At 46.5% G+C, this 57,671-nt stretch carries 40 protein-coding genes (1 of these 40 only partly in view); 21 read left to right on the forward strand and 19 right to left on the reverse strand.

What is annotated here, in order from left to right; translation table 11 throughout:
* Positions 1-532 precede the first annotated feature (532 nt).
* The 3 genes from VRK_RS06090 to VRK_RS06100 all read left to right on the forward strand — a co-directional run bounded on the left by VRK_RS06090 (position 533) and on the right by VRK_RS06100 (position 5,255).
* A complete protein-coding gene (locus VRK_RS06090) occupies positions 533-1,762 on the forward strand; it encodes an MFS transporter (RefSeq protein ID WP_059120549.1) in 1,230 nt (409 codons plus the stop codon).
* 230 nt (positions 1,763-1,992) lie between these two features.
* Positions 1,993-3,660, forward strand: coding sequence for a sensor histidine kinase (locus VRK_RS06095; protein WP_157371861.1), 1,668 nt, complete (start codon positions 1,993-1,995; stop codon positions 3,658-3,660).
* Between the two features lie 152 nt (positions 3,661-3,812).
* A complete protein-coding gene (locus VRK_RS06100; protein ID WP_059120551.1) occupies positions 3,813-5,255 on the forward strand; it encodes a DASS family sodium-coupled anion symporter in 1,443 nt (480 codons plus the stop codon).
* Positions 5,256-5,380: 125 nt separating this feature from the next.
* On the opposite strand, the gene VRK_RS06105 is transcribed toward VRK_RS06100, so the two are convergent.
* Both VRK_RS06105 and VRK_RS06110 read right to left on the reverse strand, forming a co-directional pair.
* Positions 5,381-6,067, reverse strand: a complete 687-nt coding sequence (locus VRK_RS06105) for a response regulator (RefSeq protein WP_059120552.1) — start codon at positions 6,065-6,067, stop codon at positions 5,381-5,383.
* A 347-nt stretch (positions 6,068-6,414) separates the two neighbouring features.
* Positions 6,415-7,473, reverse strand: coding sequence for a 4-oxalomesaconate tautomerase (locus VRK_RS06110; protein ID WP_059120553.1), 1,059 nt, complete (start codon positions 7,471-7,473; stop codon positions 6,415-6,417).
* A gap of 998 nt (positions 7,474-8,471) precedes the next feature.
* Between VRK_RS06110 and VRK_RS06120 the strand changes: the two genes are divergently transcribed.
* The 5 genes from VRK_RS06120 (at position 8,472) to VRK_RS06140 (ending at position 18,374) form a co-directional block, all read left to right on the forward strand.
* On the forward strand, positions 8,472-10,010 hold the full coding sequence (locus VRK_RS06120; protein WP_059120555.1) for an alpha-N-arabinofuranosidase: 1,539 nt from the start codon (positions 8,472-8,474) through the stop codon (positions 10,008-10,010).
* 603 nt (positions 10,011-10,613) lie between these two features.
* Positions 10,614-12,722: an anti-phage ZorAB system protein ZorA gene (gene zorA, locus VRK_RS06125; RefSeq protein ID WP_059120556.1), complete on the forward strand. Its 2,109-nt coding sequence runs from the start codon at positions 10,614-10,616 to the stop codon at positions 12,720-12,722.
* 5 nt (positions 12,723-12,727) lie between these two features.
* A complete protein-coding gene (locus tag VRK_RS06130; protein ID WP_059120557.1) occupies positions 12,728-13,462 on the forward strand; it encodes an OmpA/MotB family protein in 735 nt (244 codons plus the stop codon).
* Positions 13,459-14,913: an EH signature domain-containing protein gene (locus VRK_RS06135; RefSeq protein ID WP_059120558.1), complete on the forward strand. Its 1,455-nt coding sequence runs from the start codon at positions 13,459-13,461 to the stop codon at positions 14,911-14,913. Before VRK_RS06130 ends, VRK_RS06135 begins: the two co-directional genes overlap by 4 nt.
* Complete coding sequence (locus VRK_RS06140) at positions 14,904-18,374, forward strand: SNF2-related protein (RefSeq protein WP_059120559.1); 3,471 nt, start codon at positions 14,904-14,906, stop codon at positions 18,372-18,374. The genes VRK_RS06135 and VRK_RS06140 overlap by 10 nt, the downstream gene beginning before the upstream one ends.
* Before the next feature lie 109 nt (positions 18,375-18,483).
* Here the strand turns inward: VRK_RS06140 and VRK_RS06145 are convergent, their stop codons facing one another.
* A complete protein-coding gene (locus VRK_RS06145) occupies positions 18,484-20,559 on the reverse strand; it encodes a TonB-dependent receptor (RefSeq protein WP_059120560.1) in 2,076 nt (691 codons plus the stop codon).
* Positions 20,560-20,741: 182 nt separating this feature from the next.
* Here VRK_RS06145 and fes point away from each other — a divergent pair, with 182 nt between their 5' ends.
* From fes to VRK_RS06160, 3 genes are all read left to right on the forward strand, one after another.
* Entirely contained in the window at positions 20,742-22,121 is a 1,380-nt protein-coding gene (gene fes, locus VRK_RS06150) for an enterochelin esterase (RefSeq protein WP_059120561.1), read from the forward strand.
* A 29-nt stretch (positions 22,122-22,150) separates the two neighbouring features.
* Positions 22,151-22,345: an MbtH family protein gene (locus VRK_RS06155; protein WP_059120562.1), complete on the forward strand. Its 195-nt coding sequence runs from the start codon at positions 22,151-22,153 to the stop codon at positions 22,343-22,345.
* A 64-nt stretch (positions 22,346-22,409) separates the two neighbouring features.
* The gene (locus VRK_RS06160) at positions 22,410-30,872 is read left to right on the forward strand and encodes a non-ribosomal peptide synthetase (protein WP_059120563.1); all 8,463 of its coding nucleotides are present in this window, start codon (positions 22,410-22,412) and stop codon (positions 30,870-30,872) included.
* Between the two features lie 64 nt (positions 30,873-30,936).
* Here the strand turns inward: VRK_RS06160 and VRK_RS06165 are convergent, their stop codons facing one another.
* The 3 genes from VRK_RS06165 to VRK_RS06175 all read right to left on the reverse strand — a co-directional run bounded on the left by VRK_RS06165 (position 30,937) and on the right by VRK_RS06175 (position 33,870).
* Complete coding sequence (locus tag VRK_RS06165; RefSeq protein WP_231735806.1) at positions 30,937-31,671, reverse strand: ABC transporter ATP-binding protein; 735 nt, start codon at positions 31,669-31,671, stop codon at positions 30,937-30,939.
* 88 nt (positions 31,672-31,759) lie between these two features.
* On the reverse strand, positions 31,760-32,797 hold the full coding sequence (fepG, locus tag VRK_RS06170) for an iron-enterobactin ABC transporter permease (protein ID WP_059120565.1): 1,038 nt from the start codon (positions 32,795-32,797) through the stop codon (positions 31,760-31,762).
* The gene (locus VRK_RS06175; protein WP_059120566.1) at positions 32,797-33,870 is read right to left on the reverse strand and encodes an iron chelate uptake ABC transporter family permease subunit; all 1,074 of its coding nucleotides are present in this window, start codon (positions 33,868-33,870) and stop codon (positions 32,797-32,799) included. Before VRK_RS06175 ends, fepG begins: the two co-directional genes overlap by 1 nt.
* 123 nt (positions 33,871-33,993) lie before the next feature.
* Here VRK_RS06175 and entS point away from each other — a divergent pair, with 123 nt between their 5' ends.
* Positions 33,994-35,274: an enterobactin transporter EntS gene (gene entS / locus VRK_RS06180; protein WP_059122675.1), complete on the forward strand. Its 1,281-nt coding sequence runs from the start codon at positions 33,994-33,996 to the stop codon at positions 35,272-35,274.
* A gap of 29 nt (positions 35,275-35,303) precedes the next feature.
* Here entS and fepB read toward each other — a convergent pair whose 3' ends face one another.
* Positions 35,304-36,317, reverse strand: a complete 1,014-nt coding sequence (gene fepB, locus VRK_RS06185) for a Fe2+-enterobactin ABC transporter substrate-binding protein (protein ID WP_059120567.1) — start codon at positions 36,315-36,317, stop codon at positions 35,304-35,306.
* 321 nt (positions 36,318-36,638) lie between these two features.
* On the opposite strand from fepB, the gene VRK_RS06190 reads away from it, so the two are divergent.
* Positions 36,639-37,523, forward strand: a complete 885-nt coding sequence (locus VRK_RS06190) for an isochorismatase (RefSeq protein WP_059120568.1) — start codon at positions 36,639-36,641, stop codon at positions 37,521-37,523.
* A gap of 116 nt (positions 37,524-37,639) precedes the next feature.
* Here VRK_RS06190 and VRK_RS06195 read toward each other — a convergent pair whose 3' ends face one another.
* Both VRK_RS06195 and VRK_RS06200 read right to left on the reverse strand, forming a co-directional pair.
* Positions 37,640-39,259, reverse strand: a complete 1,620-nt coding sequence (locus tag VRK_RS06195; RefSeq protein ID WP_059120569.1) for a (2,3-dihydroxybenzoyl)adenylate synthase — start codon at positions 39,257-39,259, stop codon at positions 37,640-37,642.
* A gap of 10 nt (positions 39,260-39,269) precedes the next feature.
* Positions 39,270-40,451: an isochorismate synthase gene (locus VRK_RS06200; protein ID WP_059120570.1), complete on the reverse strand. Its 1,182-nt coding sequence runs from the start codon at positions 40,449-40,451 to the stop codon at positions 39,270-39,272.
* Between the two features lie 164 nt (positions 40,452-40,615).
* Here VRK_RS06200 and VRK_RS06205 point away from each other — a divergent pair, with 164 nt between their 5' ends.
* On the forward strand, positions 40,616-41,389 hold the full coding sequence (locus VRK_RS06205; protein ID WP_059122676.1) for a 2,3-dihydro-2,3-dihydroxybenzoate dehydrogenase: 774 nt from the start codon (positions 40,616-40,618) through the stop codon (positions 41,387-41,389).
* Between the two features lie 168 nt (positions 41,390-41,557).
* On the opposite strand, the gene VRK_RS06210 is transcribed toward VRK_RS06205, so the two are convergent.
* From VRK_RS06210 to VRK_RS06250, 8 genes are all read right to left on the reverse strand, one after another.
* Positions 41,558-42,772 (reverse strand): amino acid deaminase, encoded by a 1,215-nt coding sequence (locus tag VRK_RS06210; RefSeq protein ID WP_231735745.1) that lies wholly within the window; start codon positions 42,770-42,772, stop codon positions 41,558-41,560.
* Between the two features lie 42 nt (positions 42,773-42,814).
* Positions 42,815-43,564 carry an IclR family transcriptional regulator gene (locus VRK_RS06215; RefSeq protein WP_197413064.1) on the reverse strand — a complete coding sequence of 250 codons (750 nt, stop codon included), beginning with the start codon at positions 43,562-43,564 and terminating at the stop codon, positions 42,815-42,817.
* A 54-nt stretch (positions 43,565-43,618) separates the two neighbouring features.
* Complete coding sequence (locus tag VRK_RS06220; RefSeq protein WP_059122677.1) at positions 43,619-44,002, reverse strand: RidA family protein; 384 nt, start codon at positions 44,000-44,002, stop codon at positions 43,619-43,621.
* Positions 44,003-44,024: 22 nt separating this feature from the next.
* Positions 44,025-44,798 (reverse strand): amino acid ABC transporter ATP-binding protein, encoded by a 774-nt coding sequence (locus tag VRK_RS06225; RefSeq protein ID WP_059120573.1) that lies wholly within the window; start codon positions 44,796-44,798, stop codon positions 44,025-44,027.
* A 24-nt stretch (positions 44,799-44,822) separates the two neighbouring features.
* On the reverse strand, positions 44,823-45,485 hold the full coding sequence (locus VRK_RS06230) for an amino acid ABC transporter permease (protein ID WP_197413065.1): 663 nt from the start codon (positions 45,483-45,485) through the stop codon (positions 44,823-44,825).
* Entirely contained in the window at positions 45,482-46,210 is a 729-nt protein-coding gene (locus VRK_RS06235) for an amino acid ABC transporter permease (protein ID WP_082671328.1), read from the reverse strand. The genes VRK_RS06230 and VRK_RS06235 overlap by 4 nt, the downstream gene beginning before the upstream one ends.
* 15 nt (positions 46,211-46,225) lie before the next feature.
* Entirely contained in the window at positions 46,226-47,080 is an 855-nt protein-coding gene (locus VRK_RS06240; RefSeq protein WP_059120574.1) for a transporter substrate-binding domain-containing protein, read from the reverse strand.
* 481 nt (positions 47,081-47,561) lie between these two features.
* Positions 47,562-48,587: a LacI family DNA-binding transcriptional regulator gene (locus VRK_RS06250; protein WP_059120576.1), complete on the reverse strand. Its 1,026-nt coding sequence runs from the start codon at positions 48,585-48,587 to the stop codon at positions 47,562-47,564.
* 248 nt (positions 48,588-48,835) lie between these two features.
* On the opposite strand from VRK_RS06250, the gene VRK_RS06255 reads away from it, so the two are divergent.
* Genes VRK_RS06255 through VRK_RS06265 form a run of 3 tightly spaced genes read left to right on the forward strand, consistent with a single transcriptional unit; the run spans position 48,836 to position 50,877 of the window.
* A complete protein-coding gene (locus VRK_RS06255; RefSeq protein ID WP_059120577.1) occupies positions 48,836-49,279 on the forward strand; it encodes a PTS sugar transporter subunit IIA in 444 nt (147 codons plus the stop codon).
* A 41-nt stretch (positions 49,280-49,320) separates the two neighbouring features.
* Positions 49,321-49,608, forward strand: coding sequence for a PTS sugar transporter subunit IIB (locus VRK_RS06260; protein WP_059120578.1), 288 nt, complete (start codon positions 49,321-49,323; stop codon positions 49,606-49,608).
* 12 nt (positions 49,609-49,620) lie between these two features.
* A complete protein-coding gene (locus tag VRK_RS06265; RefSeq protein WP_059120579.1) occupies positions 49,621-50,877 on the forward strand; it encodes a PTS ascorbate transporter subunit IIC in 1,257 nt (418 codons plus the stop codon).
* A gap of 150 nt (positions 50,878-51,027) precedes the next feature.
* On the opposite strand, the gene VRK_RS06270 is transcribed toward VRK_RS06265, so the two are convergent.
* Positions 51,028-51,876, reverse strand: coding sequence for a helix-turn-helix domain-containing protein (locus tag VRK_RS06270; protein WP_059120580.1), 849 nt, complete (start codon positions 51,874-51,876; stop codon positions 51,028-51,030).
* A 250-nt stretch (positions 51,877-52,126) separates the two neighbouring features.
* On the opposite strand from VRK_RS06270, the gene VRK_RS06275 reads away from it, so the two are divergent.
* From VRK_RS06275 to VRK_RS06285, 3 genes are read left to right on the forward strand one after another with little or no spacing between them, the layout of a single operon-like run.
* Positions 52,127-53,266: a tyramine oxidase subunit B gene (locus VRK_RS06275; RefSeq protein WP_059120581.1), complete on the forward strand. Its 1,140-nt coding sequence runs from the start codon at positions 52,127-52,129 to the stop codon at positions 53,264-53,266.
* 51 nt (positions 53,267-53,317) lie between these two features.
* Complete coding sequence (locus VRK_RS06280) at positions 53,318-54,610, forward strand: NAD(P)/FAD-dependent oxidoreductase (RefSeq protein ID WP_059120582.1); 1,293 nt, start codon at positions 53,318-53,320, stop codon at positions 54,608-54,610.
* A gap of 37 nt (positions 54,611-54,647) precedes the next feature.
* On the forward strand, positions 54,648-56,048 hold the full coding sequence (locus tag VRK_RS06285) for an APC family permease (RefSeq protein WP_059120583.1): 1,401 nt from the start codon (positions 54,648-54,650) through the stop codon (positions 56,046-56,048).
* 36 nt (positions 56,049-56,084) lie between these two features.
* Here the strand turns inward: VRK_RS06285 and VRK_RS06290 are convergent, their stop codons facing one another.
* Positions 56,085-56,930 carry an AraC family transcriptional regulator gene (locus VRK_RS06290; RefSeq protein ID WP_059120584.1) on the reverse strand — a complete coding sequence of 282 codons (846 nt, stop codon included), beginning with the start codon at positions 56,928-56,930 and terminating at the stop codon, positions 56,085-56,087.
* Positions 56,931-57,001: 71 nt separating this feature from the next.
* On the opposite strand from VRK_RS06290, the gene VRK_RS06295 reads away from it, so the two are divergent.
* On the forward strand, positions 57,002-57,671 hold the start of the coding sequence (locus VRK_RS06295) for an SLC13 family permease (RefSeq protein ID WP_059120585.1). 728 nt of this gene lie beyond the right edge of the window; the window shows 670 of its 1,398 coding nt (coding positions 1-670); it begins with the start codon at positions 57,002-57,004; the stop codon falls past the right edge of the window.

A 57,671-nucleotide genomic window follows, 5' to 3' on the forward strand; every position in this document is an offset into this window, starting at 1 on the left:
AAAATCATGGCACTCGGTAATGTTTTGTGAGTTTTGTGTGTTTGGCGACAGATCAGATCGCACAAACGCTACCGAGTTCCCTTCAATTTTTATCTGCCAGTGATCTACATTTAGGAACAGCTATTTAGCTCTATTTTAATAAACACCAAGTCAAATTGTAGCCATTAAAACCATATTGTTTATTTACATTTTGTTACATATTGCAACATGTCACAGATGAAATCTACCTTGGAATTTAACATTTAGGGAATGCTTTTATGGAATGAAGAGTTACGTGATGAGTTTTTTATTATTGAGTTACAAGTCTGAAGTCAGATTATTCACGGTAAGGAAAGAGTCTCTTGGCTTTATGGTAGAAGAAATTTCGGTTTCGTTACCTTTCGTTACGGGGCTCATTACAGGAAATATTAACGCCTATCATTCAATGGAAGGGGTGTTTTAGAAAAGCACGGCGAGTCGGATATATAACTAAACATGACTGTATAAGAATGTCTTAAAGACATCCAACTGAAATAATCACCATGAGAATATTATGAAAACTTCCAATACATTAGGCGAAAAACAGATAAATAAATCTTATGTTGCTATTACTTTTGCTTTGGTCCTTTCAGGTCTCTCTGAATTAGCATCAATTTATTTTATTCAGCCTCTACTTCCTTTCCTTGCGGATGAATATCATATTTCTGTCGACCATGTGAGTATTATCTTGTCGGTTGAAATGGTTTTATTAGCAATAGGTCTTCTGTTTACAGGAAGTCTCTCTGACCGATTCGGCCGGAAAAGATTAATTGTGACTTCTCTGTTTTCCGGGGCGATACTGACTTGTTTTTGCTCGTTTATTACTTCCTGGAATATCCTGGTCGCGGTAATGGGACTTTTGGGGCTGACTCTCAGCGGCATCGCAGCAGCGGCAACTGCATACATCAGTGAAGAAGTGGCTCCGACAGTCGCTGGTATAGTCACCGGGTATTTTGTGTTTGGTAACTCAATGGGCGGCATGTCAGGTCGTGTCTTTGCCAGTCAGATGATTGAACATACAACGTTACATAATATTTTTTACGGATTTTCGGTATTACTATTGTGTGTTTCTGTTTTGGTGTTGGTTATTTTACCTGAATCCAAAAACTTTAAACCGACACTTAAATTGAATATGAGTTGGATGATTAACGGTATGAGTGAACACTTCAAAAATAAAATTATTGCACCTGTTTACGGTCTGGGATTTATTATTTTTGGTTCATTTGCATCACTGTATAACTACCTGACTTTCTATGTTTCTCATAAACCGTTTAACCTGACACATGCACAGGCCGGTTTAATTTCAATATGTTTTATCTTAAGTCTGATCACTGCTCCTCAGGCTGCGCGTCTTGCAAATAAATTTGGTGCAACTAAAGTATTAACCGGATTATTCTCAGTGATGATCGTAGGTATGCTGTTGTCACTGACACACACACTGCCAACGTTACTTATCGGTGTTGTGATCTTTACTGGTTGTTTCTTTGGCTGCCATTCTGTATGTCTGCGTTGGGTGAACAAAAATGCGACTCATAACAGAGGTCAGGCAACGTCTCTGTATCTGTTCTGTTACTACCTGGGAGGCTCTATTCTTGGTTACTGTAACGGATATGTTTATACATATTTGGGATGGGCAGGTATGGCAACGTTTGTTATCGCTCTTTTATGTATCGGTATTTGTATTGCAACTTATTTAAGAGCTCAGATCCTGCGTAATGATAGGCTGGTAGCAGTCAGAAGCTAGTTTGGTCTAAGCGTATCCTCTTCTGGATAGTCAGACAGAATTGAATGTCGGTCACTCAAAACGGATGAGTGACCGACATTATTCGTTTTGGGTGTCTGATTCCCATCGCCCTTCCTTTTATATTTTTATCACCAGATTTTTACGATGAATGACACTAACAATTTAGTTCATTAAAACTATTTTTAATTTTTCACATTAAACAGATAAGTATAATAGGGTATCATCACGATTTGGAAAAGCGTTCAGCCGAGGGGGGAATGGTGGTAAAAAATATTACCTACCTTAGAAAAAGGTCTTATTACTTTAAACTGGTAGTGACCATTAATATTGTTTGCTTTGTCGGTTTAGTTCTGGTTGCCCTTAATCTCTATAACCGAAATTTCTCTGAAAATCTTCACGAATTGAAAAACTACGGGTTATCTCAGGCAAGAGTAATTGCTCATGATCCGTTATTGTCTGAACAGGTATTCAAAAAAAACATCAGACAGCTGACCGCGATTGCTCAAAAGTATCAATGGGGGGCTGAAATTGAGTACATATCTATCTCAAACACTCATGGTATCCGGTTATTTCATAGTAAAGGCTATGGAATTGGTCAGAAAATTCATTCTAATAAAATTGGTGAGATTGCGCAGGGAAGGGAAATTTCAGATGTAAGTCAGGGGTTGTATGGCCGGGTATTGGTAAAAGCCCGGGTACCGATTTTTTATCATGGTCAGTTTATCGGAATTGTTTCTACCGGTATCTCTTACCCTAAATTCATTGAAAAACAAAAAAAAGATCTGAATGAAATTGCGATTTTGTTTATTGCTGTCTGGTTCATTAATCTAGGGGTGAGTTATTTATTAATCCGAAGCTTACGTTACCGGTTAAACTTAATGACACCAGAGCAGATAGAAAAAGGCTTTGTTTATCGTCAGTATATTCTTGATTCCGTTTATGAGGGGATTGTCGCTGTCAACAAAGAAGATAATATCGTTTTGATTAATGATGCTGCAATGGCATATCTGGATATTCTTGATGAGGATATCCGAGGGAAACCCATTTCTGATTATATCTTTAATACGGACTTTTTTAGCAGTGACAGTCTTGAAGAGCTGAAAGACGAAACCATTCTTTGTAATGGCCATTCTCTGATTGCAACCCGTAAACCCATATACGATAAATTGGGTAATGAGCTCGGTTTAGTTGTGAGTTTTCGTATTAATACGATGCAAAATGAACTGGAAAACAAAATGAACCAGTTTGCGAAGGATAAAGACAATCTCAGAGCGATCATTCATGAGTTTAACAACCAGATGTCTGTGATTTATGGCTTACTTGAGATGAAACGTTATGACAGTGTATTGCAATACATTGATACGGAATTTTCGACACGCCAGAATGATGTCCGTGAAATCTCAAAAATGTTACCAGTTCCTGATCTTGCGGCAATGTTCCTGAGTAAAAAAGTCCGGGCGAAAGAGCTGAATATTACGCTTGAAATCGATCCGATGAGTCGTATTGACGGTAAGCTGTTACCAATTGATATACAGGACATAACTTGTATTATTGGCAATTTAATTAGTAATGCTTTTGAGGAGATAGTTAACAGTAACGCAGAGCAACGGGTTGTCAGTTTGTATGTCTATCAAAGTGATGAGTTTATTATTGAAGTTGCAGATAGTGGCAGAGGGGTTGCCGAAGAAGACGCGGACAAAATTTTTGAGCGTGGTGTCACTTCGAAAGATGGTGATAATCACGGTATTGGTTTGCACCTTGTTAAAACTCTGGTTGAGCAGGGCGGAGGGCGAATTGTGATTGAAGAATCAGATTTTGGCGGTGCTTTATTTATGGTGTTTATTCCGTTAAAAAATTGTTCTATATCAAAACAATCTACACATGTCGAAATTCATTAATTTACTGATTAGTTATTAAATTGAATTAAAATCATTAAACTCATATTGTTAATTTTCATTTGACTGTTCAAAGTTTACCGTCACAGATGTGGTTCTTATTGAAACTTAGTATTAGCTCAGTTAGTTATTTTAATGTTGAGAGCGAAAAAACTATGACTTCGACACTGATGAGCGAAAGTCTCGAACGAGAACCCTTGATTAACAAGAAATTGTTACCCATATTATTGGTTGTTATTGTTCCACTTCTGTTTTATACATCACCAGCCCCGGAAGGTTTATCTGTTCAGGGATGGCATTTATGTGGATTATTTGTCACGACAATCCTCGGATTAATATTTAAACCTTTTCCTGCCCCTGTTATTTTATTATCTGTTATTTCGGTTATCGGTCTTACCGGTGGGAATACGAAGCTGGTGTTAAGTGGATATTCATCTACGACAACCTGGATCGTATTTTCTGCGTTAATTATGAGTAACGCGATTCTGGTCACCGGTCTGGGAAAACGGATTGGATATATTCTGATTGATAGGTTCGGAAGAACCAGTCTGAGACTAGGATATGTTCTGGCAATGCTGGACTTAATTATAGCACCATGTACACCATCGATTACGGCAAGAGCCGGTGGTATTGTCTTCTCTGTGGCGAAAAGTATTTCAGCTTCTCTGAACTCCTATCCGGATTCAGGTGCCAGGAAAATTGGTTCTTATTTGATGATGAACTCGTTTTTAAATACCAAATCAACAGCTTATGTTTTCTTAACTGCGGCTGCACCAAACCTTCTGATTTTGCCGTTTATTAAAGACATTCTTGGCGTTGATCTGACATGGACAAGCTGGTTCCTTAGTGCCGTTGTTCCTGGCATGGTCATGCTTCTTCTTACTCCGCTGATTATCTACTTGATTTATCCACCGGAAGAGAAAAAAATCGATAATAAGCGCATTGCCAAAGAAGGTCTGAAAGAGCTTGGTGCTTTTAGTAAAAGAGAAAAAGTGCTGAGTGTTATTTTCATACTGGCTTTAGCTGGCTGGGTTATGGGCTCTGTATTCCATCTGAGTGCAGCGGTTGTTGCGATAGCAGCATTTATGCTAATAATCATCTGTGGTGTTATGTCCTGGGATGAAGTCTTACAGGCTAAAGGCGCATGGACTGTGCTTGTCTGGTTTGGTGGTATCATCGGGTTGTCTGCTTCTCTGAAAGCAGAAGGCTTCTTCTCCTGGCTTGGCTCATTGCTGAATAATCTGGCCAGTACCGATACTAACTCTACACTGGCCCTTATGCTGATTGTATTGTGTAGTGTGTTGGTTCGTTATTTCATTGTTTCCGGTTCTGCATACGTTGTATCGATGGTTCCCGTGTTCTTTACGCTGGGGCTGCTGATGGGGGTTTCTCCTGGCCTGTTAGCCATCGCACTGGCATGTTCGACTGTTTATGGGAGTGGTATTACTCACTATAGTAGTGCTGCCGGACCAATTATCTTTAGTGAAAACTATGTACCGCTGAAAAACTGGTGGACAGTCGGGGCCGTGATTACTTTCACTAACTATGCGATTAACATGACATTAGGTCTATGGTGGTGGAATATGCTCGGGCTATAGGTTTTTCGTCTGAGTCATATTTATCGGTTCAGATAAATCAAAAAAGCTGCTCGGTTGATATCTCGTTTTAGATGATAAATCCCGGGCAGCTTTTTATCTGACTGACGAAAAGAAAAATGTGTCAATCAGGTGACGGCTTTGCTGAAGAATCGTTGAGGTCGGCCCACTTTTCCGTGTTGTATGGTCGCTTTTAAATATCCGCTGCTGACCGCGTATTCAAGATACCTTCTGGCAGTTGTCCGGCTGACTGAGGCTTCGACACTGACCTGCTCAGAGGTGTATATCTGGTCTTTTGAAAATACAACCAGAATTTGCTGCAAGGTTATTTCATCGATGCCTTTGGGATGTCTTACGGCTTCTTCTAAGTTATGGTGTTTATTGTACATTTTCTTGATGAAACTTTGGTCAATCTGGCCGCTTTCATTCAGACTGATTTCTTTATGGAACTGAGAGTAGCGTCCCAGAGTTTCAGAAATCTGATCCAGAGAAAATGGTTTGATGATGTAGTCAAAAGCACCTAGGCGAATGGCGTTTGTCGCCGTTTCAATATCATTTGCTGCAGTAATAAAGATGACATCAATGTTGCTACCCTGAGAACGAAGCTTTCGGAAAAATTCAATACCGGTTCCGCCTGGTAAGTAGTTGTCCAGTATGATCAGTTTCACTGAAAAGTGGTTGAGCATCATTCTGGCATCAGCAAGTGATTTGGCTATGCCTACAACTCTGAATGGATATATTTGAGAAATATGGTCAGATAATAGGCCCGAAATTTCTTTAATATCCTCAACGATTAATAAATCAATTTTGTTCATAGAGTAATTTAGCCTTGACTAAAATTGATGAAACTACCGGGTAACTTTTTCATTATAAATGATAAAAATCACAATAAAATAGATACAAAATAAAGGAAATGAGCGAGGGCAAAATAATAGTATTTTTTAAAATTAAGATCTAGTGATGTTGAACCGCCTCTCGCTGGGTGGCTTTGTGACGAGACTTAATTCAGTCATAAAACCCATTTCGAGAAACCCGAACACCTCAGTATGCAAATAAAACAAATAAACAGAAAGCATAAAAGATGTTTGGGCATCAATTCGTCACCATCTAGGTTCGATGTTTCGCGAAGTCGGTAGCGGCCTCTTTTTGATTGAAGATATCATCAGAGCGATAGGATACCATCAAGAATTTTTTTAGCGGTTCTGACCAGCGAAACGGACGACACTTTGCCATTTTTTCGGGCGACTTTCAGATCAATGAAGCCAGATGGGTGCTCAATACAACAGTCAACGAGCTCAGCGTTTTGCTGAAGTAAGTCGTAGCTGACTGTTCCTGGATGGCACAGTGACATGGTTAATGCGATACTCCCGGTCACTGCAATCGCTTTATGGCATGTTCTCGGCACATAGTAACGCGCGTTAATGGTGCCTCTATCCGTTGCTGGTTTTGAAACCAGAATTGGTTTGGGAATGACTTTGTCAGATACGTCGCCCAGTCCCATCATTTCACCGGCCTGACGTCGTAAAGCTTCCAGTTTTTGGGTGAATTCAGTATCGGCATCCAGTTCTGCCGGTTTCTCGTGACCTGTTTTCCCAAATTGGGCTGCATCAACAATCATGACTGGAATGGCTGCGTCAATGCAGGTCATATTGTAATCAGCGACTTTGTCCTGCACATTGCCTGTCGGGAATAATTTCCCTGTTTTTGCACCTGCCACATCAAGAAAACTCAACTCGATAGGCGCACCCGGGCTGTTGACTCCGCTAATGTAAGTATCACCGTTATAGTTCACTTGACCGTTTGGTGTTTCAATTGTTGCATGGATAATTTTGTTGGTATTTAAATTGCGGATGCGAATCGTTGTTTTGTCACCATTTGCTTTGACTAAACCTTTTTCCAGTGCAAAAGGGCCGACACCGGAAAGGATATTTCCACAGTTGGGGGAAAAATCCACTTTTTTTTCTGTGATACCGACCTGTGCAAACAGATAATCGACATCGGCACTTGGGTCGGAAGATCGTCCGACAATAGCTACTTTACTGGTCAGACTGTTTCCGCCACCAATGCCTTCAATTTGCAGCTCATGGCCTGAGCCCATTACTTTTTCCAGAATTTCAGCGAGTGCTTCCCGGTCTTCAGGTAAATCTGAAGCAAGGAAGTAAGGACCGCGTGAAGTGCCGCCACGCATCATTGTAAAAGGTAGTTGAGTTAGCTGAGTCATAGGACCTCTCTTGTTATTCAGTCATAAGACTGATCTTCTGATAAACGGGAAAAAATATGTGAGAAGGTCTGAAGGGCGTTGAGTAAATTTAAAAAACAGTATGGATATAATGAACAAAATTATTGGGATAGTATGATGACTGAGTGGTTCTCTTGGTTCAGGATTGATTTGAATGGCGTGAAGCATAACAAAAGCCCAAGGGCGGTTTTTTCAGGATTGATTGAGCGGCAGCGAATCAATCTGACACATAATAGATGCGTATATACTGTTTTGATAAATGAGTCAGACTGCGTATTTGATATTATTGTCATCTATAAACGGCATGAATTTGAGCTTGGCCACCTTGGATGATTCACTTATCTTTGGAATAGAACGGACTATCAACTCAAGTTAAACTTCAACATAAAAACACTTCATCAATATTAAATTCGGTGATGCAGAATTGTTATTTGGGATTTAAATCTCCGCACCCTAATCGTTATTTTGTTTATTACCAATTAAAGGCCATCGTTATTCGAACGACACCACAGTAACGTGATTCTCACCATATTATAATAATAATGAATGATTTACTGGCATTGGATAAGTGTTGAAGCTCGACTTTGGCGCTTGTTCTCTATGGACGGATATTTACAAAAAAAACCATCATTCGTGTTGTTTTTACTGCCGTATCGGCAGCCCGGATACATGATCATTGCCCCAGAGGCGTTCCAGAAAAAATCGGTTATGCCATGAGTAAAAGCATTTGTCGTCTTTGGTCGTAGGAGGGCATCTTAGAAGAAGTGGCTGGTAATACCGAGATGAATGGCCAAGTTATTATCGACGTTAAAGGCTTGTATTATTTTATTGATCACATTGGTTTTTACTTTCGTAAGGTCATAAACCAAGTGGCGTCCGCTTAAGTTGTTCGGTTGCAATCGAGCCTATTTACGATAACGCCAATGGTGCTTTAGCACGCGTTATTCTGGGTGTTATACAACTTATAAAGGAAAATATAAATGAAACTGAAGGTACTTACTTTTTCTATACTCTCTGCTTCGTTGTTTGCGAATCATGCATTCGCGACCAACCATCAAGTGACAATTCACGCAAATTTACAAGACCGTGGCGCTGTCATCAACAAAGATATCTATGGTCAATTTGCTGAGCATTTAGGACACGGTATTTATGGCGGCTTATGGGTCGGACACGATTCTGAGATTCAGAATACCAAAGGGTTTCGTAACGATGTCGTGCAAGCTTTAAGAGACATCAAAGTGCCGCTGCTTCGCTGGCCCGGTGGTTGTTTTGCTGATCAATATCATTGGCGCGATGGTATTGGTCCTCAAGCGGATCGCCCGATTACAATCAATTCAAACTGGGGTGGGGTTGAAGAAACCAATGCGGTCGGCACCCACGAGTTTTTTGATTTGGCAGATCTGATTGGTGCCGATACATACATTAACGGCAACCTGGCTACCGGTAGCGCACAGGAAATGGCGGACTGGATTGAATACATGACGTCTGACAAGAATTCTGCGCTTGCCAATGAACGCCGTGCCAATGGCAGAAGAGAACCATGGGAAATTAAATATTTCGGTGTTGGTAACGAGGCGTGGGGTTGTGGCGGTAACATGGGGCCGGATCACTATGTTGACCTTTATAAACAATACATGTCAGTGATTAAAACGCCTCCGGGTAAAGAAATCTTGTTTGTGGGGAGTGGCGGTACCACGGAAGATACCCAATGGACAGATGTCCTGAGTTCCCGGATCCACAACGAGATGGGGGGAATCAGTTTCCACTTCTACACACTTCCCAACGACGATTGGGATAGCAAAGGTAGCGCCACAGAATTTGACAACACCATGTGGTTTAAAACGCTGGAGCGCACCTATCGCATGAAAAACTACCTGCAAAATAATGTCGATATTCTGGATCGCAATGATCCGAGTGGTCAGTTAGGGTTTTATGTTGATGAATGGGGCACATGGTATGACACGGAAGAGGGGCGTGAACCCGGATTTTTATACCAACAGAATACCTTGCGTGACGCTGTAGTTGCAGCCGTCAACCTCAACCTGTTCCACGAATACGCAAAACGGGTTCACATGACGAATATCGCGCAAATGGTCAATGTACTCCAAGCCATGATCCTGACTGACGGTGCAAAAATGGTCAAAACTCCGACTTACCATATTTTCGATATGTACAAGGTATTTCAGGACGCAACGGCTATTCCGTTTACGTTGGACACCACAGAGTATTCAATGGATGGTAAAGATCTACCGGCAGTTAGTGCGACGTTAGCGAAGGGAACTGACGGCCGTATATACATGGCGCTGGTGAATTTAGATCCGGAGAACGATGCAGATATCGATTTGAATCTAAACGGAGAAATTAACACCATCTTAGCGGGGCGTATTTTAACTGCACAAGCTATCACCGCTAAAAATACGTTCGATGACCAACATGCTTTAGAGCCACAGCCTTTCCAAGACTGGGCGGATAATTTTGTCCTTCCTGCCAAATCAGTGGTGGTGTTAACGCTTAAGTAGTTGCAGTCAGCGATTGACTCATATGTAAAGCCAGACGAGGGAACTCGTCTGGCTTTTTTGTGCAGAGAAAACCCTCTGGCTAGGCTGGGGGCAGTAAAGCTTTAAGCTGAGTCAGTTATAAAATCCCTTTCAATTTGTGAAAGATGTTTAAACCCTGATGGAATCCAAAAGTCACTATTTAAAAACAAAGAACATAGAGGGTAACTGGCGTAAACGAAGATTCTATGCTTCCCTAAAATTTGTGGGATTCCAATCACAATGCTAACAGCACCGATGGCAATTACATGCTCAACCTGTTGAGCGAACAAAAGTCAAACGAACGGCTGAGTGAATGAAGTTATGACTTATGGTGTTTTATTCACTATAATTCGTTTAATTGATTAAGGGGGTATTTCGTAAGCCACATGTTACGTACATGCTTGCTCTCTCTCACCTCATGAATTACCTGAACCGATACAAACTATGCAAGAACAAAAATGGCAATCACACTTGTTTTCTACTGAGGTAAATTACAATGGATATAAGAGTGTGCTAGGGCTTGCAGAGAATTATAAAAAGAATAGATCTGTCATTTAAAGATAATAATAAGTTTTGGTGTATGCTATGAATGAAAGTTTAAATTTTACTAGTTTTTTCCCGTTCTCCAATCTTACGTTTCCTCCGACGACATCTGAAGGGCTAAGCTCTGTTTTTATCGTTTTATTGATTTTTTTATCTGTTGTTTTTGGATTTATTTCAATACGAGCTTATCTTCGGGCGAGAGGCCGCATTAATTCATTGAAGAAACTATTAAAAAAGACCGAAAACAATAATGTATTCGATGTTCGTCAAGATTTGATTGATGAGCTATCTCCCCCTAAATATACTCAGATTCGGCACTTATGGAATGAATTCGATGAAACGTTAATCGAGGTCATAGGACAAGATGGAATAACAAGGCTTTATAACACTTATGATGCTGCCTACTTCTTTAATTCCAGTACTCTTGCTGCAGGAAGCACTGAAAGTCGAATGCTAACAGCTGTTCCTGGTTTTCTTACTGCCGTTGGGGTAATTGGTACCTTCATGGGATTACAATTGGGACTGGCTGATCTCAATATTGGTGGTAATGTTGGCATCGATGAGATGAAAAACGGAGTCGCAGGTGTTATTAGCGGTGCGAAAATTGCGTTTGTGACGTCTGTATGGGGTGTAACGTTAAGCGTTATTTTTAATTTTGTAGAAAAATTACTTGAACACAAAATTCGTCGACGTTTAAGTAATTTACAGCAAATTATCGATAATCTATTTCCTAGGTTGAGTACAGAGTCTCAACTTGAACGTATAGCTCATGACAGCCATGAATCACATAAAAGTCTTAATGGCTTAGCAGAACAAATTGGTGACCGACTTCAAGATTCTCTTATACAGGCGACACAAGGTATCCAGAACGGTTTGGAATCTAGTCTCGAAAAAATCATGGCACCAGCTATTAATAAGCTTGTCAATGAAACTTCAGACGGTAACCAAAAAGCGCTCGAAGCTACATTACAGGCATTTATGGATGGTTTTGGTCAACAAGGTGAGCAACAGCGTCTTGCTATGGATAATGCTTCTCATGGTGTTAATGCTTCTTTAGATAAGATGAGTACATCAATGGAGACATTTTTAAATCGATTACAGACGCAGCAAGACGCATCTTCTGAACGAGAAAAAGATCTCATTAGTTCAATTTCAGTTCAAGTATCAGAGCTCGTTGAACAAGGAACAGAACAAAAGCGCACTCTTGCAGAGTTTGTGGATAGACAGGTTACAACACTTGGTCAGAACTTTGATGATAGAGAAAAGGCCGCAGCACAACGTGAAGAAAAACTAGCTACATCTATAGAAACAACAATTAAAGATCTCGTTAATAATATTTCTAGTCAAAGTCAGGTTCTCAGTAATTTTGTCAATGAACAAATAGGTTCTCTGACCACCAGTTTTAATGAGAGGGATCTAAAGACGCAACAGATGGAACGTGACCGGAATGAAGTTTTTGTTCAACAAACAGATGCGATGAAGCAGGGAACAGAAACGTTGTTGTCGCGTGTTTCAGATGTCAGTGAAGCGAATATGAAAGCCGCTGAAAATATCCTTTCTCAAGGAAAGCAATTACAAGCTAGCCTTGATTCATCAGTTTCAGCTTCAGCACGAGCTACGGAAAGTATGCAACAATCAGCTAAAGAGCTAAGAAGTGCTTCTGATAACATGCAGGTGTTTGGATCTCATATTAGAGAAGCTGGTAATAATCTTTCAGGTGCTGTTCAGCAGGCTGTTGATAGCACAAAAGATCTGGCACAACAAAACCAGCTTTCTAGCGACAGAATCGAACAGCTTCGAAGCAAATTACTTGAGGACTCTGCTATGTTTGATGCAATAGCCCAAACCCTCGAAAGAACAATACAAAATGCAGAGTCCACATTTAATTCGCTAAAACAATCCCAGAAAGAGTTTTTACAAGAGCAAAAAATCAGCCTAACTGATTTAAGTGAAAGTGTCCGTAACCATGTTGCTGAATTAACTAGTCAGATGACTACTTTATTAGAAGATTATGCAACGCAAGCCAATGCACAAACGTTAAATCACCTTAATATTTGGGCAAATTCTACCAGTCAGTATTCGACTCAAATGAACAGTACTGTCAATGCACTTGCCAGTGTTGTCGACGAAATTCAAGGTAAGATGAGTTAAATGCTATGAAAAGAGGCCTGACTACACATAACAAGCGTTATATTGATGAAGAAAACCCTTATTGGGTATCTTTTTCAGATTTGATGTCTGGATTATTGGTGATTTTTATCCTCGCATCAGTTGCTTTGATTATCGAACTCACTCAAAAGACGAATCAAGTTGATGCGGGAATAGATGAATTGAAAAAAGCAGAGCAAGTACGCCGTAATATCGTTTTTGATATAAAAGAAGAGCTTGCCCGCCGCAATGTATTTGTTGAAATAGCGGAAAACGATACAGTTATACGTATCCCAGATAAGACATTGTCATTTGTATCTGGTGAAGATGAACTCCCCAGAAACAATGAAATGCAGGATGCTGTTCGAGAAGTTGGATTGGTACTTCATCAAGCAATAATGAAAGAAGGTCGATTAAAATATCTCGATACGGTCTTTGTTGAAGGTCATACAGATAGTGACAATATCTATTATCGAGGTAAAGGTAACTGGGGGTTATCTGTGGATAGAGCGATCTCCGTTTGGAACATTTGGCAGAAAGATATTGAAATCGAACCAAAGTTTGGTGTTTTAGATAATGTTTATGGACAAAAATTATTCTCGGTTAGTGGTTACGCAGCAACACGTAGGATAAACACCACAGAAGTCGATGATTCTGAAAAAAGTCAGAACAGGCGTATTGATATCCGTTTTACAGTAAAGCGTCCAACTATTGCTGATTTGGAGAGGATAGTTGCACAATGATGATTAACCTGAAACGTTTAGAGTTTACATTGCCTGAGCCAGAGAAACTTTTTGAAAAGGAAATTTCAAATCTAAAAAATTTAAGTAATGAGCTTAATATTTGGGCTAATAAAGCAGGAACGAATAATCAGCGGTTTAATCGAGCGCTAGATGAAGTTCAAGAAGCGATACGTTTTAAACGCCCGTTGGAGGAGACTCTTCGTTCAAAAACGCATGTTCGTGCATTCGCTCTTTCTCTTGAATCAGATACCGATAACCAAATTAAGGTTACTCAAAAATTATTAGATACGATTACACAAATTGTTATCAAACCTACCAGTTTACTTATTGAGTCATTCTACCAGCATTTTTTAAAAAAATTTGATGAATTGGGAGATACAGTCGCGACAGGTGCATGGTTGCTGAAGTCAATGAAGCATCGAGGAATAGTATTAAAGCACGGGAACGAAATTTTATCCGCCAATGGTCCCCAGTGGTTAGCTAATCAAGCCATACAACAAAATATCGATTTTGACCAATTGGTTCATGCATTGAAATTAGATCGTTATTCAAGAGGGAAATTTATTACTTTGGCGCAAAGTATTTATTATGTTGAGCGCTTGAAAACAATTACATTGAATCAAGATCATGAACTCCTACATGAAGTTCAAAAGCCTAATGTCTATGAATCTAGCTATGATCGTAGTTTGCTTGGGCTCAAAATTCTCGAAATATTGATTTCCAGAGCACAAGGTACAGCGATTAACGATTCTTGGCTAAATGTTATTATGGCGATAGCTGGAGATCCAAGAATACCGAAAGATCATCCTCGATATATCAAATGGTGGACTCATATTAATGACACATTAATCAAAACTGTTCGGGGATGGCTATCCAGATATGACTTAAAGCTGTTTTTAGAATCACTAGAAGATTTCTCTCACACCTCTGGTAATTCAAAACTAATTAGGATGTATCCACAAAGGAAGCAATTCCTTGAAGGTTTATTCGATGCTGGTTTAATCAAGGGTACTCGTTTATATATGAGTAGAGCCGCTACGAGATATATAAAAAAATATCGCGATGAAAAGCATCTACCTGATTTTTCAATGGTAAAAGATGGTGATAAATCTGTAATTTTTGTGGAGTTCGATTATGGTTATATGATTGAAGGAAGCCATGATTGTTCGTTGAGATTTTACAAGCATCTCGAACCTTCAATATGCGTATTTAATTATTTAATTAAAAGTCCGACGTTTTCTCAATTAACAACCGACATTTACACACGAATGAGCGGTATTCCTGGTGCGGTTAAGCCTCCAATAACTCATAATACATCAAACTTTTCGTGGCAACGGAAGGCACTAACTACACTCAAGGAGTTAGGGATCAGTGTAAAAGCAAAAGATGTTCTGAGCGATAGCGATTACAAAGAATTTAAACAATTATTTGGAGTAAGAGAATGGCAATAGGTTCGTTAATCAGCCGTTTTTTCTCATCTATAGATAAATCAGAATGTTTTGATGTGATTTGTGATGATGGACTCGATTTTTCTGCCGATAAAAAAGTGCTTAATGCTATTACCATCGGTAATGCCAGCGAATACATTACCGCGCAATACGTTTGTTTGAAAATGCTGGAAGAGCAGGGGCTGGTCAGTGCTTTCCCTGATGGTTTTATGATGCCTAGTCATACGGCGGTCAGGTTAAGTGCTGAAGAACGTGAGTTGTTAAAACTCGCCGAGGTATGGCAGGGTGCCATTGATGTGGATGTGATCGGTCGTTCGAGTCATCCGGACTTTTCAGTTTCGTTTTCGGTCTCCAATCCACGTGGACAGATGACTAGAAATTATCGGATTTCTGAGCCTTATATCCAGTTTAGTGAGCAATCCAAATATTTGCTTAGCCCTCAACAACTGATCGCATTTCAGGCGTTGGCCTCTCATCACTCTTCCGCGAAATCAGAATACGACAATCTGTTATTGATCCATGCATTGCAGCAAGCGCAGGAACAGGGATGTCGGATTAATCTGCAACATTTTGATAAATTGAGGATTCTCACCCCAGATAAAATTGCAGTGGAAGCGGAAGTGGATGCTGCCGGGAATTTAATCCTTACTCCGAACCTCGGGCAAAAGGCATCTCACGACAAGATGCAACGGGTGCTCGGACAACTGATTCATGATTCGACAACCGCGCTACGGGTTGGGGAAGAAATCGTCTTATTCAACGAAGAAAAACTGGATGCCGTTAAACAGATCATCTCAAATCGGGTGATTCCCAAACATCAGGTAAAACAGTTTTTAAAAACACCAACTGCATTTATTGATGCTAGTCTGGTTGATTTGGACTTGGGTTTTTCTCTGCGTGTCCACGGTGTGACAGTATTTAAGCATGCGTATTTTGGTGAAACGGATCAATCCGGTATTGATTGGTTTGCTCAAGCAGCTAATGCTGAGGTTATCTATCCGTTTTCAAAAATAAAAGATACTGTATCTGATGCTGAAACATTGGAACAACTCAGTCAGAAAATTGATGATGCGATTCAAACTGGTGCTACGGTTATCGATTTTATGGGTAATACGTATGAGATAGCCGATAAGGATGTTACTCATACTGTTCTCAATGAAATCAAACATAACCTAGATATTGGGCATGAAACTATAGCTGATGAAATTGATGATGAGGTTGACGTTACTGGGACCGAAGGTCAAGTTTCAGAACAGGACGGTATTTATGTTGTTGACATTGATCTTAACGATGACGTTTTAAGCCAAGAATCAACCGTTGTAGCTAAAAATTTAGATCATGTGTTGGATAAACACGAGTTAGACTGGAGCAACCATAAACGCACGCCTTTCCTTCATCAGAAGATTGGGGTTCGCTGGATCTTAGGGCTCGAAGACAAAGCTCAGTCAGAAGATACCATTAGCGGTGCCATATTGGCAGATGATATGGGGCTGGGGAAAACATTTATGGCACTGTCTGCCATCGAGCATAGTTACCAGCGTTGTGAATCGATGGATGCCACACAAAAACCGGTGCTTATCGTGGCACCCTTAAGCCTGCTGGAAAACTGGAAAGATGAAGTGGATAAAACCTTTCATACTTCGCCATTCAACGATGTAGTGATTCTCCAATCGGATGTTGATTTACCCACGTTTCGTTTAGGTGGTGCAGAAATAAGAGGGGCATCTGGCAATGACGACGAGCTTGAGCTCAGATATTCCTTAAAAGTCGGTAAGGACTTTCTCATCAATGAGCGTCTCGATCTTCCTAAACGTTTGGTGATTACCACCTATCAGACGTTGCGGGATTACCAATTTTCGCTGTGTTTGATTGACTGGGGAATGGTGGTATTTGACGAAGCGCAAAACATTAAAAATCCGAATTCACTGCAAGCTCGTGCGGCCAAAGGTTTAAAAGCTGATTTTAAGCTGGTGGCGACTGGGACGCCTGTAGAAAACAGTCTCGCAGATTTTTGGTGTTTAATGGATACCGCCTGTCCGGGGTATCTGGGCAGTTATCAAGAATTTCGTGCTACCTATATTTCACCCATTTTAAAGGCTGCGGGGGATGAAGTGGAAGCGATCCGAAATCAGCTGGGCCGCGCCCTCAGAGAAAAAGTCGGCGCGTTGATGTTACGCCGTGTCAAAGAAGATAATTTAGAAGGATTACCTGAGAAGCATCTGCATGTAGGCGGGCATTTCGATGGCTGGAATTATCTCGATTCATTGCATTCCGTCATGCAGGGCTATCAATGTGATGTGTATGAGGGCAGTATTCTCAACCAGCTACAAAATGAAGACAGCCATGCCCTGACAACATTAGCGCGTTTGCGTGACAGTTCTCTGCATCCGAGATTAGCCGATGGCGGGCGGTTAGATGTCGGTAAATCATTCAAAGAGACCCGAGCGATGTATCAGGAGTCTGGCAAACTGATGTCGCTGCTTACCACTCTGGAACAAATCAAAGCGAAGCAGCAAAAAGTGATTATTTTCACCGTCAACAAACGTCTGCAGAGTTTCCTTAGTGTCTCGTTAGGACAGTTATTTGGCTTAGGGCCGCTTTCTGTAATTAATGGTGACGCTAAAGCTGTGGCAAAAAATAAACTGAGTCCGACCCGAAAAACCATGATTGAAGCCTTTGAGGCCAGAGACGGCTTTAATATTATCGTGATGTCACCAGTGGCCGCCGGGGTTGGTTTGACTGTGGTCGGTGCCAATCATGTGATTCATCTTGAACGTCACTGGAACCCGGCTAAGGAAGCTCAGGCGACGGATCGGGTCTATCGCATAGGGCAGAAAGAAGATGTTCATATTTATGTGCCGTTGCTGCATCACCCCGAATACGAATCGTTTGATGTGAATCTACACCGTTTGTTGACTAAGAAAATGCAGTTGAAAGATGCGGTCATTACACCAGAGGATGTGATCCCCCAACCAGCCGGAATGGGTAATGGTGTGTTTGGTGATTCTATATCAACACGAATTACGGCAGACAATGTCGATCGCCTGAGCTGGCAACAATTTGAGGCACTCTGTGTTGAAATTTTTGCGAAGCAGACGTCGTCCGAGAGCTGCTATTTAACCAAGCAGGGTAGCGATCACGGTGCTGATGGCATTATTGTCGGGAAACAGGGCACAAGTATCCTGATTCAGTCCAAATTTACCCTGCGACGCTACGAAGGGTATAAAGCTGTTCAGGAAATCACCTCTGCAAAGCCGATTTATGAAAATGCACTGAAAACCACGTTTGAGCGCTTAGTGTTCATGACCAATTCATCGACGCTCGGAAAGAAAGTCATGGATGTTGCTAAAGCTTGTCACGTTGAAGTGATCAACCGGACGAAGTTATTGGAACTATTATCGAAAACAGAAGTGACTTATAAAGATGTATTAACCCGTTTAGATAAACAGCGATTATCTTTGTAACGCATAACTGGGAGAGAAATGTTGTTGGGTACCATAGTTTACCAAGGGGTTTGGTTGACTACATAAGTTGTAAACCTAGCGATACCGCTAGGTTTACTTTTACGGCCGCTTAGAACTGGTAGTCAGCTATGATACCAAATGTCCGTGGGGCACCGATTTCATAAAGATCGTTCTTATGGCGTAAAACATAGTCTTCGTCGGTCACGTTTTTCACATAAGCGCGAATCGTGAAGTTATCTGCAGCGTAACCGGCATTCAAATTCAGCACAGTGTAGTCACCGGCCGAATTGCTTTCGGTATTGGCTAAGTCCGTATAATAGTCGGAAACATAGTTAACCCGGGCACCGAAGAACAAGCCTGAATTTAAGTGTTGTGTAAACCCTAATCCGGCGGAGAGGTCCGGCGCATAGCTAAACTCTTTGCCACTGAGGTTTTCTGTAGTACCGCCCGGCCCTTGCGTTACTTCTGTTTTCAATAAACCCACAAACGCAAAAACATCTAAGCCGGAGTCGAACCAGTAGGTGGTTTCAACTTCAGTGCCATAGGTTTTGCCTTTCGGGATATTGGCAACGTAGTTGTCCAGTCTGCTGCCGCTGTCACCATAAACAACCGTATGGTAGTTATCATAGTTGTTATAGAAGAGGTTGGCGTTGACCCCCAGTTTTTTATCGAGGAAGGTTGAACGTGAGCTCAGCTCGTAAGTCCACACTTCTTCTTGTTGAAACCGGAAGAGCTCTTGCTTGTACTCGTTATAACCAATCCCGCCGGCGTTGTAGCCTTTGCGCGCCGTCAGTCCGAGGGTTGAGTTGTCAGACACTTCATAAGTGACACCGATTTTAGGCAGCAAAATGTTGTTATCATCATCTGCTTTAAAGTCAATCGGGTACTTTTCATGATCAAAATCGCGCTTGAGGTCATCCCGCTCGTAGCGTGCGCCAAGGAGCAGTCCCCATTTCGGGGTCAGTTTGATTTTAGAATCAAAGTAAATCGCATACGTGTGAGTTTTATCGGCACGCTTGAGTGAGTCGGTCTGCGTATCCTGATCTTTGGAATAACTGCTGAGACCGACAATCGCGCTGTATTTTTCGTCCTGAGAGTTATAAGACAGCTTCGCTTCGGCGGTATAGTTTTCCTCGTCGATATCCCCCCACCAATCTGTCTTCGGATAAGCTGTAAATTTGGTTGAGTAGTCACGTCTTGCAAGCAGTACATCCGCTTTCAGTTCGTCATTAATCAGGTAAGCCACATCAAGATTCACGTTCCAGCTGTTTGTTTCCTGACGACGTGTACCGTTTGAATCGGTGTATTCATACTTACCTTCTTCAGAAACCAGGTTGGTGTACTGACCTTTTTCACGACGACTGGCAACCGTCAGTTTGGCCGTGAGTTTGTCTGAGCCATACGGTTTAAACAGTAATTTACCCCGGATATTATGAGATTCAATTTCAGAAGGGTCCCAAGGATACTGGTCATTATTCGGTAACGAATAGTCAATCGGCGTGTTGCCTTTAGTGCCTTCAGCCGCAAGGCGGAATGCGAGTTTATCTGCAACGATCGGTGCTGAAACAACACCGGCTAAATGGTATTTGTCATCTTCGTTTTCGTAACCCGCACGCACTTTGCTTTCCGTATAAAACGTTGGATCTTTGGTTTTGATCACCACCGCGCCACCGATACTGTTGCGTCCTTGGTTGGTGGATTGAGGGCCTTTATAAACTTCGACTTGTTCCGTGTCCCATAAGCCTGCTTTACCGAAAGCTTCTCCCGTCCATGACTCAGACACACCATCAACGGTGGTGTTGACGCGCGGAGTCGCCCCCGTCATGTATGACAGGAATCCGTCTCCGGCACCACCCCGGCCATCAACACCCCGAATGTGCGGCATCCCTGACGGTGCATTCAGTACGTTAGGAACGCGATCCAGCAAATCATAGTAGTTTTGGTTTTCACCGTTATCTGCATCTTCGGTGAAAACAGTGACCGAACTGGTGTTCTCCGCCAACGTTCCCCCCAGTTTTTCGCCATGTACAACAATCGTTTCCGGGTTTTGTACATTGCTCTGTTGCCGGCTTTTTTCAGCATAAGTACTCGTGCTTACTCCCAAGCATATCAAACTGATCATGGTGGAAAGTATGTTCCTCACATGACGACTAGAATTACCACTGTTTAAATCCATGGGCTTCATGATTTAAGAAATCCTTTAAAAATTTGAAAAATATTTGATGTCGCAACCAATTTTATGCAAAGTTGTTGCGGGTGGTTATGGTAATGATAATTATTATTATTTACAATAATGAATCAGGTAAATTTGTGCCACTTGATCAATTTTTCTGTGAATGAGTATGTGGCTGATAAATCGGAACAGTTATGGTTGTTGAAAATACCCAAGGACAAGAGCAACAAAGTATTGCCCGCGTTTGCAATTGTCTCACCAGAGACAATTGCAATATCGGGGATGAAAGATGGTGGCAAATCATTTGCTCGGAAGGCACGCCAGTCGTGGCTGCTGTGACTGGTGAATATGCAGATGTGGTCTTTCTTTGGCGTGAGTTTCCGCCACAGAAAGACGCGGCAGCGACTCAAGCTGTGTACATTGATATCAACGGGGTAACCGATCATCACAGCTTCAATATGGCTCAGCTTACCCGGATAGCCGGTACGGATGTGTGGTTCTATGTCGCTGCAATTCCGCTGACTTGGCGTGGTGGTTATGCATTTATTCCTGTGCCCTCAGCTTTGGTTCAGCCCGATTATGCGGGGAACTACAGCGAGAAAAGACAACAGCACCGTCAATGGCTACAGCAGATATTTCCGCTCAGTTGTCGTGATCAACTGAACCCGAACGGGCTCACACATTGCGCTTGGGGGAGCGCCAAAACGCCGCTGCATATGCCGGATGCACCACTGCAACCCCAGTGGCAACCGTTTGATAAGCTTGGCGGGAAAAGTGTCGCCAAGGCAACTTACACCATCGATTGGCAGAGTGAAATGTTGAACGACAGCCGCAGGGTCTGGCTTTATTCCACCGCTTCCTCTGAGCCGCAAGTTTTATCTAAACAACACGTTGCTGCTGAACAGCCATTTTCCCCGGAACAACCGGCATTACCGGTGGTTTTGCTGCTTGATGGCCGGTTTTGGTCAGAGTCGCTGCCGATTTACGATGCACTGTCATGTGCCACCCAAGAAGGCGTATTACCGCCAGCCGTCTATGTGCTGATTGATGAAGTTGACGGACGCCGGCGTCATGATGATCTGAGCTGTAACGCGACGTTTTGGCAGGCAATCATGCAAGAACTGTTTCCTGTGATTGCTCACTATTTCACGCTCAGCAACGATCCGCAGCAAACTGTCGTGGTCGGCCAGAGTCTGGGTGGGTTAGCGGCCATGTTCGCCGCGCTCAACTGGCCTGAACGGTTTGGCTCGGTGGTGTGTCAGTCCGGTTCATTCTGGTGGCCGGATTTTTCAATCGTCAAACCTCCCGGTGACTACGTCGCCCCTGAATCGCCTCATCTGCTGAGTGAAATGAGCCGACAGGTGCATGACGGGTTGGGGCGTCGTGCCGGTCTAAACATCTTCATGGAAGTCGGCAGTGGCGAAGATATCATGATTGACCTCAGTCAGGATATGTACTGCCAACTCGCTTCTCAACAACACAATATTCAATACCGAGTCTTCGAGGGGGGCCATGAACGCTTATGTTGGCGTGGTGGCATCATCGATGGCCTCTCTTACATCTTCTCATTGTGAGTTTTTATTCAGCCTAAGCGGAGTCAGATATGTCAGAACAATACGTTAACCCTTTTGATGATCCTGAAAATCAGTTTCTTGTCCTGATCAACCAATGCGGTCAGTACAGCCTGTGGCCTGAGTTTAAACAGGCGCCTTCCGGTTGGAAAAATACGTTCGGGCCCAGTGATAAACAGCGCTGCATCGCATACATCGAAGCCCATTGGCAAGACATCCGGGTATAGCCGGCACCTCAAGACGATAAAAAGAACCAGAAAAAACACGTGATTATTTTTAAGGAATGGACGAATGAAAGACCATCGGGTACCAGAAGAACTATATGATCTGACTGGTACGCAGCAGGGGATTTGGTTCGGGCAGCAAGTGATGCCCAGACCTGAAGCATTTAATGTAGCCCATTATACCGAGATTGACGGAGCGATTGATTTAGAATGCTTCACGCAAGCGGTCAATCGTGGTGTCGCAGCCGCTGACTCGCTGCATCAGCAATATGTAGAAACAGACGGAACTGTCAAACAGGGCAGCCATGGGGGCAGATTAGGGCAAGATGTCTTGGAAATCATGGACTTTTCCCAGTCGGCATTTGCTGATGAATCAGCGCTGGCATGGATGCAAGCCGACCTTGCGACACCGATTGATCTGCAAGGGGACTCTCCAAGATACCGCCACTGTCTGATCAATGTCGGTACATCGGGTAAACCGGCGTGGCTCTGGTATCAGCGCTATCATCATATTGATGTGGATGGCTTTAGTTTTAATGCAATCACACAGTATATCGTCAGTGAATACAACCGGTTAACAGCGGGGACAGCCGCACCGGTGCCGTTTACCCCGTTTCAAGACGTAATTGCCGAACATCAGCAATTTTATCAGTCTGAGCAGTTTCAAACCGCGCGCAGCTTTTGGCAGCAAACCGCGAGTCAGCTGCCTGAGATGATTTCGTTAGTCACCGGCGGACACCAAACCTTAGCCACCGGCGTCGAGAGATTCAGCATTAATCTGGCGGGCGGGGCATGGCTTTACCGGGGAGGGAATCAAGTGCTCCCTTCAGAGTTTGCCATGGCGTTGGTTTTTGCCTACCTCCATTTAGTTTCAGGTGAGCACCGCCTGTGTGTCGGCTTTCCGTTTATGCGCCGCATGGGAAGCGCGGCAGCCAGTTCGACCGGCGCGGTGGTCAATGTGCTGCCGTTGACGCTGGAAGTTGAGCCCGAGATGACCCTCTCTGATGTCGCCCGGGCGATGAACAAGGTCATTCGTCAGACCCGCCGTCATCAAATGTATGATGCTGAACAAATCCAGCGGGATTCGGGCAGAGTCGGACAACCCTTGTACGGGCCGCTGCTGAACTACAAACCCTTTGAAGAAACAATCAATCTGGCTGGCACGACAGGCCGTACTCACATTCTTTCAGCAGGCCCGATTGACGACATTGAATTCTCTCCGCAACTCAGGGATGACCAACTGCACCTCACACTGACCGCCAATGCCGGGAAATACTCACAACAGTCACTGGCTCTGCATGGTCAGCGTTTTGCTCATATGGTCGGGCAGATTACCCGCAACCCGGATATACCGCTCCATGCACTGGAGATCATGCCTGCCAGTGAACAACAGCAGATAATGCAGTGGTCAACCGGAACCGTACTTGAAGACTGGCAGCAACAGGGGAGCGTGCTCGCGGTATTTGCGCGTCAGGTCAAACAAAAGCCTGACGCAGTTGCTTTAAGCTTTGCCGGGCAGCGCTGGACATTCGCCCAGCTTGATCAGACGATCGACAAGCGAGCGCAGCAGATGCACGCCTTAGGCGCAGACAAAGGCGATATCATCGGGGTTGCTTTGCCGCGTAGCGCGGAAACCATCATCACGATGCTGGCGATTCTTCGTATCGGTGCGGTCTACCTGCCGATTGATCTGGCCTATCCTCAGGAGCGGATCGAAACCATTTTAACGCAAGCCCGGCCAAAGCACGTGATTGTCGGGCAGCCAGAGACACTGTCGTGGTACCACTTAACGTCTTGCATCTCGCTGAATGAGCTTGCCAGCCAGCAGGTGACCGAACGGGTAAGCCTTGAGATTGCCCCTGCTGATGTGGCCTATATCGTCTTTACCTCCGGCTCGACCGGGACACCCAAAGGCGTGATGAACACCCACGGAGCGTTGCTCAATTTATTGCTTTCGCACCAGCACTCTGTTTTTGCCAAGACGATCCGGCACCTTGCTACGCAACAACAATGTGCTGCGCACGACGTGCAGGTTCGGGCGGCACATACCACATCGTTCTCATTTGACGCATCCTGGGAACAAGTGCTTTGGATGCTGTGTGGGCATTCCCTTTACCTGTACGACGATGAGCAGCGTAGAGATGCCTGTGAGCTGAGCGAAAAAGTCGCCCGCGATCAGATCAATGCTTTGGATCTGCCGCCTTCGCTGTTGAGTCAAATGCTCGATAACGGACTGATGGAAGCTGACCATGTCCCTTCACTGGTGCTGATCGGCAGTGAAGCTGTGCCTGAGCAACTCTGGTCAAGGCTCAAAACCTACCCGGATTTGCTGGTTGAGAACTGCTACGGGCCGACCGAGTTTACCGTTGATGCGGTGAGTGCATCACTCTGCGCGGACGACACACCGGTGATCGGTCGCCCCATCTTAAACGCCACAGCTTATGTGTTCGATCAGCAGTTGAATCCGGTGGCCGTTGGTCGCGTCGGTGAGTTGTATCTGGCAGGCGCAGGACTGGCAAAAGGTTATTTAAACCAAGCCGGTATGACAGCAGAGCGATTTGTGGCAAACCCGTTTGAAGACGGACAAATCATGTACCGGACCGGTGACTTGGTGAAATGGCGTGATAACGGTCAGCTGGACTTTATCGGCCGCAGCGATGACCAAGTCAAAATTCGGGGGTTCCGGATTGAACTGGGGGATGTTGAAAGCGCTGTGAATGCGATTGAAGGGGTTGACACGACGGTGGTTATTGCTGAGCGCCACGGAGAATCACACCGACTGATTGCCTACTGCACCTTGGTTAATCACGCCCGGGCGCTGCTTGATGAGCAAACCTTATTGACCCAAATTGCCGCGACGCTCCCCGAATATATGGTACCTGCTGCGGTGGTGATCATGGCGCAGTTTCCCCTCAATGTGAATGGCAAAATTGACCGAAAGTCACTGCCTGAACCGACGATTGTGTCTGGCAATACATGGGTGGCTCCGACCAATCCTGAAGAGCAGGTGCTGTGTGATGCGGTGGCTGAGTTGCTCGGTGTGGATCAAGTCGGCATTGCCGATGACTTTTTTGCCTTGGGGGGCGACAGTATTTCTGCCATGGGGCTGGGGACATTACTGAGAAAGTCCGGTTATGAACTGCGTCCCAGAGACATATTCTCAGCACGTCAGTTAGGCGTGATGGCTGAGTCGATGAAACCCCTGCGTCGTCACGTGGCACAGAAACAGGACGGAGAGATTCAGCCGCTGCCGATGTGGCGTTGGTTCGAAGAAACTTTTGCCGAAAATACCCGTTATGTACAAGGCGTCTTTGTTGCGATTGAATCAGAGATTACTTTGCATCATCTTCAGGCCGGATTGAAACAACTGGTTGCCAATCACTCGGTTTGCCGACTGATCAAGCAAGATGCGCGTTATCGGATTGAGTCAATCGATAAGTTAGCGGTTGAGTCTTGGATTGAAACACGCCAAGTGGACGAACTCGAACTCGCTGATTTAGACGGCGTTTTTGAACAGGTCAGTCAAAGGTTATCACCGGGCAGTGCGATGCTCCGGCTGGTCAATCTTCGCGATCATGCCGGGCGCAATGGGCTGATGATTCTTGCTCACCACTTGATCATTGACGGTGTCTCATGGCGCATTCTGTTACCGCAGTTAAAAACCGTCGTCCGTGCCCAAGTCAACCAAGTCAATGCAGCGCTAACACCGGAAGTCACGGGGATCAATTCGTGGTCGCAAGCACTTTATCAACATTTGCCCCGGCTGACTCAGCAAGCACAAGATTGGATTGCGCAGCAATCGCGTCATATTGAGCCACTCAAACCGCAAGCGGAACCGGGGCGTGTGGTTCAGCGCCGGGTGATGCTACCGGCAGCGCTGACCCAAAACATACTCAGTTACTGCCAGGATGCTCAGGCTATCGATGTTGATGAACTGTTGATTGCAGCGGTCACTTCAGCGCTGGGTCAGTGTTATCAAAAAGAAGCGATCAGGCTGTATTTAGAGTCTCACGGCCGCGAAGAATTTGATGCTTCACTCAACCTCAGTCAAACCTTAGGCTGGTTTACCACTGAATTCCCGTTAGTCATCGAGCTGCCCCAAGACGGTGAAGTATCAGCATTACTCAAACAGGTTAAGCAACCAAAGCGCAGTGTCACAGACCGGGGATTGGGCTACATGGCACTCCGGTATTTAGACAACTCGTATCGCGAGACACTCACTGCGTTATCTCAACGCAATCAGGCGTCGCTATTGCTGAATTATCTCGGCCGGTTTGAGCAGTCTCCGGGAACGTGGTCACCGATCAGCCGGGCGGGCAAGTTTGCCGACACGTTTGCGGTTTCGCTCAACAGCGATAACGCGCTGTTACATCCGCTGGAACTGAATATTTTTGTCGATGAAAGTGATCATGAACCGAGGCTTGCTCTCAACTGGGCGTGGAATGAGGCGCAATTCAGCCATGATGAGATCAATGCGATTTGTGAGCGAATCACGCTGCAACTTGAAGCAATTCTACACTGGTTGCGTGAGCAACCCACACCCCAAGTGATGCTGCGGGTTCCGGCTGAATATACTGAAACCGGCATCTCTCTTCACGACGCAGCAGCACTATCGAATCGTTTTGGCGCTGTCAGCGATATTCTGCCTGCCTTGCCGCTGCAAGAAGGGTTGTTGTTCCAGTCGCAGTTGGGCGATGAGAATAGCAATTACAACTCAACCACCCGACTGACTTTTCAGGGGGAGGTTAATCCACAGCAAGTTCAGCGAGCTTTGAATGCGGTGATCGCACGTCATCCGCAATTACTGGCTCAATTCGACAGCTCAGTTTTAGGCCGGACGGTGCAGTTGATTCCTCAAACCAGTACGCCTTGGCCGTTGGTGTGTGTGGATATCCGTAAAGAGAGCGATCAACAGCAACAGGCGTATCTTGGCCATGCTGAACAGCAAGCGCTGGTTCGCCAGTTTGACCTCAATGATCCCAATGAATCGTTGCTCGGTGCGATGTTGATTCATCATGGCGAAGCACAAAGCACGCTGTTTATTTCAGCGCATCATTTGGTTGTCGATGGTTGGTCAACGCCTATCCTACTTGGTGATTTCCTGAGCGCGTATGTCAAAGAAAACCAGCGTTTGCCTCCGTTATCGGCTCGTTATGCGGATGTCGTCCACCAGTTGAAACAACGTGATAAAACGCAAGCACAAGCGCTTTGGCAGGATGTTTTGCAAGACGTGACACCGACTATTGCATTCGAAGATGTGCCGGTAGAAGCGTGTGTCAAAGAGTATGAGCTGATTATTGACGCGGCAAAAACGCAGCAACTCAGTCAACGGTTGAGTGCTTATGGTTTAACGATCAACGCACTGATGCAGGGGATTTGGTCATGTATTCTGGGGAGCATGACCGGGCGGGAAGATGTGGTCTTCGGGACGCCAATCTCAGGGCGGTTCGGACGGGTTAAAGGTATTGATGAACATATCGGTTTGTTCAGTAATACCATACCGGTGCGAATGAAACTTCATGCCAGACAGAGCCTGTTGGAACAGTTGCAGGCGCATCAGGCCACGCAGATCCAACTGCTTGAACATGATGAACTTGGTTTGGGTGAAATTCAGCAGTTAGCCGGGGGAGAGACGTTATTCGATACTTTGCTGGTGGTGGAAAATTACCCTGACCACTCGCAATGGTACAGTCAGGATTATCAGGGCGCTAAGCTGACCGATATTCACAATCGTGGTTATACCCACTATCCATTGACGATTCTGGTGCTCCCCGGTGAGCAAATTCATGTGCTGTTTGAGTACCGGGATACCGTCGGGATTGCGCAGCAAGTGATGCAGCGCTTTGAAAAACTGCTGCAAGCCGTGATTGATACCCCTGAAATCCCCCTGGCGCAACTCGATTTACGTTTGGCGGCTGAAATCGCGCTTCAGAAACGTGTCAATCAGACGCAGTCTGAAGTGGGTCATCACACGCTGCGTTCACTGATGGCTGATCAGGCGGCGCGGACGCCGGAACAGATTGCACTGATCGACAGTGACAACCGTTTGAGTTACCAAGCCATGCGTGAGCAAGTGATTGCGATTGCCAATCTGCTGGTCAGTCATGATGTGGGTGTGGGCGATGTGGTTGCGGTCGCATTGCCAAGAAGCGTTAAGCTCAGTCTGGCTTTCAACAGTATTATTGAATGTGGTGCCGCTTATCTGCCGCTCGATGTCAGTTATCCTGATGACCGACTGGCTTACATGATCGGTGATGCGCAGCCAAAACTGATCATCACCACTTACGAGTATCAGGCGCGTTTTGGTGAGCTGGGGGAACTGTTGATGTTAGATCAGTTGCCTGAGCCGACGCCGTTCAGTGATGTGCCACATCCACAGGCGCCGCGTCCGGAGCACGGTGCGTATATCATCTATACCTCGGGGTCTACCGGCAATCCGAAAGGGGTGCTGGTTTCTCACCAAGCTATTGTCAACCGCTTGCAATGGATGCAGTCTGAGTATCAGCTCAGTCATCATGATGTGGTGTTGCAGAAAACCCCGTGCAGTTTTGATGTGTCCGTGTGGGAATTCTTCTGGCCGCTGATTCAGGGCGCGACGTTAGTGATGGCGCCCCCGGAGTCACATAAAGATCCGGAGTGGCTGATGGCGGTGATTGAAGATTACCAAGTCACAACAATGCATTTTGTACCGTCAATGCTTGCGGCGTTTATGGCATCGGTTGCCGCGCATCACGAACAGATCACCAAAGTTGCGCCGAGCTTACAGCGGGTCTTTTGTTCCGGTGAAGCGCTGTCGAAAGAACTCGCCGATGTCTATGCGCAATGGATCGATGCCCCTTTACATAACCTGTACGGCCCGACGGAAGCCGCGGTAGACGTGACGTATTGTCCGGCATTCGGTGCACCGCTCAGGGAGAGTTTCGGGCACAGTGTGCCGATTGGTTTGCCGGTGTGGAATACCCGGCTGTATGTGTTGGATAGTTTTCTGCGGGAGACACCGGTCGGTGTGCCGGGTGAGTTGTATCTTGCCGGTGACCAACTGGCGATTGGTTACCTGAATCGCAGCGCGCTGACCGCAGATCGGTTTATTGCCAACCCGTTTGCCAGTGGTGAAAGGATGTATCGCACGGGGGATGTTGTGCGCTGGCTGCCGTCGGGCAAAATCGAATATCTGGGAAGAAGCGATGACCAGCTCAAAATCCGCGGACAGCGCATTGAACTGGGTGAGATCGAAACCGCACTCCAATCTCTGCCGGGTGTTAAGCAAGCGTTAGTGTGTGCCAAAGCGCTCGGCTTAGAAAAGAACATGGCCGGTGCGGATGATCGTCAGTTGGTTGGTTATGTCATTTTGAGTGAAGACGGGCAGACCGATGGTGATTGGCTCAAGGCGGCCTTGTCTGAGCAACTTCCGGCGCATATGGTTCCGGTTGCGATTATTGTACTGGCAGAATTTCCGCTCAGTGCCAACGGTAAGTTAGATCGGAAAGCGCTGCCGTTGCCGAGTGACATTGTCACGGCTGAAGGGCGTAAAGCGCGCCCCGGTCTGGAAGCGCAGCTGGTGGCTATTTTTGCCGATGTGCTGGGCATTGACACATTATCCGCAGAAGATGATTTCTTCGCCCTGGGGGGACACTCTTTAATGGCGATGAAGTTAGCAGCAGAGATCCGGCGCGTGTTGCATGTACCGGTGACAGTCGGCCAGATCATGGTGCATCCGACCGTTGCAAAACTGGCGCTGTTACTGCTCGATGATGATGCCCGCAATGATCCGACCTTAGCCGGGTTCGGGGAAGTTCTGCCGATCCGTGCCGGTCATGGCCCGGCTTTATTCTGTATCAATTCAGCATCGGGTTTTGCCTGGCAATACACCGGGTTGCCGAAATATCTGCGCGGCAGCTATCCGATTGTCGGCCTGCAATCACCGCGTCCGTCCGGGGCGATTGCGGCAGGCACCGACATGCAAGATGCCTGCGCAATTCATATGAAGGCCCTCAAACAGGTACAGCCCCACGGGCCGTATCATTTATTGGGGTATTCCTTTGGCGGCACCGTGGCACAGAGCCTTGCGGCGAAGCTGGTGCAGCAGGGTGAGGAAGTGGCGTTTCTTGGCCTGCTGGATACTTATCCCCCTGAAGGACAGGACTGGGACGGGCCCATGAATGACGAAGCGCAGGACGAAATCGAACGGGAGAAAGATCTGTTTCTGGCGGCCAATGATGTGACCGATGATGAACTTGACCAGCAAAGGTCGGCAATGTTTCAAGACATTACGGCCAACTATGCCGATGCAGTCCGCCTGTTATCCGGAGCGCGCTCATCCGAATATGAGGGTCGGGTTGATCTGTTTGTGGCGCAAAGAACATTGCCGCAAGGCTATGACATCGACCACCACTGGCAGCCGTTCCTGACCCAGCTGGAAAAACACTATTTTGATTGTTCTCACGAAGACATCCTCGCGCCGGAGCATGTCCGGGAAATCGGTGAACAACTCGATACGCTGTTGTGCCAGATAGAAACGCTCAAAGCATAAATCACAGAACCGGCATTCGCCGGTTCTTTTTTATGTGATCAAATTTTTTAATTTAAGCAGGAGATTAACTTGATAACGGTTTCGGGATAACCAAGGGGGTATGGGTTAACGGGTCATCAATAATAAGACTGTTTAACCCGTAGACGTTGCGGATCAGTGTTTCGCTCATGATCTGTTTCGGCGCACCTTGGGCAATAACCGCGCCCGACTTCATCACAATCAGATGATCCGCGTAGCGACAAGCGTGATTGAGGTCATGCAACACCGCAACAATGGTGCGATCTTCTTGTCGGTTCAGTTTTCTGAACAGTTCCAGTAACTCGATTTGATGCGCGATATCCAGATAGGTTGTGGGTTCATCCAATAGCAGATAAGGCGTTTGCTGGGCCAAGACCATCGCCACCCAGACACGCTGGCGCTGCCCGCCGGACAACGATTCGACAGTCTGTTGTAGCAAGGCTTCAATCTGAGTGGCTTTGATGGCGTCATTGACCGCCTGTTCGTCTTCTGATGTCCAGCGGCGCAGAAAGGACTGATGTGGAAAACGTCCTCTTGCCACCAGATCATGGACTGTAATGCCGCCGGGTGCGATTGCGGATTGGGGAAGCAGCCCCAGAATTTTCGCCAGCGCTTTGCGCGAATAGTGTTCAAGGTTTTTCCCGTCAAAACAGATCTGCCCCTCGCTTGGCGAGAGCAGTTTGCTCAGTCCGCGGAGCAGGGTGGACTTGCCACAACCGTTAGGGCCCAGAATCACGGTAAATTGCTTATCCGGTATGTGGAGTGACAGCCCCTGAGCGATCGGCTGATCCTGATAGGCGAGGGTAATATTTTCGGCTATCAGACGACTTGTATCGGTAAGTGTTGCGTGCAGTACATCAGTCACAATATCAGTTTCCCGATTGTTGAATTAAAAGATAAATCAGGTAGAAACCACCAATACTGATGGTGACAATGCCGACAGGTAATTGGTTCGGTGCAAAGAGATTCGCTGCGATAAAGTCTGACAGCGTCAGGAGCATTGCGCCCATCAATGCTGCCGGAATGATGGCGACACCGCCTTCCCGGGTGAGTTTCTTCGCCAGTTGCGGGGCAACCAGCGCAATGAAAGCAATCGGGCCTGCGGTCGCTGTGACGGCCGCGGTTAAAATGACCCCGAATACCATCGCCAGCTGGCGTATTTTTTCACTGTGGATACCCAGCATATTGGCACTGTCATCTCCCATTTCGAGGATGTTCATTTTTCTCGCCAGCATTGCTGCGCCAAGTAAAGCGATACCAATAAAGGACAGCGACGGCACAACCTGATGCCAGCTCAGACCATTGAGTGAGCCCGCACCCCAGAGCGCTGCTGCCATCGAGGTTTCTAAGCTGCTTGAAATCATCATCCAAGTATTAAACGCACTCAACATCGCGCTCACACCAATGCCGATAATAATCAGACGAAAACCTTGTATCCCTTGCTTAAACGCCAGCACATACACCACACCGGCACAAACAATACCACCGATAATCGCACCGCAAGCGATCTGCAAATCGCTGCCGCCAAACAGAATAATGACCACCAACGCACCGGTATAGGCGCCGGTATTGAAGCCAATTACATCCGGGCTGCCCAGCGGATTGCGGATCAGGGACTGAAACAATGCACCGCTGACCCCCAGCGCCGCGCCAAAGACTAATCCGGCCGTGAGGCGGGGCAGCCGCCATTCGAGAACGACCGTGGTCAGGAACTTTTCCCCTTCACCGAACAGCACTTGTGAGAGTTCGGCAAAGGTGGTCTTTAACTGCCCGGTGGAGAGGGCAAAAGTCGCGACGGCAACCGTGAAAAAGAGCAGAACGACGCACCATTTGAGCGTGTGTTTCGAGAGCAGAATATTGAGCCAACCGGATTGGCTGCCGAGTAAAATCGTGTTGGATGGTTGCATTATAGTTTACCAAAAGAGGTGACTTGACGTGCCAGATATATCAGCACCGGTGCGCCGACAAAAGCAGTCACAATGGATACCCGAATCTCGTTGACAGCGATAACCCGGCCGACAATATCAGCACTGATGATTAACAGTGGGCCGAGCACGATTGCATAAAGCGTGAGCCACAGTTGGTTGGGGCCGGACAAACGACGAGCAATATGCGGAATCATTAAGCCGATGAAGCCAATCGGCCCGGCAATTGCGGTCGCGCTGCCACAAAGCAGGGCAATGGCAAATAAAGCGCTCAGCTGCACCAGCTTTACCGGCGTGCCTAAACCTTGGGCAATCTCTTCTCCCAACGCAAGGTTATCTAAAGCGGGTGCAATCATGAGCGCTGCGATGATGCCTGCCAGAATCGGTAAAACAGCCATCGATGCGAGGGACAGATCGCGGATATCCAGTGAGCCGGCATCCCAAAAACGCATCTCATCGAATGCCACCGGATTCATCAGTGTTATCGACGAAGAAACGCCCGCGAGTAACGCCCCGATAGCCACCCCGGCTAAAGTGATTTTGAGCGGATTGACTCTGGCTTCCTTATAGGTGCCGACAAAATAAACAAAAACGCTGGTGAGCATCGCGCCGAAAAACGCCAGCCAGAGATGCTCTGTCATACTTTGATTCCCCAGCAGCACAATCCCCGCCAGTACAAAGAAACTTGCCCCGGCGTTCACGCCAAGAATTCCCGGGTCGGCAAGAGGATTGCGCGTGATCGACTGAATTAAGCCACCGGCCACCGCTAAGGCGGCACCGACCAGTAAACCGAGCAGGGTTCTTGGTAACCGGCTCTCGACAATAATCAAACTTTCGGTGGAGTCCGCTTTGGCAAGCAATACATCAATCACCACACTGGGTGAGATACTTTTGGCACCCACAAAAAGACTGATGATGCAGATCATCACTAGTGCGAACATCAGAAAAATGAGTTTGCCCGACTGACTGGATAGCCGGGCAGGCATCATGACGCTTTGTATCGGTGTTGTTACGTCTTGATGAGACGTTCGGGGCTGAGAAAATAGATGATTCATGAATGTTAATAAAAATAATTATCATTTCCATTATTATAAATAAATGATTAGAATGTTCAAGCTTCAAACACTCGTAATGAAGAGTAACTCTTTTAAATTCCTCAAATTTTGACGTAGATGACCATGAAAACGCCCAAACTGCTATTAGATTTTAGCCTGCTGAAAGAAAATCCCCATTTCAGAATGGTATTTATTGCCAGAATGATGTCAGTGCTCGCTTTAGGCATGATGACTGTTGCAGTGCCGATCCAGATTCATCAAATGACCGGCTCAACCCTGCAAGTCGGCCTGATTATGGCCTTAGATGGTGTCGGCATGTTTGTCGGCCTGCTCTTCGGAGGTGTGCTCGCCGATAAATATGACCGGCGTAAATTGATTCTGATGGCGCGCGCAACCTGTGGCATCGGCTTTGGTGCATTAGCGCTGAATAGTTTATTGGCGAACGCCTCCCTGACCGCACTTTATCTACTCTCTGTATGGGATGGTTTTTTCGGTGCGATGGGCATGACGGCTCTGATGGCCTCTCTCCCGGTGATTGTCGGGCGGGAAAATCTGCCGGCGGCTGCGGCCTTGAGTATGCTCACCGTGCGCATCGGTATGGTGCTCTCACCGGCAATCGGCGGGCTGATTATTTCATTCGGGGATGTCAGCTGGAACTATTTAGCCGCTTCCGTCGGGACACTCGGTACCCTGATTCCGTTATTCAGACTGCCGACGATGCAACCGACGCATCATGCCCCGGAGAATCCCTTATTGTCTCTGTATGAGGGCGTGAAGTTCTTATTTTCCAATAAAGTTGTGGGTTGTGTGGTGGTGTTCGGGACGTTAGAGACGCTGGCAACAGCAGTTCGGGTGATGTTTCCGGCTTTGGCGCTGGAAACTTTTACCGGCAATGCGGCTAATGCCGGTTTGATGTATTCCGCCATTCCTCTGGGAGCCATGATCGGTGCATTAACGTCCGGGTGGGTAAAAACGGCACGCAAGCCGGGCATGGTGATGATTTATGCAACAATGGGGACTTTCTTATCCATTGTGTTGATGGGGCTTGCCGGTCACTTCTGGTTGTTCTTAGCGATTTTGGTGGTCTACGGCTATGCCGGATCGGTTGCGTCTCTGCTGCAATATTCAATTGTGCAGGGACATACACCGGATCACTTGTTAGGCCGGGTCAGCAGCCTGTGGACCGCGCAAGATGTCACCGGTGATTCGGTCGGTGCGCTGGGGCTCGGTGCGCTTGGCAAAGTGATGGCACCGGCGGTGTCCGTGTTGAGCTTTGGTGTCGGAGCCACCGGAATCGGGCTGTTGATGGTGACGGCGTTTCGTTCACTGCGGCAGGCAACATTATTCGATCCTGCGTTAGCGCCTCAGGAAGAGAGCGAGACGCCGCAAGCTGTGACGAACTAACCATAAACCGCCTCAGACGAGGTGTTTTTTTATCCCGCAACGTTTGAGCGGCTGAAGGTCGTCTCCAGTGTGGTGAGTAAATTCATCGCACTGTAGTAATCGAGCCTGAAAGAGTCGTTGCCCATCGCAAAGATATTGCCTTGGCGGATTGCCGGGAGGTGAGCAATAAACTTGTTATGTTTGACCTGCTCGACAACAGTGGCATCAGCGGCAAATAACAGTACCGAGCGGCCTGTAATCGCATCGGCAAATTTCTCTCCGTTCACCGGCACGATATCTTTACGTTTGCCCATTTGATGATTGTTTTTCAGCTCATCGGGCAGCGGGCTCAGGGTAAAGCCAAGTCCGTTCAGAATTTGCCCCTGAGCCGAGTCATCCGTCCAAAAGTTGCCCCCGCGATTATCTCCGTAATAGACCATCGCTGAGACCGGTTGCGGTGGCAGTGAGATGCGGTCTTTTAATGCCAGTAATCGGGTGTCAAATCTTGTGATGGCCGATTCGGCCTGCTGTGTTCGGTCGGTAACCGACCCCAGCAACCGCGCTAACGTTTGCCAGCTTTTATCGTCGTAATTGATCACCAGCGTCGGTGCGATAGTTGAGAATTGTTGATAAAGCTTAACGGCCGAATCTCCGCCGGTTGCAGAGACGATGATCAGGTCGGGCTTTTCTTTCGCGACTGCTTCAGCACTGGCAACACCCTGATACAAGGGTTTCACACCGCGGTCATAGGCAATTTGGTTCCATTGAAAAAAGAAACCATGTTTATCCGCGACGAGTGTGTCGGGGCGCGTGCCTCCCGAGGCGATGAGCGGGGCATCGATAGCCAGCAGTGTTCCGGTTATCGACACGCTGGTGGATACAATACGTTGCGGAGGTTTGTTCAGCGTTACTTTGCCGTAACGGTTAGAAATCGTTTTCGGCCAGCCTTGGGAAACCATCAGCGACGTTTCTGAGGGATTGGGCGTGTTTTCGGTGTTGTCGTTGCATCCTGCGATGAGGATAGCAAACATGATCCCCACAAGGAGAAGTAATACGCGAGGCATAGGAAGCTCCAATTTATTTCGAGCGCAACATCTTATTGAGTTGAAAAACCAGATAGTGACAGCGCTGAGTCAATCGTTAAAGGTACGTACTTTATTGCGAATGGCTATCATTATCAATTGATTTTATTCAACAGGCTGTTTATCATCCCTGTAAATGATAATCGTTAGCATTTGTGTAATGCCTTATGTATGTTACCTCAATGCTAACCCGAGCGACTGACCGCTGTTCATCCATCTTCTGTTTATCAACTTTTTGTTGAGCGACCTGTCTTGAACAAACGTGAGTCAATCCGTCACTTTTTCTCAACAAGGATAATTACAATGGCGATTCCCAAGATAGCCGCATATCAAATTCCCTCATATGATGCGTTTCCGGATAACAAGGTCAACTGGCAGTTAGATGCAAAAAAAGCAGTGCTGCTGATTCACGACATGCAGGATTACTTCATTAATTTCTTTGATAAGAAAGAAGCGCCTATCCCCGAACTGATCAAGCATATTCAGGCGATTAAACAGGCTGCGGGTGAGGCAGGGGTGCCGACGGTTTATACCGCTCAGCCCGCGAATCAAGATCCGCAGGAGCGGGCGCTGCTGACCGATTTTTGGGGCACCGGATTAACTCAGGACACGGCCATCATCACGGATGTCGCACCACAAGACAACGATATTACCTACACCAAGTGGCGGTATAGTGCATTTAAAAAGACACCGCTGCTGGAGTGGATGAATGAAACGGGACGTGATCAGCTGATCATTGTGGGGGTTTATGCCCATATCGGGATTCTTTCCACAGCGCTCGATGCCTTTATGCTCGATATTCAGCCTTTTGTGGTGGGAGATGCGGTCGCCGATTTTTCATTGGCGGATCACCAATATGCGCTTGCGTATGTGACTGGCAGAGCCGGGAGCGTCAAATCGGCTCAGCGTGTGATTGAAGAAATCAGTCAGAGCGCTCAATCCTTCGCTGCAATCAATCTGGAGGTGATGCAAAAAGACGTTGCGGCGATTTTAGATCTGGATATTGAAGATATCGATGTGGATGAGAATTTGATGCTGCTTGGTCTGGATTCCATTCGCGCTATGAGCTTATTTGAAGGCTGGCGCAAACACGGGGTGAATATTGCGTTTGCTGAAATCGTGAAGAAAGTGACGTTAAGAGAGTGGTGGCACTTGATTGATAATGCCCAGACTCAGCAAGTCGCGTAGTCGATGTCCATTGATGCAAAAACCGATTTCAGATGAAATCGGTTTTTTTAGCCCGCTTGCTGGTAATGTGCTTGCTTTCTGCCGCGCGCTTTTCTTCAGCTAATATCTCAGCCAAGTTAAACGGTAGAGAACTGTTCTCTGAGCTGCTTCTTATTAATTTTACCGACCGGGGTTTTGGGTAAAACGGCCATAAACCGGATTTGATCGGGGATCTTATATTCAGCCAGCCCTTTGCCGTGTAAAAAACGTTTGAGCACGATGGGCTTGAGCGTTTTATCCTGCTCCAGCACAACAATCGCGCAACTGCGTTCTCCAAGAAACTCATCCGGTACTGCAATTAAGGCGACATCGTGTACATCCGGGTGCTGCAATAAGACGTTTTCGACTTCTTCGGCGGCAATCTTTTCACCACCGCGGTTGATCTGATCTTTATCGCGTCCGGTAACAATGAGATTGCCATCTTGTGTCAGCTTGACTAAATCACCCGTCGAGTAAAACCCCTCAGAATTGAACGAGCGTCGGTTATGTTCCGCAGCCCGGTAGTAGCCCCGAATTGTGTAGGGGCCGCGTGTCATCAGTTTCCCCTCCTGACCGTAAGGGACGGGTTCACCATCTTCATTGACGACCAGCACTTCATCATCGGGTGAGATCGGTCGTCCCTGAGTCGAGACGATGATGTCAAGCGGATCATCCAGCCGGGTGTAATTGACCAGACCTTCAGCCATGCCGAAAACTTGCTGTAACTGACAGTGCAGTTTTTCCGGCAGCTGTTGTGCAGCGCTTTGGCTAAATTTGGCACCGCCCACCTGCACCAGTTCTAAGCTGGATATGTCTTCGCTGGCGGAAGGGGCATACTGCATCCACAGTAAGGCCAACGGCGGCACCAGTGCCGATACAGTCACTTTGTGGCGTTCAATTAATTCAAATGCCGCTTTGGGTGATGAATCCTGACCCAATATGACAGTGCCTCCGGAGAAAAATACCCCCAGTGCACCCGGGGAGCTCAACGGAAAGTTATGAGCAGCAGGCAGCACACACAGATAGTTCGTTTCCGGGTTGAACCGGCAAATCTCAATACTGCCGATCACACTATACACGTAATCATTATGCGTTCTGGGGATCAACTTTGAAGTGCCGGTGGTGCCGCCGGATAACTGATAAAAAGCCACATCCGTTGCCTGACCGTGTTGCCGGTAACACGCATCCGAATAGAGTGTGCTGAGCGGTGTTATCTCGCGATGAGAGGCTGTGCCCGATGTAATGAGCAGTCTGATTGACGGGCAACTTTCCAGTAGCTGTAAGGCCTGTTGTTGGGTATCGAACCCAGTGATCTGATCAGAGCAAATATAGGCTTTTGCTTCTGCGTGCTGACAGAAATAGCTTAATTCCATATGGCGGTGAGCCGGCAGTGCGAGCACCGGTTTGATCCCTTTCATGGTTAAGGCGAAGAAACACAAATAAAACTCTGCCTCATTGGCCATTTGCAGGACAACATTGTCGCCAGCCTTCAAACCTAAAGAGACAAAGCCGGCTGAAAGCCGGGCTATTTTGTACCGAAGTTGCTGATAGGTATATTGTTGATCCTGACAGATCAGGGCAATGGCGTCGGGGAACTGCTCCGCGGTTGCGGATAAGCAATCAAACAGCGTCCGGTCTTGCCAATATCCTTGCTGTCGATAGTATTGCGCATATTCAGGGGGCCAGGGCGTAAAATCTAACGGTGTTGATGAAGTCATGGCATGCCCCTTATGCGGTGAGTCGTTCATCAAGCTGAATGCCGGCAGCTTTCAAGATAGTTCCCATTTTCGCACCGGTTTCTTCCAGTTCACTTTGCGGAGAGGACTCGTTGACGATTCCGGCACCGGCAAAAATACACATTTCACGCTGGCTGACTTCGGCACAACGAATTGTCACCACCCATTCCCCGTTACCACGCGCATCACACCAGCCAATCATGCCGCTGAAGTAGCCGCGTTCAAAGGTTTCGATCTGTTTGATTGCTTGATAGGCAGACTGTCTCGGGAAACCACAAACGGCCGGGGTCGGATGAAGCTCAGCCGCGATTTGCAGCGAATTAACGGCCGGGTCAATCGCTTCTCCTTCAAGGACAGTCGATAGGTGAAGCATGGTTTCGGTTTCGATCACTGAAGGCACCATCGGGGTAAAGAGATTATGGCAGTAACGGCTCAAAACTTTCTCGACTTCTTCCACGACAAAGCTATGTTCGTTTAAGTCTTTTTGGGTATCGAGTAAAGAGGAATATGAGTGTTGATTGTCAGACTCGCTGGCAGATTTAGGCCGTGAGCCAGCAAGCGGGTTTGATACGACGTGTCCGCCTTTTTTCGCTAACAGTAACTCAGGGCTGGCCCCCATTAGTTTGGCATTGCCGCCGATATCGGCAGCAAAGGTGTAGCCACGGGCGTTAATGGCAAGCAGGTTTCTGAGCAGAGCCGTCTGATCAATGTTGTGATCGGTCGAAATACGCACGGATCGGGACAGAACAACCTTAGAAAGCTCAGTGGTATTGAACAGATTTAATAAAGTTGATACCCCTTGTTTATAGTCATCTCCGGTCGGCGGAGAGATAACCGTTGCTTTGTTTGAGCTAAGCGCATTATTTTTGCACGTTCTGGCACTCCCTGAGACATACAGTTTTTGCGGGATAAAAAATTTCGTCGGTGTATTTTCATCGAACGGAACAGTGGCAAACAATACCGGGTTATCATTATCTGATGTTTTCGCCTGTTCAAGCATTTGTTTCGCGTGATCGGCAAGGTGAGCAAATGGGATAGCCTGATTGAATTGTTGTTCAATCCCCACACCCAGCATTGAGTTGTTTGGAGATGCAAAGAAAAAAGGCGCTGTCTCTAACTCTTGATCCAAGAGCGCTTGAGCCATTCTGGAGAAGCCAACAACTTCGCGTTTCATAATTACCTCGTTCAAATGTGATGACAAATATTTGCCATTTGTTTCATACGCAATATATTGGTAGAATTATAAGTGAGAACAATTATCAATATCAAATGATAATTTATCTTATTTGAAGAGTGATCATTATTATTGTCGCGAACATCAAAACAGGAGAAGTCGGGTTGAATCAAAATCATCAAACGGTATTGCTGACCGGAGCAAGTCAGGGGATTGGGTATGCCGTCCTAGAACGGTTGCTGGTTGAGGGGTATAAGGTTGTTGCAACCGATCGCTGCATCGACGCGCTTGATACAAAGCTGGATGCGGTAAAAAAACAATATGCTGCTCAGCTTGATTATTACGCAATTGACTTGCTCGACAGTCAGTTGGCGCAGCAAGTGGCGCAGCTTTGCAGTGAATATCATTTCGATCATTTGGTCAGTTGTGCCGGGGTGCTCAGCAGCGGCAGTGTTCATGAAATGTCTGTTGAAACGATCAAGCAAATGTTTGACATCAATACCTTCGGGGCTTTGACCATGATTCAACAGGTCGCCAAGGGAATGAAGCGCCGCAAAGCGGGGAATATTGTGGTGATTGGTTCGAATGCAGCCAACACACCGAGGTTGAACATTGGTGCTTATGCCGCATCAAAATCCGCGTTACATATGTTGGTAAAGTGCAGCGGATTAGAATTGGCGGAATACGGTATTCGTTGCAACATCATCAGCCCGGGATCGACCCGAACCGAGATGCAGACCCAACTATGGCATGAAAACTATGGTGAATCACAAGTGATAGCAGGTAACCTTGAGCAATATCGTCTGGGCATTCCCCTGAGAAAGATGGCTGAACCGGCTGATATCGCCAATAGCGTGCTATTTCTGATGTCTGACGCGGCACGCCAAATCACCATGCATGATCTGCGTGTCGATGGTGGTGCAACGCTCGATAACTAACTAGTAACTAATAGCTAATCCGCTGAAACTCGATAACTAATCCACTGAAAAGAGAGGCGCAGTGCTGATAATTAACCACCGCCGGTGGCGGTGGTGATTGCTTCTCTGTAATTGCTGAAATCGGGCAATTAAATGTCTGGGGTGAGTACCCCAATGAGTTTTAAAACGCTAAAAATAAGTCTTGTAGCGATCGATGATGTTAAAACTCGAATCAATGACGGCGATTTCACGCCATTTATCAAAGGTTAAGCAAGGGTGGGATGTCCCAAAGCTAATCATATCTCCGACTTGTAAATCGACGCTGAAAGTCATGAAGGCATGTTGATCCATGATATCTTTGACAACACATGTACCTGACTCAATGGTTATCGGCGCTTTGTCCCCGACATGATAATAAGTCAGCGGGGTCGGCAGCCCGGCATCGAATGCAACATCCCGCTTACCAAATCCGACAATGGCGACACCGGGTTCAGGAATCGATAAAACGTAAGCCCAAAGCTCCATCGCAGACTGTAGTGCGGTATCACTGGCTTGGCAGTGCATATTTCGCAGCATAACCTGTGCCTGAGCATCTTCATATATACCCATATCGTGGATCACGTAACATCCCGGCCGGATAATACGGCGAACGCTCGGATGAAGGTCGGCTTCTTGGAAAACCTCACAAACAATGTCGTACCAGGCTGAACCGGCACCGGTTAATATTGGGTTTTCCGAGTGAATGGATGACTGGAAAAAATCAGACTTGAAGATTTTCACGACCCAATGAATAAAATTGCGAACTTGCGTGATTTCATCATCACCATGGATGACACCTTCATAAAATTCCACCCCGGATAAACGTAGTGAGGTGCTGGTGTTGAGCGCTTGAACGACTGATTTGACCTGCTCTTCAGTTCGACAACCGCAACGGCCGTGATCTGCACCGATCTCGATAAGGACGTTGAGCGTCAGCGATCTTTCGGTAAAAAATCGATCTAATGCGCGGACGTTTGCAACGGAGTCAACAACGCAATAAAACTGGATATCGTGATGTTCAAGCATATCGGCGATAATCGACATGTTTGCTTTCCCAACCAATTGGTTCGCCATTAAAATATTCTGACATCCCGCATTCAAAGCGCTTTGAGCCTGAACCGGATTGGCGACCGTCATTCCCCAAGCCCCGGCAGCTAATTGTGCTGTGAGGATTTTGGGGGTCATGGTCGTTTTTGCGTGGGGGGCTAACTGAACTGCATATTTTTCGCTAAAATTTTTCATACACTGGATGTTGTTTGCGATTTTGTCCTGATATAGAACCAACGCAGGTAAGCTGACATCTTCATTCAGTATGTTAGCGTCTTTGCCAATGGCGTGACCTTTTTCCAAATATATAGCATTCATTTTATTCATCCTTGAGCCAGTCATCACTGCTGTTTTGATTGTTCAATTACTTCCGTTCAGTTTCTGTGTCAGTTTGTATGCGCAGCTGACCAGTTCAGATTTATAGTCATCAAAATTTTGTAACGCATCTTCTTTTGGGGCAATCAAACATAATGTTGCGACAGGCACTTGGTTTTCATCAAATACCGGAGCTGCAAAGCATCGGGTGAAGGTGTCAGAGATACTATTGAATGAAAAAAAACCGTCCTCTTTTGCCTGATTACATTCTTGGAGAAACTGCGTTTCAGGTAAGCGCTTGCCATCTGGCAGAATAAAGTCATCAGGGTCAATAAATGCCAAAATGTCTTCATTACTCAGATGGTTCAAAAGTAATCTGCCTGATGCTGTCCAGGGAATTGCGACTTTCTCACCGATATTGGCGCTGATTCTGAAGGGACGGTCACCTTCTTTCATCATTGCAACCGTGTATTTGTGTCCGTCAAGCATACATAACTGAGCTGTTTCCCGGGTCATCGTCGATAGGTGTTCTAAATATGTTTCGGCTTCACTCGCTAAGCTGAAATTTTTTAAATAGCTCGCGCCTAAAAAATGCAGTTGTCTACCCAAAAAAACGCGTCCGTCTTTATGGAAGTTTTCTAATACTCCCATATCAAGCATAATTTTGATTAATTCATAAATAGACGAGGTCGGTGCTTGCAACGCCTTTGCTATTTCAATTGGCCTGACCGCTTTTTCATGATTGCGAAGAAATTCCAAAATTTGAAAGGCTCGCTCTATCCCTCTGGCTCTCACAAAGGCCTCCAATAATGATTGATGTGAATGGGGAAATCCCATTCACAAGGTAAGCTATTTTTGCTTATACGCGACACAATCGATTTCCACTTTTGCATCAACCATCAAGCTTGATTGTACGCAAGCTCTGGCTGCCGGGAATTCGCCAAAATATTCAGTAAATACACCATTAAATGACCAAAAATCTCTGGCATCGTCAAGCCATACACCGATTCGGACGATATCTTGGACATCATAATCTGCTTCTTTCAGAATTTTCAGCATATTCTGAATCGCTTTATGTGATTGGTCGATAATACCACCATTGATCACTTCACCATTTTCCATGGCGACTTGTCCTGAAACATATAACCAGCCATCTGCTTCGGTCGCACTGGCGAAGGGAAGTTGTTTACCTGCTGCACCGCGCGCATCGCAACCGTATCGTTTTATTGTCATCATTAAATTTCCTCAATAAAAATTAAAAGTGGGAACTTTTCAAAAATTCAGCCAGTCGGCTTGATTTAGGGTGGTGATAAAGCTCATGAGGATGTCCCTGTTCCTCTATTTGTCCGTTATTCATAAAAATAACGTTGTCTGATACTTCATAAGCAAACTTCATTTCGTGCGTTACAAGTACCATTGTCATGCCATCTTTGGCTAAGTCTTTCATGACATTCAAAACTTCATTGACTAGCTCGGGATCAAGGGCAGACGTGACTTCATCAAACAGCATGAGCTTTGGGCTCATAGCCACAGCCCGGGCAATCGCAACGCGCTGTTGCTGTCCGCCGGATAGCTGAATGGGATAATGGTCTTTTCGGCTCAACATACCCACTTTATCCAGCCAGTGTTCTGCGATAGAAATCGCTTCACTTTTGCTCATTTTTTTGACTTTTAAGAGTCCGAGCATGACGTTGTCTAAGGCTGTCATGTGAGGAAATAAGTTGAAATGTTGAAATACCATGCCTGTATGTGAGCGTTGCTTCGCTATTTCAGACTCTGAATGGCGGACTCTCTTACTGTTCGTTATGGAGTACCCCATATCTTGGCCATCTAAAATAATTTGCCCTTGCTGATAATCTTCCAGAAGGTTGATCGTCCGTAATAACGTTGTTTTACCAGAACCACTAGAGCCGATAATCGAGACCGTTGTGCCTTGGTTGACTTCAAGATCAACGCCTTTTAAAACTTCCAAATCTCCGTATGATTTATGAACGCCACGAATACTGAGTAGCTTTTTTCTATCCGTCATAATGTCTTCCTTAAATATTATGATTCAGCTAATTGTCACTTTCCGTTCTACATAACGGCCGAGTTGTTCTATTCCGAAATTAATACAGAAGTAAATAAATCCTGCGAATAGATAGAACTCCATATTCATGAAATTTCTGGAAATAATTTGCTGAGTCGTAAGCATGAGTTCTAAAACCCCGACAATTGATAACAGTGTTGAGGCCTTAACCATTTCAGCTGCGGTGTTCACCCAAGTCGGGAGTATTTGTCTCAGTGCCTGAGGCAATAAAACATAGATGAATGTTTTGAAAAAAGTTAATCCAATTGCTTTGGCTGCCTCTGTTTGTCCGACAGGAATTGCGCCAAGTGCGCCACGGACAATTTCGCCAATATGCGAACTACAAAAAATGGTTAATGCGACAACCCCGGCCTGAAATGCATCTAAGTTTAAGCCAACTGCTGAAGGGACATAAAACATGGCGAGTATTAAAACAAATACGGGTGTCCCACGAATAATGTCAATATAAACACGAAACATGAACTTTATCGGTAAAGTGCCATATTCAAGAGCCAGCCCGACGATAACACCGAGCATCGTACCTAAGATGATCGCTAATGCAGAAATACTAATCGTTACTATCACCCCGTGATAGATAGCGCTTCTTGCATTCCATAATTCCTGTAAAAAATAGGATAGATCCATCATGAGCAATTCTCCTTACGCAGGAACCTTGCAATTACACCGGTCATACTTGAATTACTTTGCTTGGTTCTGGAAATGGCAATTTTCTTTTCTAAAGCCCTGAATGTATATCCAAGTAAAAAACATGCAATAATATAGATGCCACTGGCAACCATCCATGTCTCAATGACCCTGAAACTCTCAACGTTTATTTTTCTCGCATAAAAGGTTAACTCTGGTATCGAAATTGCTGCAGCAAGAGATGTATCCTTAAATAAAGAAATAAAATTATTAGTCAGCGAGGGTAATATATTTCGCATCATAATGGGTACCAGGATCATCCGCTTTATCTGAAATTGTGTTAATCCAATAGCCAAGCCTGCTTCATATAATCCTTTCGATATTGATGTTAATCCTGAGCGGAAAACTTCTGTCAGGTAAGCACCGGCATAAATAGAAAGTGTGATGATAAATGACTCTATTTTTCCGAGACGTATTCCCATCTGCGGTAACGCAAAATAGGTAAAGAGTATTAATACTAAGATCGGCGTGTTACGAATGATCGTAACATAAATAGAAGCGACATATTTAAACGTTCTATTTTTTGATAACATCATGAATGCGCATATAATTCCAATGACGCAGCCAATTAAAATAGAAATAAAGGCTAGACCCAGACCTAAGCCTAGCCCCGATATTAATATGTCCCAATTTCGCCATACAACACTGAAATTGAAATCATAATCCATGTCTAACTATCCAGTTTATTTATATTCAACAGGGAAGCCGGTTTTAGGCATTGGCAATTCAACGCCAAACCATTGTTCAAATGATTGTGCGTAAGCGCCGAAATCCACCCCTGTCATCGCTTCATGGAATACGACATTCACAAAGTTCAGCCACTCTTGATCGCCTTTTTTCACGGCACAAGAATAACTTTGAGGCATCCAAGCATAACCGGAGTCCTTATAACGACCTGGATTTTGCACCATATACCAACGAAGAGAAGACTGATCGGTGGCTGCTGCATCAGCCCGGCCTGAGTTTAATGCCTGATACATTAATGCAACGCTCTCATATTGATCGACTTTCGCTTTCGGTAACGCGGCATGGACCATCTCTTCTGCATAAACGTTTTGTAACACAGCGATGACGACATTATCTCCGGCATCTTTTAATGCATCATAGTCGGCATACTGACTCTTATTCATTAATAAAAGTCCGACACCTTCCCGGTAATAGGGAATGGTAAAGCCAACCTGTTGAGCCCGACTTGGGGTAACGGTCATAAACTGACAGCTCAGATCGACTTTATTTGTGACCAAATTAGGGATGCGGGCATCACCGGACTGATCAACAAATTTAATCTTCGTTTCATCATCAAATAGTCCCTTGGCGACCAGCTTTGCCATATCGATATCAAAGCCGACTAAATTATTGTTTTTATCTTTAAAGTGCCAGGGTGCATTGGTGCTTCCGGTACCGACAATTAAATATCCGCGATTCAACACTTCCTGTAGTTTATCTTCAGCATGACTGGTTGCCGAAATAAGTAGTGGCAACAGCGCGAATGAACCCAATAAATATTTACTGCATTGACTCTTCGTAATTAATCTCATCACTGATTCCTTGTTGTTGTACTCTCCATTTATTCCGGTATAATGGAATTGATATCTTTATACTGGAATATATTTTCAGTATGCGGTTACTCCAAATATCTGTCAACAGTTCAAATTTTAATCAATATGTAGCTCTTAATATTTTTATTAATAGTTGTATTTGTGCTGAATTTATAGTTGAAATCCCAATAAATAAGCTGGTTATTATTTATATAATAGCTATTTATTCTGAATCCAAGTTGGTGCATTTGTTGGCTTTTTTGCACAAGATTGGTGATAAATTGGTTTATCTATTTTCTGTTGAAGGTTTAACTGATTAATAAAGAAGATAATTAAATTGATGTTGAAGCATTCTTGATGAATTGCTGATCAATTGTTGAGGGGCGGTTGAACGCATCAGGATGCTGAAGTAAAAAACAGGGATTGCGATCCCGATGCGTTGGTCACCGTGTTGTTTGCCAATCGAGTTGCGTCACTTCTGTCAGCCCGCTGTACTGGCTCTTCGTTTGAGTTTATATTTTAGAGTGGTTGATGATTCAAATAAGCCACCTTTTATCGCTTGTATCAGCTTTTCAGCGGCTTTGGTTCCCATTGTTTCATAGTCAAATTCCGCACAGGTCAGGCTGGGGTAGGCGTGCTCTCCCATGGCTGAACCTTCCAGACACATAATGGCCATATCTTTCGGTACTTTCAGCACTCTGCGGTGACACTCAAATAGCGCCCCGATGGCGATATCTTCATGACTGCATACTAATGCATCCAAGACGGAATCCCGTAACAGCAGTTTCGCGAGCCCTTCAGCACCCAATTGAGAAGAGGGGGCATCCGGTGTGGTTAAGAAATGGTCAGGGGTTAAGTAGCTCTCGATCATTGCACTTTGCCAGCCATGTAGCTGATGTTGCAGGGTAAAATGGTCACCGCGTGCACCGATGAAGCCAATATTCCTAAAGCCTTGTTCAATCAGATGTTTAGTACACGTTTTCCCCACTTCGAAGTAATCAAAGCCGATGTTTAAGTAGTCCTCTTTAGAGCGCTGCTCCGCGATTTCTAACACAATAGTATTGGTTGATTTCAGGAGCTGGTGGGTTCGTTTGGTATGTTCCTGTCCGAATAGTACGACTCCTGCCGGACGGCTTTCTAAAAACGTGGAGACCAGATTTTCTTCCTGAGTGACTGAGTAATCACTGTAGCCAATCAACAACTGATAGCCCGCTTTATTGAGGGCATGTTGAAATTTGGGCAGGAAAACCGCACAAGCTTTTTCAAACAGTGACGGAATAACCAGTGCGATGGAGTGACTTTGTGCTGAGGCCAGTGCTCCCGCAGCTTTATTGGGGATATAACCCAGCTCATCAACAACTTGCTGAATTTTTTCTCTGAGATGATCAGAGACTAAATCCGGCGTTCTTAATGCTCGCGACACCGTCATGGTGCCGACACCTGCTTTTTGGGCGACATCAGCCAACGTGACGCTACCGGTACTTCTTCGTTTACGGGGTCTGCTCATCTTTCCAATTTTACGTGATAGATTTTCTACGCTGAGATTTTACCACAGCCTGTTGGTCATCGGTTCGATAGTAACGTATCAGCACCTTGGTTTAATTGATTAAACCATAAGGGATGAGCAAAATACTACATGCATCACACAAATGATAGCGCTACCAGATAGCGCTATCATTTGTGATCTGTTTAAGATTTTTCTGGCATGTTGTTCGGTAAAGTGTCACTAAACCACACAACAAAGTTGGAAAAACCATGCTACGTGAACTGATAACCCCTGATGTGGTGCGCATATATTCTGATGCGACCGACTGGAAAGATGCGATTGAAAAATCGTGTGCGGCTCTGATTGAGAACCATGCGATAGAACCCGGCTATGTCGATGCCATTTGTCGCTCGCATGAATCGATCGGGCCTTATTATGTGGTTGGTCCGGGAATGGCGATGCCCCATGCGCGTCCGGAAGATGGCGTCAACCGTATGGCGCTGGCGATAACGGTGATTCGACACGGTGTGAATTTTAATACCGAAGAAAATGACCCGATCAAAATGCTGGTGACCTTAGCGGCGACAGACAGTAACAGCCATATTGAAGCGATTGCGCAATTGGCTGAACTATTTATGAATGAAGCGCATGTACAACAAATTTGCAATGCGAACAGCAAAGATGATGTGCTCGCGGTGATTGATCAATATTAAATTTTATCTCCTTACACCCCCTAAAAATAAAGGTTTGAATGATGAAAATTATCGTTGTATGCGGCAATGGTCTTGGCACCAGCCTGATGATGGAAATGAGCATTAAAAGTATTGTGAAAGAGCTCAATATTGAGGCAAGCGTTGATCACGTTGATCTCGGTTCAGCTAAAGGAACCGATTGTGACATCTTCGTCGCAACCAATGATATCGCCGAGCAGTTAAATATGCTGGCGGTAAAACCTCGGATTGTCGCGCTGGATAACATGGTAGATAAAGCGGCGATGAAAGCGCGTTTATCGGTGGCTCTGCAAGAGCTTGGTTATCTGTAAGGAGGAGCAGCGATGGAGTTCTTTAATTTCTTAATGAATGATGTGCTGTCCGAACCCTCCGTGCTGGTTGGTTTTATCGCTCTGATCGGGCTGATCGCACAGAAAAAATCGGTGACGGAATGTATCAAAGGCACGGTAAAAACCATACTGGGGTTTATTATTTTGGGGGCAGGGGCCGGTCTGGTCGTCGGCTCGCTCGGTGACTTTGCGACCATTTTTCAGCATGCTTTTGGGATTACCGGCGTCGTCCCCAATAACGAAGCCATTGTTTCGATTGCGCAAAAATCATTTGGCCGTGAAATGGCGATGATCATGTTCTTTGCGATGCTGGTGAATATTTTGATTGCCCGTTTTACACCGTGGAAGTTTATCTTTTTAACCGGGCACCACACGCTGTTTATGTCGATGATGGTGGCCGCGATTCTTGCGACCAGTGGGATGAAAGGTGTACCGCTGATTGCTTTGGGATCGATTGTGGTCGGTTGCGTGATGGTGTTCTTCCCTGCCATTGCTCACCGCTACATGAAACAGGTAACCGGCTCGGATGATGTCGCGATTGGTCACTTTTCAACTCTGTCTTATGTTCTCGCCGGATTTATCGGCAGTAAACTGGGTAATAAAGCACATTCAACAGAAGATATGAATGTGCCTAAAAGCTTATTGTTCCTGCGCGATACACCCGTTGCGATCTCATTCACCATGGGCATTATTTTTATCATTACCTGCCTATTCGCCGGTGGCGATTATGTCCGTGAGGTTAGCGGCGGTAAGCACTGGTTTATGTTTGCCTTAATCCAGTCAATTACTTTTGCCGGTGGGGTGTATGTCATCCTACAAGGGGTACGGATGATTATCGCTGAAATCGTCCCGGCGTTTAAAGGTATATCCGATAAACTGGTGCCCAATGCCAAACCTGCACTGGATTGTCCGGTGGTCTTTCCGTATGCGCCGAACGCAGTATTGGTCGGTTTCCTGTCGAGTTTTGCCGCAGGTTTAGTCGGGATGTTGCTGCTTTATATGATGAATTTAACCATCATTATTCCCGGGGTGGTGCCTCACTTTTTCGTCGGCGCTGCTGCCGGTGTGTTCGGCAACGCAACCGGCGGGCGACGCGGTGCGATCTTAGGCGCTTTCGCCCAAGGGCTGCTGATCACATTCTTGCCGGTATTCTTATTACCGGTATTGGGCGATTTAGGGTTTGCCAATACCACGTTCAGTGATTCGGACTTTGGTGCTATCGGGATTCTGCTGGGATTGATTGTGCGTTAATCGATGTTTGAAAAATAAAGGTCTCGCTTGCGAGACCTTTTCTGCATTTCACTGTCCCGTCATCGGTTGCTCGTGGTGAATAAAGTACGACGCTTTTCTCAATCTACCGGATGACTGTACTGTCTTGGTGCAAAAATGCACAAAATGAGGTCAGTTGTAGCGAATCCGGCTCAGATAAGTCTCATGTTTGACCCGCTTCTGGTAATCGAGGGGCGTCGCACTGACCAACCGCTTGAATTCTCTGAGAAAGTGAGCCTGATCACTGAATCCCAGTCCATAGGCTAAGTCGGAAAACACCACCTGCCGGTGGTGGTTGATATGATACACCGCAGACTGGCAGCGGATGATCCGGCTGAACGCTTTGGGCGACAGCCCCAGATCACTGAGGAACTGGCGTTGCAATGTGCGGCTGGTGTAGCCGGTCATTGCCTCTAATTGCTTGATCTGAATATTCCCCTTGTGATCGAAAATGTGCTGAATTGCTTGCGCCGTGAGCGGAGAAAAACGACGTTTTCGCTGACTGATCAAAAACTTATCCTTGATAAACTGCTGCGTCAGGGACACTTGCCTGACAAACGTTGACGCACTGACCACTTGTTCGAACAGCGCATGACACGTTGGCACCACATCAGGTAAATACAGTAAATGATTCACCATTTCTCTTGCTGACGCATCGAGAAAATCAGGGATCACGCCCGGTAAGAATCGCACTCCGAAATACCGATGTTGGTGGACAAAATTGGCCCGGGTTGCTTCGAGTGTTGTCCCGCAAACATAGGCGGCCGGGGCGTTGGCATCACAATCGAACAGGATGTCGATACAGCCGTCAGGGATCGCGAGTGTTAGTGATGCGGACGAGTCAGCTTCAAAGCTATAGAAGTGAGACACCTCCGGAATTTCCGAGGAACAAAGCGAAAAATCCTGAGCGGCACTCAGGACAAACCAAGGCTGTTTGGCGTGAATGCCTGCCACACGACTGACAATCGAAGCGTTGGACATAATGACACCTGCTTTTTCGGGATAACCCCATCCGGATAGGGTGAGAAAGCAAACGTGGTGCCAATATTGGGGCTTTTATCAATATTCGTGTCATGTCGCAAAAATTCAATACGCTGCTGAGTGGGTTCTCTAATATCCAAGCTATCCGTTGTTCATCTGATGTGATTCGCCAGGGAAGGTCGATGACTGACACTGCGGTGACTCGGAACACGGCATACCCATTTTACCCCCTATTTTTTGAGGTGATGTGATGTCAGAACGTACCAAAATCGATTTTATTTACCTGTCGGAGCAAGACATGCTCAAAGCAGGTGTAACTGATATGCCAAGCTGTGTCGATACCATGGAAGCAATGTTTGCCCTGCTGTGGCAGGGTGATTATCGCATGGCCGGCGCGAATAATGATTCTCATGGTGCCATGGTCATTTTTCCGGAAGAGTCGCCTTTTCCGACCATGCCGAAACCGACCGCTGATCGCCGTTTGATGGCAATGCCGGCTTATCTCGGCGGAAGTTTCCAGACGTGTGGTGTCAAATGGTATGGCTCTAACATTGCCAACCGCGAGAAAGGCCTGCCCCGTTCCATCTTGATGTTTATCCTCAATGATATTGAAACCGGTGCGCCACTGGCCTATATGTCCGCCAACCTGTTATCGGCTTATCGTACCGGTGCTGTACCGGGAGTGGGCGCCCGTTATCTGGCGCGTCCGGATTCGAAAGTCATCGGTCTGCTTGGCCCCGGTGTGATGGGCAAAACTGCGGTAGCAGCGTTTATCACCGCCTGTCCTCAGATTGATACCATTAAAGTCAAAGGCCGCGGGCAGCAAAGTCTCGATAGCTTCCTCACTTGGGTGGCAGCGACTTATCCGCAGATCACCACAATCGAGATTGTCGATTCACTGGAAGAAGTGGTGCGGGGCTCCGATATTGTCACATACTGCAATTCCGGCGAGACCGGAGACCCCTCAACCTATCCGATCGTCAAACGTGAATGGGTCAAACCGGGCGCTTTTCTGGCGATGCCTGCCTATTGTCGCCTTGACGAAGAGATGGAACGGGATGACGTGCGCAAAGTGCTCGATAATACCGGCCTGTATCAAGCTTGGTACGAAGAAGTGCCCAAGCCCGCTCATCATCATATTCCGGTCATCGGCGTACGTTTTATGGACATGATTGCCGAAGGCAAAATTACTCTCGATCAACTGGAAGATATCGGTGAGATAGTCTCCGGTGAAGCACCCGGCCGCCAGAACGATGAAGAGATCATCATTATGTCTGTCGGTGGTTTACCGGTCGAAGATGTGGCGTGGGCGACGGTGATTTACCGTAATGCACTCGCGCAGGGCATCGGCGTCAAACTGAATCTTTGGGACGAGCCAGTGCTGAGTTGAGCTGAATGGTTAGTCCGTCTGAAACCCATCCATTTCCCCAAGGATAAAGCGATGACACAGAGATTAGAACCTGTCAATACACAAGACCAACTCCCCGCATCCACGCAAGTGGTGATTATCGGGGGTGGCATTATCGGTGTCAGTGCAGCGTTGACACTGGCTGAGCGCAATATTCCGGTCGTCTTGCTGGAAAAAGGACAAATCGGCGCTGAGCAGTCATCCCGTAACCTCGGCTGGATCCGTAAAACCAACCGTCATGCTGAAGATGTCCCGCTGGCACAGGCCGCAGATCGACTCTGGGCTGAGATGCCGGTGCGTCTTGAGCGTTCCGTCGGCTATCAGCAGTCCGGGATTATTTTTGCTGCACGCAATGAACAACAGATGGCGATGTACCAAGGGTGGCATCAATCCGTTGAGTCGTTGCAACTGGATTCGCAACTCCTGAGCCCACAGCAGATTGATCAGTTGGCTCCCGGCGGCACTGAAAAATGGGTTGGTGGGCTATATACCCCTTCCGACGGATTTGCTGAACCCGCACTTGCGACCAGTGCCATCGCCCAGCGAGCGATTGAAAAAGGGGCGGTGATGGTTCAGAACTGTGCCGTCCGGACACTGTCTACTGCCGGCGGAAAGATCAGCGGGGTCGTCACCGAGCAAGGTGAGATTCGCTGTTCCCAAGTGCTGCTTGCCAGCGGTGCATGGTCACGACGTTTCTTAGGCAATCACGGTGTGTCGTTTCCGACATTGCCGATTATCTGTTCCGTGTTGCGCACAAAAGCGACCCAAGGGCCGACGGATATTGCCTTTGCCGCGCCGGACTTTTCTTTTCGCCGACATTCAGACGGTGGATTTGTCATTACGCAGCGTGGTGCGCTGGATGCACCGCTGACGCTGGATCATCTGCTGATCGGGATGCGTTATCTGGCACAGTTACGGGCGCAGCGCAGTTATATGCGCGTGTCGCTCGGACGTCATTTTCTGCGGGATCTGACCTTACCCCGACGCTGGAAGGCGAGCGATGTTTCTCCGTTCGAACGGATTCGTACTCTCAATCCATCCGTAAATGAGGGGATTAACCAAGAAGCGCTGACCAATCTTGCCAAGGCTTGGCCGATGTTTGCAGGGATAGGGATTGATGAAAGCTGGGCCGGGCTGATTGATGTGACGCCGGATTCATTACCGGTGATTGATCACATCGGTGCTATTCCCGGCCTGACCATCGCAACCGGTTTCTCCGGTCACGGATTTGGTACCGGCCCGGCAGCAGGACAGCTTGCCGCAGATTTAGTGTCGGATGTGACACCGATAGTCGATCCGAAACCATATCGGTTTGAGCGGTTTTAAATAAGGACGTTGTTTTTATTCATGAGAGGGATTTCACATGAGCAATCACACCCATGTACAAAGTATGGAAACTGCGGGGCTGTCGATGACAACCCGCCCGTCGTTAAAAATGCGCTTGCCGACGATGATGGCCGTCTGTATCGGTCTGGTGATCGTGCAGGGGGCAATGATTTCTGCAACGCAAGGGATCGGGATGGGCGGTATGTCGTTCATCACAGCCATGGTTGCCGCATTAGCGCTCTCCCAGTTTAATGCTATGAGTTTTGCCGAACTGTCCCTGATGTTTCCGCAAGAGGGTACCTTAGCCACCTATACGCAAAAAGCGATAGGTCACTTCCCGGCGATTGTCGCGGTGTTTGCCGGTTATGTCGTGGTTGCCATTCTGGCAATCCCGGTGGAAATGTTTCTGGTGGATGCGATGCTAGCGCAGCTGTTTCCGGGGATGCTGCCGGATAAGGTGGTGCCATTACTGATTTTAGTGGCGCTCACTATGACCAATCTGGTTGGCGCTGATGTATTTGCCCGCGTGCAGAATATTCTGGCATTTGTGCTGGTCAGTGCCTTGATTCTGGTTGGTCTGACCGCGATTACCGGCCTGAGTCAGCCGCATCCGGATTTAGCCGGTAAAGCTGTTGACTGGAGTTTCAGCGGGGTGTGGGACGGTAGTTTTATCGGTTTGATCGCTTTAGCAATGTGGATGATGGTCGGGGTTGAATTTATCTGCCCGATGGTCAACGACGTTAAACAGCCGCGTAAGAACATTCCCCGGGCGATGCATTTGTCACTGTTATTTATCTTCTTGATCTTTTTAGCATTTGCATATGGTGCCAGCCTTTATTTAGGCACGGATACACTGGTTGGATCGCCTTTGCCGTATCTGGATTACGTCAGTGCCGTTTTCGGCCAAAGTGGGTTAGTGATTGCAACCGTGATGGCGCTCGCTGCCACCTGTAGTACCATCAACACCGTACTGGCCTCGGTGCCGAAAATGCTGCACGGGATGGCAATGCAGAAGCAGGCTTTTCCACAATTAAAAGCAATCAACCGTTTCAATGCGCCCTGGGCTGCGATCGTGATGCTCGCTGGCTGTACTGCGGTCTCTTATTTTATCTTCGAGATTGATGCGCTGATTGTGTTGGTGATTGCGGCCACCACCAGTTGGCTATTGGCCTATATTGTGGCGCATATTGATGTGATTGTGTTGCGTCGGCGGCTGCCGCAGCAAGAGCGCCCCTATCGGACACCGTTCTACCCGTGGCCTCAGATCATCGGGATTGTCAGTATGCTGTATGTGGCATTGAATAATTCCCCGGATCCGAACATGACCCAAATGGTGTACACCATCACCGGTGGTATTTTGTTCGTGATTAGTCTGATTGCGGCACTATGGGTGAAATTTTACATGAAACGCGGCTTGTTTGAGCCGGATGTCGATTAAGCTTGGCCCTGTGGCGGGATGACCGCCACAGGGATATTAAGGCAGAAGCGGGGGAAGCTGATGATTTTCTTGCTTTGCGTATGCCTGTGGTGTACATCCGAACAAAGCCTTAAAGGCACTAATAAAACTACTCACACTTTTGTAGCCGAGTTCATAGGCGACATGATTCGTGCTTTCTCCTTGCCTTAAAATCTCCAGTGTACTGATCAACCGGTGTCTGCTACACCATTGCCGATAAGTCATCCCCGTTTCTGCTTTAAACAGCCGTTCAATGGTACGGACACTGGCGCCGACCCGCGCTGCACGTTGTTTCAGCGTCGGATTATGTTCTGGCAAGGTATTGTGTAATGGTTCATTGATAAGCTGGGTGATGAGCCGGTTTAATCTCGGATCTTTGCCCGCCGGTAAATAGACTTTCAGCTCATCGAGGGTGGCGATCTCGTCAATTAAAACCAGTCCGAGTCTTCTGAGCGGCCCCTCTGATAACACCGTGTTTCCTTCAACCAGTCGCAGAATTAATTCACGAATTAACGGCGTCATTTTCAGCATCGCGATACCTTGTTGGTGCGCCCGAATCGGAAATGACGGATCAACATATAAGTTACGCATTTGGGTCAATGTTTCTGCCTGAACCTGATGCATCACGCCACTCGGGATCCAAACGGCATGGGTAGACGGTACGATCCAAATCGCCTCATCACTGGTCACTTTGACGATGCCTTGGGCGGCCCACAACAGCTGACCTCTGGGGTGTGCATGGGGCGTCATCCGGGTTTCTGCCAACATACTGCGGCTGTTTGTGAGCACCGGGCGAGACGGATCGATGGTATAAGCAAACTGACTTGGTGGCAGTAATGTCGCTTCAGGAACATTGTTTGGCATTTTCAGGGCTTCTTACGTCACATCATAATCGCTATCTTAGAAGTCATTATTTCTACAATCAAGGTGAACATATGAACAAACCTGTATCGTTGAGGCATGTTGCAGTTGCTCTCGCACTGATACTGGCCGTCTGGCTGGTTTTATTTCCGATGGCAGGCGTTCAACCGAACGTATCATATAGTGCCGCAGTGATACTGATTACGCTGACTGGCTGGAGTACCGGCTTCTTCCCGCCGTTTTTAACCGGCCTGATTTTCTTCGCACTGGTGACCATCTTCCAGTTGCTTGACCCGGGAATCCTGTTTGCCGGATTTGGTTCGACCGCTGTGTGGTTGATTATTTCCGGGTTTGTTATTGGCTCTGCGATTAGCCTCTCCGGGTTAGGAAAAAGACTGGCATCCCGGATTGCGCCGTACCTTGTCGGCAGCTATTTTCGTCTTATTTTCGGTTTGGTCGTGAGTGCGATGATCTTGGGATTTGTCATGCCTTCTTCGGTAGGGCGTTCGGTGGTGATGATTCCGATAGGCATGGCCTTGGCTGACAAAGTCGGCTTTTCCAGTGGCAGTAACGGGCGTCTCGGTATCGCGACGTCACTCACTTTGGCCTGTAATATGCCGAGTTTCGCCATTCTGCCAGCCAATATCCCGAACATGATCTTAAGCGGCGCCAGTGAGACATTATTTGACCTGAGCTTTGGCTATACCGAATATCTGTTATTACATTTCCCCGTTCTCGGCATCG

The organism is Vibrio sp. MEBiC08052, from assembly GCF_001506075.1.
GTDB lineage: Bacteria > Pseudomonadota > Gammaproteobacteria > Enterobacterales > Vibrionaceae > Vibrio.

Excerpts from the sequence above, each read along its gene's own strand:
- VRK_RS06255 (WP_059120577.1), top strand. The coding sequence starts at position 48,836 with ATGCTACGTGAACTGATAACCCCTGATGTGGTGCGCATATATTCTGAT.
- VRK_RS06235 (WP_082671328.1), bottom strand. The coding sequence starts at position 46,210 with ATGGATTATGATTTCAATTTCAGTGTTGTATGGCGAAATTGGGACATA.
- VRK_RS06280 (WP_059120582.1), top strand. The coding sequence starts at position 53,318 with ATGACACAGAGATTAGAACCTGTCAATACACAAGACCAACTCCCCGCA.
- VRK_RS06195 (WP_059120569.1), bottom strand. The coding sequence starts at position 39,259 with ATGACTTCATCAACACCGTTAGATTTTACGCCCTGGCCCCCTGAATAT.
- VRK_RS06130 (WP_059120557.1), top strand. The coding sequence starts at position 12,728 with ATGAAAAGAGGCCTGACTACACATAACAAGCGTTATATTGATGAAGAA.
- VRK_RS06260 (WP_059120578.1), top strand. The coding sequence starts at position 49,321 with ATGAAAATTATCGTTGTATGCGGCAATGGTCTTGGCACCAGCCTGATG.
- VRK_RS06155 (WP_059120562.1), top strand. The coding sequence starts at position 22,151 with ATGTCAGAACAATACGTTAACCCTTTTGATGATCCTGAAAATCAGTTT.
- fepG (WP_059120565.1), bottom strand. The coding sequence starts at position 32,797 with ATGCAACCATCCAACACGATTTTACTCGGCAGCCAATCCGGTTGGCTC.
- VRK_RS06290 (WP_059120584.1), bottom strand. The coding sequence starts at position 56,930 with ATGCCAAACAATGTTCCTGAAGCGACATTACTGCCACCAAGTCAGTTT.
- fepB (WP_059120567.1), bottom strand. The coding sequence starts at position 36,317 with ATGCCTCGCGTATTACTTCTCCTTGTGGGGATCATGTTTGCTATCCTC.
- VRK_RS06120 (WP_059120555.1), top strand. The coding sequence starts at position 8,472 with ATGAAACTGAAGGTACTTACTTTTTCTATACTCTCTGCTTCGTTGTTT.
- VRK_RS06145 (WP_059120560.1), bottom strand. The coding sequence starts at position 20,559 with ATGAAGCCCATGGATTTAAACAGTGGTAATTCTAGTCGTCATGTGAGG.
- VRK_RS06250 (WP_059120576.1), bottom strand. The coding sequence starts at position 48,587 with ATGAGCAGACCCCGTAAACGAAGAAGTACCGGTAGCGTCACGTTGGCT.
- VRK_RS06275 (WP_059120581.1), top strand. The coding sequence starts at position 52,127 with ATGTCAGAACGTACCAAAATCGATTTTATTTACCTGTCGGAGCAAGAC.
- VRK_RS06110 (WP_059120553.1), bottom strand. The coding sequence starts at position 7,473 with ATGACTCAGCTAACTCAACTACCTTTTACAATGATGCGTGGCGGCACT.
- VRK_RS06140 (WP_059120559.1), top strand. The coding sequence starts at position 14,904 with ATGGCAATAGGTTCGTTAATCAGCCGTTTTTTCTCATCTATAGATAAA.
- VRK_RS06135 (WP_059120558.1), top strand. The coding sequence starts at position 13,459 with ATGATGATTAACCTGAAACGTTTAGAGTTTACATTGCCTGAGCCAGAG.
- VRK_RS06285 (WP_059120583.1), top strand. The coding sequence starts at position 54,648 with ATGAGCAATCACACCCATGTACAAAGTATGGAAACTGCGGGGCTGTCG.
- VRK_RS06190 (WP_059120568.1), top strand. The coding sequence starts at position 36,639 with ATGGCGATTCCCAAGATAGCCGCATATCAAATTCCCTCATATGATGCG.
- VRK_RS06100 (WP_059120551.1), top strand. The coding sequence starts at position 3,813 with ATGACTTCGACACTGATGAGCGAAAGTCTCGAACGAGAACCCTTGATT.
- VRK_RS06105 (WP_059120552.1), bottom strand. The coding sequence starts at position 6,067 with ATGAACAAAATTGATTTATTAATCGTTGAGGATATTAAAGAAATTTCG.
- VRK_RS06240 (WP_059120574.1), bottom strand. The coding sequence starts at position 47,080 with ATGAGATTAATTACGAAGAGTCAATGCAGTAAATATTTATTGGGTTCA.
- VRK_RS06265 (WP_059120579.1), top strand. The coding sequence starts at position 49,621 with ATGGAGTTCTTTAATTTCTTAATGAATGATGTGCTGTCCGAACCCTCC.
- VRK_RS06225 (WP_059120573.1), bottom strand. The coding sequence starts at position 44,798 with ATGACGGATAGAAAAAAGCTACTCAGTATTCGTGGCGTTCATAAATCA.
- zorA (WP_059120556.1), top strand. The coding sequence starts at position 10,614 with ATGAATGAAAGTTTAAATTTTACTAGTTTTTTCCCGTTCTCCAATCTT.
- VRK_RS06090 (WP_059120549.1), top strand. The coding sequence starts at position 533 with ATGAAAACTTCCAATACATTAGGCGAAAAACAGATAAATAAATCTTAT.
- VRK_RS06210 (WP_231735745.1), bottom strand. The coding sequence starts at position 42,772 with ATGAATGCTATATATTTGGAAAAAGGTCACGCCATTGGCAAAGACGCT.
- VRK_RS06220 (WP_059122677.1), bottom strand. The coding sequence starts at position 44,002 with ATGACAATAAAACGATACGGTTGCGATGCGCGCGGTGCAGCAGGTAAA.
- VRK_RS06230 (WP_197413065.1), bottom strand. The coding sequence starts at position 45,485 with ATGATGGATCTATCCTATTTTTTACAGGAATTATGGAATGCAAGAAGC.
- fes (WP_059120561.1), top strand. The coding sequence starts at position 20,742 with ATGGTTGTTGAAAATACCCAAGGACAAGAGCAACAAAGTATTGCCCGC.
- VRK_RS06200 (WP_059120570.1), bottom strand. The coding sequence starts at position 40,451 with ATGAAACGCGAAGTTGTTGGCTTCTCCAGAATGGCTCAAGCGCTCTTG.
- VRK_RS06270 (WP_059120580.1), bottom strand. The coding sequence starts at position 51,876 with ATGTCCAACGCTTCGATTGTCAGTCGTGTGGCAGGCATTCACGCCAAA.
- VRK_RS06160 (WP_059120563.1), top strand. The coding sequence starts at position 22,410 with ATGAAAGACCATCGGGTACCAGAAGAACTATATGATCTGACTGGTACG.
- entS (WP_059122675.1), top strand. The coding sequence starts at position 33,994 with ATGAAAACGCCCAAACTGCTATTAGATTTTAGCCTGCTGAAAGAAAAT.
- VRK_RS06175 (WP_059120566.1), bottom strand. The coding sequence starts at position 33,870 with ATGAATCATCTATTTTCTCAGCCCCGAACGTCTCATCAAGACGTAACA.